Source organism: Catellatospora methionotrophica (assembly GCF_011297335.1).
Lineage (GTDB): Bacteria > Actinomycetota > Actinomycetes > Mycobacteriales > Micromonosporaceae > Catellatospora > Catellatospora methionotrophica.
The window spans coordinates 112,618-170,288 of record NZ_JAAOTJ010000012.1 but is presented as its reverse complement, the minus strand read 5'-3'; the positions used below and the strand labels follow the sequence as shown (position 1 = coordinate 170,288).

The window sequence follows — 57,671 nt, the reverse complement described above, 5'->3', positions numbered from 1 at the left end:
GGCGGCACCCTGGGCATCTACGGCTTCGGCTCGTCGGCGCACCTCACCGCACAGGTCGCCCTGGCCCAGGGCGCGACGGTGTACGTGATGACCCGCTCTCCCGCCGCCCGCGAGCTGGGCCTGAGCCTGGGCGCGGCCTGGGCGGGCGGCGCGGACGAGCAGCCGCCCACGCCACTGGACGCGGCGATCCTGTTCGCCCCGGTCGGCGACCTGGTGCCACCGGCGCTGTCGGCCCTGGACCGGGGCGGCACCCTCGCCATCGCGGGCATCCACCTCACCGACATCCCGGTGCTGAACTACGAACGGCACCTGTTCGAGGAGCGCCAGTTGCGCAGCGTCGCCGCGAACACCCGCGACGACGGTCGCGAGTTCCTGGCCCTGGCGGCCACCCATCCGCTGTCGGTCACCACCAACGTCTACCCGCTGGACCGGGCCGACGAGGCACTGGCCGATCTGGCGGGCGACCGCTTCGAGGGCGCGGCCGTGCTCGTACCATGAAGTTCAGAATTTGCTCTGGCAGGTAAATTTCTTGCAGATTTTCTATCATTTTCCCTACGCTGTCGATCGTGTCAGACGTGATCGCACAAGCCACGGGGCTCGTCAAGACCTACCCGCCGCGGGACAAACGCTCCGCCCCCTTCACCGCCGTCAACGGCATCGACTTCACCCTGCACCGGGGCGAGGCCTTCGGCTTCCTCGGCCCCAACGGCGCGGGCAAGTCCTCCACCATGCGCATGCTCGCCTGCGTATCCCCGCCCACCGCGGGCACGCTGCGCGTGCTCGGCCTCGACCCGGCCGCCGACGGCCGCCGCATCCGCGCCCGGATCGGCGTCGTGCCACAGGACGACGCCCTCGACACCGAACTCAGCGTCCGCGAGAACCTGCTCATCTACGGCCGCTACTTCGGACTGTCCACCGACGTCATCGACGAGCGGGCGACCGGCCTGCTGGACTTCGCGCAACTGTCCGACAAGGCCGCCGAACGCGTCGACGCGCTGTCAGGCGGCATGCGGCGGCGGCTCACCATCGCCCGCTCCCTGATCAACGAGCCCGAGATCCTGCTGCTCGACGAACCCACCACCGGCCTGGACCCGCAGGCCCGGCACGTGCTGTGGGACCGGCTGTTCCGGCTCAAGCAGCAGGGCGTCACCCTCGTGCTGACCACCCACTACATGGACGAGGCCGAGCAGCTCTGCGACCGGCTCGTCGTCATGGACGGCGGGAAGATCGTCGCGATGGGCTCCCCCGCCGAGCTGATCGCCGCCCACGCCACCCGCGAAGTCCTCGAACTGCGCTTCGGCATCGGCGAGCAGGCCGCCGCCCTGGACAAGCTGCGCCAGGCCGTCACCGGCGACCGCATCGAGGAACTGCCCGACCGGCTGCTGTGGTACACCGCCGAGGGCGACGCCGCGCTGGCCGCCGCGCACACCCTCGGCCTGACCCCCGTCACCGCGCTGGTGCGCCGATCCAGCCTGGAGGACGTGTTCCTCGCGCTCACCGGCCGGACGCTGGTCGACTGATGACGACCGACACCGCCCCACGGGGCATGGCCCTGCGCTTCTACCGCTACTGCTGGCTGCACTACCGCCGCAACTGGAAGGGCACCATCGTCATCAGCGTGGCCAACCCGCTGCTGTTCCTGATCGCCATCGGCGCGGGACTGGGCACCATCGTCGGCTCGCACGTCGCCGCCCTGGGCGGGGTGAGCTACCTGGCGTTCTTCGCACCCGGCATGCTCGCCGCCGCGTCCATGCAGAACGGCATCATCGAGTCGGCGTTCCCGGTCAGCTACCACCGCATGCCCGGCCGCGCCTACCCGGTCGCGGTCGCGACCCCGCTCGAACCCGTCGACGTGCTCAACGGCCACGCGCTGTTCATGGCCGTGAAGGTCGCCATCGGCGCGACCGCGTTCTGCGCCGTCATGTTCGCCTTCGGCGTCGCGACCTCACCACTGGCCGCGCTGACCCTGCCCGCCGCCGCGCTGACCGGGTTCGCGTTCGCGATGCCGGTGACCGCGTGGGCGGTGACGCTGCCCGACGTACGCCCCGTGCAGACGCTGTTCAAATGGGTGGTGATGCCGCTGTACCTGTTCTCCGGCACCTTCTTCGCCACCACCCAGCTACCCGAGGCCGCCCAGCACCTGGTCGCGCTCACGCCGCTGTGGCACGGCGTCGAACTGTGCCGCACCCTCACCCTCGGCACCGCCACCTGGGCGGGCAGCCTCACCCACACCGCGTACCTGTCGGCCATGGCGCTCGCGGGATACCTCCTGGCCCGGCGCAACTTCCGCCGCCACCTGCACCCGTGAAGGGGACCATGATGCCCGCCGCGCACGTGATCGTCCTGCGGCACCTGTGGGTGCTGCGCAAGGGCCGGCCGTGGAACCTCGCCGTCAACGGCGTGTTCGAGCCGTTCCTCTACCTGATGTCGATCGGCGTCGGCATCGGACAGCTCATCGACGGCGGCGGCGGCGCGGTCGCGTACGCCGCGTTCGTCGCCCCCGCACTGCTGGCCACCTCCGCCATGAACTCGGCCATCGCCGAGACCACCGGCGCCGTCTGGTGGCGGTTGCGCTTCGAGAAGTTCTACGACGCGATCATCACCACCCCGCTGACCGTACGCGATATCGCGTACGGCGAGATCGCCGCGTCGGTGCTGCGCAGCACCCTGTCGGCGGCCTGCTTCCTGATCGTGATCGCCGCGTTCGGGATGGTCCACTCGTGGTGGGCACTGCTCGCCCTTCCCGCCTGCATGCTCATCGCGTACGCCTTCTCCGCCGCGGGCATGGCCGCGATCACCGTCATCCGCGAGTTCCACCACCAGCAGTACCTGCAGCTGTTCATGCTGCCGATGTTCCTGTTCGCGACGACGTTCTACCCGCTGTCGGTCTACCCCGCCGCCATCCGCCCCGTCGTCGCCGCCCTCCCCCTCTACCAGAGCATCGAACTCCTACGCGGCCTCACCACCGGCCACCTGCACCCCGGCATGCTCATCGCCGTCGCCTACCTGCTCGCCATGGCCGCCCTCGGCTCCTGGCTCGCCACCCGCCGCCTCTCCCACCTCCTCCTCCCCTGACCCGCCTCCTCCTACCCCGAGCCGCCGCCTCCTCCTGCCCTGAGCCGCAACTCTTAAAAACTCGCGGCCTCCATGACGAGTGGAGGCCGCGAGTTTTTAAGAGTTGCGAACGGGTGCCCCGGGCTCGCCCGGCGTGGGCTGGTCGTTCGGGGACCGTCCGGCGGCGGGCGGCGGGGCTAGGGGGCGTCGCGGGGCGTCGCTTCCACCTGGACCAGGCCGAGGGCCGTGAGCAGGGCGCCGAAGGCCTCCTCGGCGAAGATATGCTGCGCGACCAACGCCTCGCCGACGGCTGCCGCGGCGAGCCCCGCCTCGGCCGCCCACGTCAGCACCTGCGCCAGCAGCTCGTCGTGCGCGTACGGCAACGGCGGCGCGCCGTACTCCGCCGCCGACCGCTCGTTGAGGTAGGCGCGCCACCGGGTGCCGCCCGGCGTCATGCCCACCACCTCGGCGAAGTCGCTGTCGAGCACGTACGCGGACAGCACCGGCCGCCCGGTCTCGGCCGCCAGGGCGCGCAGCATCGCCACCGGCCGGTCACCGTCGCCGTCGAGCTGGACCTGCCACCATCCGTCCTGGTAGGCGCACTGCCAGAGCACCCTGACGCCGTACTCCCGCAACGTCTTGGACCGCAGCGCTGCCAGCTCGGACCGTCCCACCACGATCCGTCCCGTGTAGCCCATGGCCCGCCCTATCGGTCGTCGCGCCGCATCGACGAATGATCTCTCACTCCCGGTCGGTCCGCTGCCCCGCCCCGGCGTACGGGTACGAAGGTGCCCGCTCACATGCTGTCAGCAGACATTGCCATTCCTCACGCCTGCCACTGCGGAAGTGTGCCGCCCGAGAACCCGTGGCTGCGGCGCAGACCGACTTCTGCCAGCCCGCATCTCATAGCGTCACTCGTTCCAGGCAGCGCCCCAGTACGCGGTGATTTTCCGGAGATCGGCACCGTAGCGGGTGATGCCCTGCCGGTCCCAGGCGCAGTTGCGCGCATGCAGGATGACCGGCGCACGGTCCTGGTAACCGAAGACGATGATGTGCGCGGTGCTCTGGGAGGCCGAGCAGACGGTGTCCGGCTGGGCCTCGGCCGCAAGCCCATTGAGATACGCGCCCACTTCGTTGGCTCTGTCCGTGATCCTGCGGCTGACGCCCAGCGCCAGCGGCGGGTTGCCCACAGGCGGGTAGCTGCACAGCAGCGCCTCGGCGGCCCCGCCCGGCACCAGCGTGCCTCGGCGCGAGGTCGCCGACGGGGTTAGGTCGTCCCAGGTCTGCGGGCATATCGCCGGTGCGGGCGTTCCCATTGGCGGCTCCGCACCTGAGTCGGTGGCAGTAGTGTCCGGCGCACATCCAGTTGCTGCGAGAGCGGTTGCCAAGCACAGCGCGCGAAGGCCCGACCGTCGGCGAAACCTTCGCGACGGCCGCCAGATCGGCGGTAGAAGCGGGAACATGGCGGCGACCTCTCCACCGAAGGACCGGCAGTACGCGTGACCAAGCCGGTGGCGACGCAGTGCCGGCCGCCACCGGAGGACGACATTACGACGTAGTGCTGCTGGTATTGGGGTATGCCCCGAACACGCGGATGACGTCCGCCCAGTCTTGGAAATACATCTTGGTGCCGCTACCAGCTGAGACTATGCCCTTCGCGCGAACCCCGGAGCCGTCCAGGGTGAACACCGGGCTCCCACTGTCACCAGAACGCACCGCTGTCGCTCCATCGATCTGTGTGGTCTCGATAAGACCCTCGATTACGTAGTTGCAGTCGCCGTCAGAGTCAGGGTTGCTGCAACTGACATTATAATTTCCGGACTTTACCTGCTTTAGCCCCCATATCGTGCCACTGATCATTCCAGAATGGCATACCAGCTGGTCCTTTGCCCAGTAACCCCAACTGTTGACTTTCTTGGTCACGCTGGTCGTGGGCGAGCCATCAAAGATCTTGTACCAGCCCGGTGCGTCGATGAGCAGCAGATCCGACCGCCAGTCGTCATCGAAAACTGGGCCCATGTTCTCGAACTTGCTTGTGCCGGTGTAGCTGGAGTAACCCTGGAACGCGTAGTCTGGCGGACTCGCGCAGTGTCCGGCGCTGAGTACGAAACTGCGCGAACCAGCATGTACGCCGAACCCCGTGGTACAGGCCCCGCGGAAGTCCAATCCGCGCCACGCCTCCCAACGGCTTCCCCCATTCCAGGCTGCAAAATCGTCGCCGCGGGTGACCATCAGCGCGATACGGTCAGTCGCGGTTGACAATCGCACCGGAACAGAAATCCGCGCCTCGGCCACAATCTGCTCAGCACGAATCAATTCCGGTTTGCCCTTGGCTGCCCTGGCGTTCGCCAGCTCCGCAACGTGATCGGCGGGCTCACGGCTCACTTCGAGGCCGCTGCCATCTGGATTGAAAGTGATCGACTGGATGTCAGTTGCGCCACGAGCCTTCATTACGGCTGCGATCTTTCTCGCGGCACCTTTGAGTTCGGCCTCAGAGAAGGCCGCCGTTCTGACCGTTACCGGACCGAACCCGCGGGCCCTCTCAAGCGCTCCTGCCATGGCCGGAGCGAGGTCGCCTTTCCAGTAGACTGTCAGGCCTTCGCCCTCGAACGCGAACCCGGCGAAGCCCGACTGCAGATCGCCGAGCTGCGCATCGCCCAGGGCTTGAAGCGCAGGCTCCAACTTCTCCTGCCGACGCATCGTTGCCAGCATCGTTACATCGAGGTTTTCTGTCGCCTGCGGATCGGACACCTCTGGGACCGATGAATTCCCTACGCTCGCAGCTGCAATGGGATTCGAAACGGTCATGGATATGACGAGCAGCGCGACTGCCGCCATCGTGATCGAACCTTTGCGCATCAGGCCGCGCGGAGTTGAGAACAGCGGGTCCATAACACTCCGAGAGTGGTGGGTCGCTCTAAACAGGACTCAACGATTTTAGCCCGTCGAGAAGATCATTGGGGGGCAGCGCATCTGACCCTCCCGGGCTTCCGAAGCAGTGGCATGCCGATCTCCTTGTGGCCGTCCATCGACGGGTCTAACATCCCTGTCGGGAGCAGGGCACGCTACCGCGTATTGGGCGAAACGGATGCACCGGGCTTGCATCCGAGCCAGGCCGGGTCCACCCGGCTACGCACCCATCCTCGGAGAGGCACATGCCCACTCGTACCCGACGACGGCTCGCGGTGCTCACCGCCGCCACCGTCACCGTCCTGACCGCCGGCGTCGTGACCGCGGTCAGCGCCCAGGCGGCCGCAGGCTGCCGCGTCGACTACGCGGTCACCAATCAGTGGGGCGGCGGCTTCGGCGCCAACGTCACCATCACCAACCTCGGCGACCCCGTCAACGGCTGGACCCTGACCTGGGCGTACACCGCCGGGCAGGCCGTCACCCAGCTGTGGGGCGGCAGCTTCACCCAGTCCGGCGCGAACGTGTCCGTCACCGACGCGGGCTACAACGCACAGATCGCCACCAACGCCAGCACCGCGTTCGGTTTCAACGCGTCCTGGAACAACTCGTCGAACCCGGCCCCGGCGAGCTTCGCGCTCAACGGCACCACCTGCACCGGCGCACCCGCGCCGACCTCGGCGGCACCGTCGGCCTCGGCGTCCCCACGGCCGTCAGCGTCACCGTCCGCGCCCGCCTCGCCGAGCCCGTCGCCGTCCGGGCAGCCGCCGTCCGGGGCCAAGCAGATGGAGGACCTGAATAGGGGCCTGGTCAGCGTCCGGTCCGGTAGCGCCAACCTGGTCTCCTGGCGGCTGCTGGGCACCGAGTCCTACAGCACCGGCTTCAACGTGTATCGCGGCGGCACCAAGGTGAACGCGTCGCCGATCACCAACTCGACGAACTACCTGGACAGCGGTGCCGCCGCCGACGCGTCCTACACGGTGCGCGCCGTGGTCAACGGCACCGAGCAGGCCGCGTCGGCATCGTCGCTGCGCTTCGCGGGCGGCAACTACCTCGACGTGCCGATCTCGGCTCCGGCCAGCGGTTACTCCGCCAACGACGCCTCTGTCGGCGACCTCGACGGCGACGGCCAGTACGAGATCGTGCTCAAGTGGGACCCGGACAACGCCAAGGACAACTCCCAGTCCGGTGTCACCGGCAACGTCTACGTTGACGCCTACCGGCTCAACGGCAGCCGCATGTGGCGCATCGACCTGGGCCGCAACATCCGCGCCGGGGCCCACTACACCCAGTTCCAGGTGTACGACTACGACGGCGACGGCCGCGCCGAAGTGGCTATGAAGACCGCCGACGCGACCCGCGACGGCGTCGGCACCGTCATCGGCAACGCGAGCGCCGACTACCGCAACTCCAGCGGCTACATCCTGACCGGCCCCGAGTACCTGACCATGTTCAACGGCCTCAACGGCGCGGCCCTGTCCACGGTCGGCTACGAGCCCGCGCGCGGCACCGTGTCCGCGTGGGGCGACAACTACGGCAACCGCGTCGACCGCTTCCTCGCGGGCACGGCCTACCTCGACGGCACCCGCCCGTCACTGATCATGTCGCGCGGCTACTACACCCGTACCGTCATCGTGGCATGGGACTTCCGCAACGGCTCGCTGACCCGGCGCTGGACGTTCGACTCCAACAGCGCCGGCAGTGCGTACGCCGGGCAGGGCAACCACCAGCTGTCCATCGGCGACGTCGACGCCGACGGCCGCGACGAGATCATCTTCGGCGCGATGACCATCAACGACAACGGCACCCCGCTGTGGAACACCGGCCGTGGCCACGGCGACGCCCTGCACGTCGGGGACTTCGTCCCAAGCCGGGCCGGGCTGGAGGTGTTCAAGGTCAGCGAGTCGACCAGCCAGCCGGGCTCGTGGCTCGCGGACGCGCGTACCGGCCAGGTGTTGTGGTCCACCGCGACCGGCGCGGACAACGGCCGCGGCGTCGCGGGTGACATCTGGGCCGGCAGTCCTGGCGCGGAAGCCTGGTCGGCCAGCGACACCACCCTGCGCAACACCGCCAACGGGGCGTCGCTTGGCCGGGAACCCGGCTCGATCAACTTCCTGGTCTGGTGGGACGGCGACCCGGTCCGGGAACTGCTCGACGGAACGCACATCGACAAGTACGGCACCAGCGGCGACACCCGCCTGCTCACCGGCAGCAACGTCGCCTCGAACAACGGCACCAAGTCGACTCCCGCGCTGTCAGCGGACCTGTTCGGCGACTGGCGCGAGGAGGTGATCTGGCGTACCAGCGACAACACGGCGCTGCGCATCTACGCCACGACCAGCACCACCGACCGGCGCATCCACACCCTGATGCACGACCCGATGTACCGGGTCGCCGTCGCCTGGCAGAACACCGCCTACAACCAGCCGCCCCACCCGAGCTTCTTCCTCGGCGACGGCATGAGCACCCCGCCCTCCCCGAACATCTACCTCAGATGATCTCCATCCCGGCCTGATCATTCGGATCAGGCCGTCGACAGGCCGTCAGGGCCGGGCTCGTCGAGCATGTCATCGACGACGTGGCGGGCCCGGTCCTGACTGCCCGATAAAGAGATCTGGGTATACCGCTCGGACCTCAGTCGCGCGTCACCGATGTCGCCCTGGCAAGTGACTCCACATCAGCCCGCAGGGTCGACGGCGCGCTCAGCAGCAGGCGGTCGATCATCTCGCGGGCGGGTGGAGTGAACTTCACGGTCTCGGCGCTCACCGATGCCGCACGGGACAGCAGGTGCACGGTCCCCTCCTTCGACCCGTCCAGGTCCGCACCCCGCGCGAGTTCGATCAGGTGCCGCGCCTGCCGGTCGACGGACGGAATCGACGCCGGGTCCAAGTTCTGTGCGCGACGCCGGGCCTCCTCGGCGTCGCCGAGTTCCGTTGCGATCATCACCGCGTACACCTCCGACAACACCGTGCCGACGCGCGTCCACGGGTGGACGTAGCCGGCGGGCAGTGCCGCGACGGCGCGCTCGCCGTTGGACCAGTCCGCCCAGGCGCTCTGGTCGTGGTCACGTGCCCTGGTCAGGGCCGAGCAGTTCCAGAGGTCGGCGAGCATCGCGAGCTGTTCGGTGGTCGGGTTGTCGCCGGCCGCTGCGGTCACGAGCGCACGAGCGTCGGCAAGCCGCTCCAGTGCCTCCTCGCTCCGGCCGACCGACCGCAGCAGGTGCGCGCTGTACCAGGTCGCGAAGGCAATCGTCACCGGGTCGTCGGACTCCAGGGCGGTGGTCATGCCTTTCTCCACGGTCAGCCAGACCAGTTCGCGTTCGCCGTGCCAGGCCATGTACGCCTGGGCGAGGTGATAGGTCTGGGCAAGCATCGACTTCGCCCTGCGGCGCTCGGCGCCCTCCAGCAGCCGGACAGCTCGCTGACCCTGCTCGATCATGCCCGGCAGCAGCACCGCGACCTCGGACCGCTGCTGGCGCGAGTGATGCCAGGTCGACCACGCCATGTCGACGGCACCCCGCAGATACTCGGACGACACCGGCTCGCCTTCGACGTGCAACTGCCAGGTGGTGAGGACCCGTCGCAGGTCGTACATGCCTTCGTGGGTGGCCCTGGTGCCCATGGGCAACTGCACGGCATCGCCGTACAGGTCGGACAGGTCACGCACGCCGAGGATCGGTGCCAAGCGCTGCGCGGTACGCAGGGTCAGCGTGCGCTTGCCGGTCTCGATGGCCTTGACCAGTGCCGGTGAGACCTCAGCCATGGCGGCCAGCTTTTCCCGGGAAAGCCCCTTCGCGCGCCGGTGCACTTCGACGCGGCGTCCGATGTCGATGCTCGGCTCCAACACGGCAACCTCCTCAGGGGATACAGCGGTGTATCCATGATGCAGCATGCCCAGGCGCTGATGAATACGTCGATGGGTACACGTTGTAACCGGTGACGCGACGTAGCTTGTACTACATCGATCAATCCCTAGGCTCTGGATGCGTTCGATCGTCGGCTCAACCTCCGACGATCAGTGAGCGGGCCACCTCGGTGGCTTGCTCGTCGCCGACCCGTCCGACACGAGGGAGCCCACCGTGCTCGACAACCCGCTTTCCGCGATTCGCACCGCTTTACGGTTGGGCAACGCACAACACCGAGCTGCTACGTCAAATCATCAGCGGCCTGCGAGCGCTGGACTGATGGACACCCCGAGGGCTCAATGGTTCGTCGCAGACGGCAGCCGCGTCACGATCGGCGATCTCGTGCGGATCGACCTCAGCCCCGATCTGCTCGCAACGATCGTCGGCTGCGACTCCCAGTTCGGATTGCCGCTGGTAAGCGTGCCGGTTGAGGGTGGCCCGGCCCAGGTACGACTCCTCTACCCAGGCCAGATCCTGGGCAAGGCGCAGAAACGACGTCGCCGAGTCGCGGAGCGTTGATGTCGACTCCGACCGGCAAGCTTTCGCCCATACCGTGAACCGTGGAGCTGCACATGGCCTTAGCCACTCCCCCATCGACTGCCCCGGTAAAACCGCCCCGATGGAACTTCGCAGGTGTCTGTATCAGCTGCGGTCGCCGGGGCTGCGCCCTGCCGTTTTGCCTGTCCTGGTATGCCGCCTCCGCCTGGATAGTCTGCCCGCAGTGCCACGGCGTCCAGCAGCTGTCCGATGGTTCGACCTGCTGGATCTGCCTCTTCGGCGTGATCGAAGCCGATTGACGCCAACTAGGCGGCCACAGGCTGACCAGGCACGTCCGAGTGGTTCAGCCTTGCCACCTGAGCCTGGCGATGATTGGCTGCACGCACGCCAGGTGTGATCCGTTTTGGCAGGTTAAGCGGCTGTAGTCAGATTGTATGCAATGTGTAATCCGTCTCCGTAGATTCGCCTCACCGTGCACCTCAGCTCCATCCTCGGGGAGGGGAATCCATGTCAACGAGAGTCGGACGCGCGCTGCGCGCCATCGGCGTATCCGTCGCGCTGGCCATCGTCGGCGTCGGCACCGCCGCGGCACCGGCCCAGGCGGCGTCGCGCGACGGTGTCTGCGACAGCGGCGAGTTCTGCTACTTCTACAACAGCGACTACGCCGGGTCGATCTCCGACCACGTCGCGTCGCAGGCTGACTACGGTGCCACCCAGCCGTCGTGCTTCGAGTTCAAGAGCGCGGGCAACGGCCAGGGCGTATGCGTCAAGAACAATGCCGCGTCGGCCTGGAACCGCACCGGCTCCACGATCCGCGTCTACTTCAACAGCGACTTCGGCGGCACGAGCCAGGACATCGCGTCGGGCGCGAAGGCCAACCTGAACGCCTCGCTGAAGAACAACAACGCCTCGCACCAGCCCGCCCCGACCGGTGGCGGCAGCAGCTACCCCGCCAAGGACGACTACCCCTACCGGGGTGCGACGACCGGCGTCGACCCGTGGAACTTCTACAAGGGCCAGTGCACCAGCTTCGCCGCGTGGGCCGTGCGCAGCCGCCTCGGCATCGCCTTCCACAACTACTACGACGGCGTGCACTGGGGCAACGCGAACAACTGGGCCGCCGCCGCCCGCAGCGCGGGCATCCCGGTGTACGGCAGCCCGAAGGCCGGTGACGTCGCGGTCCGCCTCGGCGGCACCTGGGGTCACGTCGCGTTCGTGACGAGGGTGAACAGCAACGGCACCTTCGAGGTCGACGAGTACAACTACAACGGCGGCTCGGCCTACAGCCACCGCACCGTCTCGGTGGGCACGGCCAACAGCCAGTTCTCCCAGTTCGTACGCTTCAAGTGAGCCTCGCCGGGTGACCCGCCCGGTCAGTATCCAGGTCCCCGGCGCGCTCGTGCCGGGGACCTGGCGCGTCACGGTCACGGAAATTCCCCGGTGCGGACGCAACCCGGAGCGCGGGGACTTCGTGTTGTCCCCGTCCGGCCTGACAGGGTCGGCGGGACGGAACGGATGGACAGGGATGGGAACTCCATGAACGCGGCCGGGACGCCGACGCACGGCGCCCGCCGCGCTCCTGAGGGCGCGAGGTCCGGGGCGCCAGGCGAGCAAGGGCGCCACGACTTCGACGAGTTGTACGCGGCGCACTTCACCTCGGTGACCACGCAGCTGTTCGCGTACCTCGGCGACCGGCAGGAGGCGCAGGACGTCACGCAGGAGGCCTTCTGCCGGGCGCTGCATCGGTGGAAGGACGTCAGCGCGTACGACGACCCGGTCGCCTGGGTCCGCCGCGTCGCCTGGAACCTGGCCACCTCGCATTTCCGGCGGTCCAGGATCGCCACCGCGTTCCGGCGCAGGCATCGGGAGGTGCACGCCCCGGAGCCGAGCCCGGACCGGGTGGCGCTGTTCGCGGCGCTGCGCTCGCTGCCGCCGCGCCCGCGTCAGGCGGTGGTGCTGCACTACCTGGCCGACCAGGCCGTCGTCGATGTCGCCGAGACCATGCAGGTGTCGACGGGGACCGTGAAGTCGTGGCTGCACCGGGCGCGGATCGCGCTCGGCGAGCAGTTGCGGCCCAGCGCGGAGGAGGTCCGCAATGCCTGAGCAGATGGAGCACGAACCGCTGGCCGAGGCCTTCTTCCAGTTCCGGATGCAGGCGCCGGACGAGATCGTCGTGCCGGGGGTGCCGGTCGCGCGCCGTACCGTGCGGCGGCGACGGACCGCTCGCGTCTCAGCCGTCGCGGCCCTGACCGCCCTCGTCCTGGCGGTGGGCGGCTACTCGGCTACGCTGCTGGGCGCGCCCGCGCCGGTCCAGCCGGCCGTGCCGTCCGCGAGCCCGTCTCCCACGGTGTTCGCCGGGCCGGCGCTGAACGCGGACCAGTTGCGGCAGCTCGGCGTGAAGGCGCTGGATCGCCTGGGTTTCACGCCCGAGCGGCTGCGCCGAGGGGTCGCGTTCGGACCGGTGGACGCCGCCGCCGGGGGGTCCACCCACCTGCTCGGCACTGCCGCGCAGCCCCTGCCTGCGGGCAGATACACCCTGGTCGCCGTCTGCCGGGGAGTCGGCAGGATCACCGTGGACTGGCGGACCGATGACGACGAGGGCACCATGGACGCCCCGTGCACCGATCCGCCCGCCGACGGCAATGTCGACTCCCCCGCGGCACGTGCCGAGGTACAGCTCCGGGCACCGGGGCTGATCACGCTGTCGGTTACCGGCGACGGCCTGGCACGCTCTCGCGCCGGGTTCGCAGCGATGGTCACCGACCCCTTGATGGCCATCGCGGACTACGCGCTGGCGCGACCCAGCGGCGATCACGTGGGCGGCGTCAGCATGGTCATCGACCGGACGGAGATCGACACGGACCCAGACGCCAAGGCCGGCATCTACGTGCTGACCTTGACCTGCGCCGGGACCGGCACGATCAAGGCGACGCTCAGGGTGGGTGAGGCTGGCAGCACCAGGACGGTTCGCTGCTCCGAGCGGCCCTCGCCGATCACGATCACGGTCACGGCGAAGCGCGCCGCCACGCGGAAGGTGATTTTCGACCGCCGTCCTGAGGATCCTGCCGTGGCCGTCGCCTACTACCTGGTCACCAGATGAGCGCGGCACGTCGGCGGCCTTTGAGGTGACCACACCGGCGGCCTGATCGCGGTCAGGCCGCCGGCTCGTACGCCGTCGCGGGCGCGGTCGCCGCCGCCAGCGCGTGCGGCGACGCCCTGTCGGCTCGGGGCCGTGCTCGCGGTCGCCCTGCCCGCGCTGGCCGCCGGTTCGGCGACCGTGATCGCCACCCGGCTCCGCAGGCCGGAGACTCCTCCTAGCGTCACAGACCAGGAAGGAGACCCTTCGTGAGCTGTCGAACCAGTGGTCACGGATGTCGTGCCGAGCTGGCAGACTTGCCCGTAGTCGATCACGAGGGGGTCCGGTGTCCGTCAAGGTGCTGCTGCATCAGGAAGTGCATGTCTCCTACCACCAGATCTACGTCGAGAGCAGTGAAGCCACCATCGAAGGCGACGTGAACGGCGCTTTCCTCGGGCAGGTCAACGGGCTGTGCGGGGCGGGCATACCCGGCACGCTGCTCATGTTCACCGGCACCCACACCGGCCGCATCGGGTTCACCGTCGAGCTGCACCGCGACCGCCCGACGCTGCCGGGCGTCTGGGAGGACGCCGTCGAGGTCTCCTTCACGACGGACAGCGACGGTCTGGAACTGGTCGAGTGCTGCGGCGACCGGTATCCGCTCGATCTGCCGGACGGCGACTACCGGGTCCGGTACAGCGCTCGCGGCATGACAGAGGGCCACCAGGGCGGTGTGCCGCAGGAGGGCCAGCCGCCCTGGGACCACTACCTGCTCCAGTTCTGGCCGGCACCGCCCGCCCCTGACCGCGTGACGCGCATGACGACCGAGCACGCGGAGTACTGGCACAAGTCCGCGCGCGCCCGGTGACCGCCGACTCCCGTCCGGCGCGAAGAACGCCGAGAAGCGTTCCCCGGCCACGACAGCCGGTAACTCAGGATGCGGAGTGGACTATTCGGCCGACGCCCGCGCCGGACTACCCGACGCCGGAGCCGGGTTCGGCTGCCGACGCGGGAACAGGGGTGTGAACAGCGCGGTCGCCGCCGTGGCCGTGCACAGGGCACCGGCCGCGATCAGGGTCGCCGCCGAGCCGTAGCCTGCGGCCGCCGCCGTCAGCGCGGCCGCGCCCAGTGGAGTCAGGGCCGAGTGCAGGGTCCAGAATGCCGAGGTGACGCGGCCGAGCAGCGGTGCGGGGGTCACCTCCTGGCGCAGTGACATCGAGACGATGCCCGCGACGGCGGTGCAGCCCAGCACGGCGGTCGCGGCGGCGGCGACCAGCGGCACCGGCCGGGCCAGCCCGATCGCGGCCATGGCGACGCCGCACAGGGCCCAGGCGGCGGTCCACGTCGGCGCGAAGCCGTACCGCCGCCGCAGCCGGGCCACCGCGACCGAGCCGAGCAGCGTGCCCACGATGCCGACCGCGAGCACGTAGCCGACGGTGCCGTCGCTCTGGCCGAGGTCGTGTTTCAGCCGGTAGATCACCACGTCGGTGAGCCCGAAGGTGAGGCTGCTCAGGATGGTCAGCAGCACCGTCAGCGGCCGCAGGACCGGGTGCCGGGCGATGAACCGGACCCCGGCGAGCAGCACGTCGATCGGCCGCTCGCCGTCGGTGGGGTGCTCGGCCGGCCGCAGCCGGAGCAGGACCAGCACCGCTGCGGAGACGGCGAACGTCGAGGCGTCGAGCGCGATGGCCGTCGTCGGGCCGAACCGCCCGGACAGCAGACCGGCCAGGGCCGGGCCGACGAGGTATGCGGTCGACGACGCCGCGAACAGGCGGCTGTTGGCGCGGGTGATCTGGTCGGCGGGCACCAGGCTCGGCACGACGGTCACGTGCGCCACCCGGAACACCATGCCGCACGCACTGGCCAGCGGCAGGACCAGGTAGAGCAGCCAGACCTGGGGACCGGCGAGCCAGGCCAGCGGGATGCTCGCGTACAGCAGGAGTCTGGCCAGGTCGCAGCCGACCAGCAGCCGCCTGCGGTCGAACCGGTCCACGACGACGCCCGCGAACAGGCCGGTGACCAGCGACGCCGCGCCGCCGAGCGCGGTGACCACGCCCATCTGCGCGACGGAACCGGTGGTGTGCAGGACGAGCAGCGGGATCGCGACGTACGAGAAGGAGTCGCCGAGCGCGGACAGTGTCTGCGCCACCAGCAGCGGCCACAGGCCATGTACCGGCGTCGTCTCGGTCGCTGCCAGAGCCGCCTCCCCTGCCGGTCGTCGCCGTCAACGTACCGGAGTGGGGCCACTGCTTGACAACGGACGATCGAGAGTTAATGCTTACACTAATTAAGTAGTGAATTGAGGATGCCCTGATCGAGTTTCATCTGGACCGCGCGTCCGGCATCGCCAGCTACCTGCAGATCGTGCAGCAGGTCAAGCACGCGATCCGGCTCGGCGTGCTGCAACCGGGCGACCAGCTGCCGACCGCCCGGGAGGTGGTCGACCGGCTCGCCATCAACCCGAACACCGTCCTGAAGGCCTACCGCGACCTCGAACGCCAGGGCCTCGCGGTCGGCCGGCCCGGCCTGGGCACTTTCGTCCAGGGCACCCTCGGCGTCGCCACCGTCGCCGCCCAGGACGAGACCCGGCGGGAGCTGGACCGGGTCGTGCAGGCAGGCCGGGCGGCGGGGCTGGACCGCGAGGACGTGAAGGCGCTCTTCGCCGCCGTACTCAATGAGGTGTTTCGAGAGGACAGCACATGACAGCACGAACGAACGCCTCCGGCCTCGGGCCGGCCGCTCTGGAGGCCGTGAACCTGAGCAAGCGGTACGGCAGCAACCAGGCCCTGCTCGACTGCACGCTCACCATCCCGGCGGGACGGGTCGCGGCCCTGGTCGGCCCGAACGGTTCGGGCAAGACGACGTTCCTGCACCTGGTCGTGGGGCTGCTGGAGCCGACCTCCGGCGAGATCGCCGTGTTCGGCGACACCGTCGGGCGCGACGCGCAGGCGCTGACCAGCGTGGCGTTCCTGGCCCAGGACAAGCCGCTCTACCGCAACTTCCGGGTCCGGGAGATGCTGCGGTTCGGGCGCGACCTCAACCCCCGCTGGAACGGTGAGCTGGCCCGGCAGCGGCTGGACGAGCTGGAGATCCCGCTGGACCGCAAGGTCGGCAGGCTGTCGGGCGGCCAGCAGACCCAGGTCGCGCTGACCCTCGCCCTGGCCAAGCAACCAAGCCTGCTGGTACTGGACGAGCCGCTCGCCGACCTGGACCCGCTCGCCCGCCACGACGTCACCCGGCACCTGATGGCCGCCGTCGCCGAGACGGGCCTGACCGTCCTGCTGTCCTCGCACGTGGTGCCCGACCTGGCGGACACGTGCGACTGGCTGGTCGTGCTCAACCGCGGCCGCCTGCAGGTCAGCGGCGACATCGACGAGCTGCTGGCGAGCCACCACCTGCTCGTCGGACCGGCCGACGGGGCCGACGCGGTGGCGGCCGAGCAGCAGGTGGTGACCCGGCACACCGTCGGCCGGCAGGCCAGCCTGCTGGTGCGCGGATCCGCACCGGCAGCCGGTCCGGACTGGACCACCCGCCCGGTCGAGCTGGAGGAACTAGTCCTGACCTACCTTCGCGACCCCGCCGCCACGGCGCTGCAACCGGCCATGTGCCAGAACTGAGAGGACACCATGTACTGGTTGACCTGGCGTCAACATCGTGCCCAGGTGCTGGCCACCACCGGTCTACTGGTGGTGCTGGGCGCGCTGCTGCTGGCCTCGGCGCTGGACGCGACCCGCTACCTGGCCGAGCACGTCGTCGCGGGCTGCCCCGGTCCGGCCGAGCAGTGCCGCGCGGTCAACGCCGCGCTGACCCAGCGCTACGGGCTCGTGTACCAGGCGGTGCTCGGCATCCTGCCGCTGCTCGGCCCGGCGCTGGTCGGCGCGTTCTGGGGAGCCCCGCTGATCGGCCGCGAATTCGAGCGCGGCACGAACAAGCTGGCCTGGACCCAGTCGGTCTCGGTGCGCCGGTGGCTCGGCGTCAAGGTGGGCCTGCTCGCCGTGCTGGTGGTGGCGGCCGGACTGGCGCTGTCGGCGATGGTCGGGGCCTGGCTGTCGGTCTTCGACGACGTCGTCGGCCCGGCGTTCTCCAACGCGGGCCTGTTCAACCTGGTCGGCGTCGCGGCAGCGGCCTGGTGGCTGTTCGCGTTCACCCTGGGCGTCGCGGTCAGCACGATCGTGCGGCGGACCCTGGCCGCGATGGCGGTGACGTTCGCGGTCATCGCGCTGGTGTTCCCGGTCATGGTCTTCGCCCGCGACGCCTACGCCGAGCCGCTGCGCGCGTCCTACACCGAGTACCAGGCGATCCTCGACCAGGGCGCGATCCTGACCGGCAACGTGTGGACCGACACGTCAGGCCGGGAGATCGCCGACCCGCCGTCGGCGCTGTGCCCGCCCGCGCCCGGCGAGGCCGACACCGAGGCCGGGCAGCGCAAGCGGGACAGCTGCCTGGCCGGGCAGGGGTACCTCGCGACGGTGGAGTACCACCCGGCCAGCCGCTTCTGGCGGTTCCAGTGGACGCAGGCGGCGATCCTGGCCGTCTCGACGGCGCTGCTCGGCGCGGTCGCCTTCTCATGGACGCTGCGCAGACGACAGTGACGCGGGCCCCCTGAGCGTGCTGCGCGGCGCACGTCACCGGGAGCCTTCGCGGCAGCTGAACAGCGGACCGGGCGGCGCGACGGATGTCCGTCTCGCCACCCGGTCCGGATCGCGCATGTGGCCTGCCGTCAGGACAATGCCTGCCACCACGGGTCGAGGGCCGGTGGGGCGGTCGCGTCGACGCGTTCGCCGGGGCGCGGAATGGCGAGGTTGACGTCGCGGGCCTTGGCTTCGGCCCAGAGGCGCTCGACGGGCTCGGCCCACGGGTGCAGGGCCAGGTTGAAGGTGGCCCAGTGGACCGGGATGAGCAGGTCGCCGCGCAGGTCGAGGTGGGCGGCGACGGCCTCCTCGGGGAACATGTGGATCTCGGGCCAGCCCTTGTCGTACGCGCCGATCTGCATCAGCGTCGCGTCGAACGGGCCGTGCCGCTCGCCGATGGCGGCGTAGCCCTCGAAGTAGCCGGAGTCGCCGGTGTAGAAGACGCGGCGCTGCTCGCCCGCGATCACCCAGGAACTCCACAGGGTGCCGTTGCGGCGCAGGGTGCGGCCGGAGAAGTGGCGGGCCTCGGTCGCGGTCAGGGTCAGCCCGGCGACGTCGGCGCTCTCCTCCCAGTCCAGCTCGATGATCCGGTGGTCGGGCACGCCCCAGCGCTCCAGGTGCGCGCCGACGCCCAGCGGCACCAGGAACGGGGCCTGCTGGCTGCGGGTCAGCGCCTGGATCGTGGGCATGTCGAGGTGGTCGTAATGGTCGTGCGAGATGACGATCGCGTCGACGCGCGGCAGGTCGGCCAGCGCCACCGGCATCGGGTGCAGGCGCTTGGGGCCGATGCCCGGGGTCGGCGAGCACCGGTCGCTCCACACCGGATCGAGCAGCACCCGCGCGCCCTCGATCTCCACCAGCACCGTGGCGTGGCCGTACCAGGTCAGGTGCAGCCCGTCGGCGGAGGTCGACGGCTCGGCGGTGACCAGGGGCACCGGGGCGCTCGGGCGGCGGCGCTCACCGCCGGTCAGGAACTCGCGCACGCTGGGGCGGCTCTCGCCGCCGACCATGGTGCGGGTGGGCGTGCTGTTCTGGAAGGAGCCGTCGCGAAAGTGCGGCGACTGGCGTACCCGCTCGGCGCGGGCTCCGCTGGGGGTCGCGCCCAGCGCGGCGAGGATGGCCGGCATCGGTGTGTCCTTAGTGGTCGGTGGGTCGGTCAGACGGGGAAGGTGACGCCGGTGAGCTCGAGCGATTCCTCCCACAGGCGGCGCTGGACGAGCTTGTCGTGCGAGCGGGCGGAGGAGCCGACGCGCTTGGGGAAGCCTTTGACCTCGCCGATACCGTCCGGTCCGTAGTATTCCCCGCCGCGCGTGACCGGGTCGGTCGCCGCGCGCAGGGTCGGCAGGGCGCCCCGCTCGGCGCTCTGCGTGACCAGCGGCTCGAACAGCGGGTAGAGGCGGCGGATCAGCGACGGGGCGTTGCGCACCAGTTCGGTGCCCGCGCCGCCGGGGTGGGCGGCCAGCGCGACGGTGTCGGCGCCCGCGACTTCCAGGCGGCGCTGCAGCTCGTAGGTGAACATCAGGTTGGCCAGCTTCGAGGCCCCGTAGGCGCGGTGGCGGCCGTACCTGCGCTCGGACTGCAGGTCGTCGAAGTCGATGCGCCCGGTGCGGTGACCCACGCTGCTGACGGTGACCACACGGGAGCCGGCGACCGGCAGCAACCGGTCGAGCACCAGTCCGGTGAACGCGAAGTGGCCCAGGTGGTTGGTGCCGAACTGCAGCTCGAAGCCGTCGGCGGTGGTGCTGCGCGGCGTCCACATCACGCCCGCGTTGTTGATCAGCAGGTCGATCGCGGAGTGGCGGGTGCGCAGCTCGGCGGCGGCCTCGCGGACCGAGGCGAGCGAGGTCAGGTCCAGGCGCAGGAACTCGACGCGGGCGACGGCGTTCGACGCGGTGAGCCGGGCGAGCGCGTCCCCGGCGCGGTCGGGGTTGCGGCAGGCCAGCACCACGGTCGCGCCCCGGGCGGCGAGCACCTTGGCGGCCTCGAAGCCGATGCCGGTGTTGGCCCCGGTGATCACGGCCACGCGGCCGGTCTGGTCGGGCACGTCCGCGGCGGTCCAGCGGCCCGGCCTGGTGGCTGTGGCGTTCATGGCGTCTCCTCGGAGTGCATATAATCGGAACGTGCGCCCCACTTACTATACGGAACGTGCGCCCCGCTTTGCCAGTGACCCACGTCTCCCCCGCCGGGAGAAGTCGTGACCGGCACCGTGGGGCGGCCGCTGCGCGCCGACGCCCGCCGCAACCGCGACAAGGTGCTGCGGACCGCGTACGAGGTGTTCGCGGCCGAGGGCCTCGGCGTGCCCATCGACGAGATCGCGCGGCGGGCCGGGGTCGGCGCGGGCACCGTCTACCGGCACTTCCCCACCAAGGAGGCGCTGTACCAGGCCATCGTGGTGGACCGGGTCGAGCACCTGGTGAACACGGCCCGTGAACTGGCCGCGACCACCGCACCGGGCCAGGCGTTCTTCGACTTCTTCGACCTGATGACCACCGCGGGGGCGACCGACAAGGGCCTGGTCGAGGCGCTGGCCGGGGAGGGCTTCGACATCGAGGCCGTCATGCCCCGGCACGAGCAGGCGTTCATGGACGCCATGCGCGAGCTGCTGGAACGGGCGCAGGGCGCGGGCGCGGTGCGCGCCGACGTCACGGTCGCCGACGTGAAGACGCTGATGGTCGGCTGCCAGGCCATGCAGCGCTACGGCGGTGACAGCACCCCCGCCCGCGTGCTGGAGGTCGTCCGGGAAGGGCTGCGCCCCGGGCGCTGAGCTGGAGACTCCGCCGAGCGCGATAGGTTCGCCCCATGAACGACTACGAGCACGCCGACGTCGGCGGGGTGCGGCTGGCATACCGTGCGTGGGGCGCGGCGGACGCGCCGCCCGTGGTGCTGCTGCACGGGATCGGCGGCGGAGGGCCGGGCGACTGGGACACCGTCGCGCGGCGGCTGGCCGACCGGTGGCGGGTGTACGCCGTGGACCAGCGCGGCCACGGACTCAGCGACCGCACGTCCGGCTACGCGATCGACGTGCTGGTGGCGGATGTCGCGGCCCTGCTGGACGCGCTGAAGCTCGAACGTGCCGCCGTGATCGGGCACTCGCTGGGCGGTGTGGTGGCGTACCTGTTCGCCGCCCGGTTCCCGGAGCGGGTGGCCGCGCTGGTGGTGGAGGACGCCGGGCTGATGTACCCGAGGACTCCGGTGCCGCCGCAGCGGCCCGAGGGCGAGCTGCCGTTCGACTGGGACGCGGTGCTGGCGCTGCGCTCGCAGATCGACGAGCCCGACCCGCGCTGGCGCGACGAGGCACGCGGCATCACCGTGCCCACGCTGCTGATCTCCGGCGGCCCGGCCAGCTACGTACGCCAGGAGACCATCACCGAACTGGCGCGGGCCCTGCCGGACGGCGCGCTGACCGTCATCGACGCCGGTCACATGGTGCACCAGGACCGGCCCGACGAATTCACCGCCGCCGTGCGGGCGTTCCTCACCGCCCGTACGTGACGTAGTCCTGGTCGTCGTCGGGCGGGTTGCCCAGGCGGCAGATCCGGCCGTACTTGGCCAGGACCAGGCGGCCGTCGCGGGCGTCGGACTCGTCGTCGAACAGGTGCAGCACGTTGTCGTCGTCCTTGACCCGCCAGCCCTGCCCGCCACCCATGTCGTTGACCTGCAGATTCCCCCGGTCGTACGACGAGCAGGCGTCGTCCTCGCCGGGGATCGTGGTGCGCTTGCCCGACGAGTCGCGCCAGTAGTCGAACACGAAGGCGTTGGCGTCCTCACGCCCGTTGCCACGCCCGATGAAGCAGTGCCGCTTGTACCGCTGGGCCAGGGCCAGCCCCTGGTCGCCGATGTTCTCGCCGGGGCCGCCGTGCAGCCGCGCGACGATCTTCGACCCGTCCATGACCTGGTGGATGCCCGCCTCGTACTGCACGGTCAGGTTGTTCGGGTTGTAGGAGACGCAGTCGGCCGGCGACGGCCAGGACGGCGCGGCCGGTGATGGGCGGGCCGAGCTCCGCGCGGGAGCCGGGGACGCCGCCGCCGACGCCGACGCGACCGGGGCGGCGGTCGGGCTGACCACGGTGGAGAACGTGGGCGCGGTGACCGGGTCGCCCTCGTCGCCGCCACAGGCGGTGGCGGTGGCGAGCACGCAGACGGCGGCCAGCGCGAGCAGAGGGGTAGGGCGCATGCCCGGCAGCGTAGGCCCGCGCGCCCGCCGACGCAGTCGCCTACCCGTCGCCCCGAGCGAACCGCGCCGATCCGACACCACCGTCCACACCCGACCACCGCACCACCGCGCGTCAGTTCATGTGGGCGATCTGGATGAGGTTGCCGCAGGTGTCGTCGAGCACGGCGGTGGTGACCGGGCCCATCGACGTCGGGGGCTGGGTGAAGACGACGCCGAGCTTGGTCAGGCGCTCGTACTCGGCCTGCACGTCGGTCACCGCGAACGAGGTGAACGGGATGCCGTCGCCGACCAGGGCCGCCTTGAACGGCTTGGCCGCCGGGTGGGCGTCGGGCTCCAGCACCAGCTCGACGCCGTCGGGGTCCTCGGCCGAGACGACGGTGATCCAGCTGAACTCGCCCATCGGGACGTCGTTCTTCTTCACGAAGCCGAGCACGTCGGTGTAGAACGCCAGCGCCTTGGCCTGGTCGTCGACGAGGATGCTGGCAAGGTGGATCTTCATGGGTTCTCCTGTGGCTTGTCACGGAGCCAGCGTTGCGCGATCTGCGCGAGCGGGCGGGTGTCGAGGGTGTGGAACTTGTAGCGCCCCTCGCGGCGGGTACGCACCAGACCGGCGGCCTCCAGCAGGTCGAGGTGCTGGGAGACGGCCTGGCGCGATGAGGTGAACTGGTGCTTGGCGGCCAACCGGGCACAGATCTCGAACAGCGTCTGGTCGTCGCGCTCGGCGAGCTCGTCGAGGATGTGCCGCCGGGTCGGGTCGGCCAGTGCCTTGAAGACGTCGCCCACGTCAGCCACTATAGGCAAGTAATCACTTGCCTATCAAGTCGGCTCGCCGGACGGCTGAACGGCGCCTGCCGTGGCCGGGCCGCCGGGTCCGATAGGTTGCCGGGATGGTGACCTTCGAGCCGGGTGAGCTGGTCTGCGTCCGCCACTTCCAGAACCTGCAGGTCGGCGGCCTGTATCCGATGCGAGCGGTGCGCCACGACGAGCGCGGCCTGCTGCTCTGGTGTACGCGCGGCACCTACGGCTGGCACCTGAACCGGCTCGACGACCGCCACATGTCACACGTGCCGCTGGCCGAGTGGGTCACCGGGCCGAAGCGGCCGATGCCCTTCGTCGCCCGCCACGGCGTGCTGTCGTGGCACCCGGCCGGGGCCGACTACTCCGTCCGCTGGTTCTTCGACACCGACGGGCGCTTCCGCAACTGGTACGCCAACCTGGAGCGGCCCGGCATCGCCTGGCGCGACCCGCTGCTGGCCGGGCTCGACACCGCCGACTGGGACCTCGACGTCTGGATCGACGCCGACCGCACCTGGCGTTGGAAGGACGAGGACGTGTTCGCCGAGCGCCTGACCCAGCCCGAGCACTACTGGGTCGACGACGAGGCCCGCGTGCGCCGGGCCGGCCGGGAGATCATCGACCTGGTCGAGGCTGCCGCCTTCCCGTTCGACGGCACCTGGTGCGACTTCCGCCCCGACCCGGCCTGGACAGCCGAGACGCCCGACACGCCACCGCCCGGCTGGGACCGCCCGCGCGCCTGGTGACCCCGGCAGGAGACATGTGCGCGCCGGGGCGTGCCCGTTTCGGGACGCGCAAGCGTCCGAAAACGAGCACGCACCACAGCGAACATGTCCCCCGGCCGAACCGGGGCGCTGACCGGCAGGGGATCGTCGTGGCGACGTGGGCACCCGGCGGTCGCGGTCCGGCAGTTTCGGGGAATCAGCGGGCGAGGGTGGCGTCGAAGAAGGCGAGGCGGGCGGCGTCCTGGACGGCTTCGCCGCCCTCGTGGCCGTTGAAGGGGTAGATCTCGATGCGTTTGGGGCCCGCGTAGCGGTGGTAGGCGGCGTAGACGGTCGACGGTGGGCAGCTCGCGTCCATGTGGGCGACGGAGAACAGGGCCGGGGCGGTCGCCCGTTCGGCGAACAGGACGCCGTCGCTGTAGGACAGGGTGCGGAACACCTGCTCCTCGTGGTCGCGGTGTACCGCCAGGTACGCGGTGACCTCGCGGTACGGTCCGGCGGTGGCCAGTTCCGCGCCACGCCGGTGGTCACAGAGGAACGGCACGTCAGGTGCGACGGCGGCCAGGTCGGGGACGAGGGCTCCGACGGCCAGGGCCAGGCCGCCGCCCTGGCTCTCCCCCGTCACCGCGACCCGTGACCCGTCCACCAGCGGGAACGCGCGGGCCGCCGCGACGGCGCGGACCGCGTCGGTGATCACGCGGCGGTAGTAGTGGGTGTCCGGGTCGAGCACGCCACGGGTCATGAACCCGGGATGCTGCGGTCCGGTCCCCACCGGGTCCGGGGTGTCGCCGTGGCTCCAGCCGCTGCCCTGGCCACGTACGTCCATGTACAGGTGGGCGTATCCGGCAGCGGCGTACAGCAGGCGCTCGTGGGCGAGGCCGCGCCCGCCGCCGTAGCCGGGATACTCGACCACGCACGGCAGCGGTTCGCGGGTCCCGGCGGGCAGGGCGAGCCAGGCCTTGACGGGGTGCCCGCCGAACCCGGCGAAGGTGACGTCGTGGACCTCGATCGTGCGCTGCCACGCGGGCGTGAAGCGCGCGTCCAGCGCGAACGCGCGCGCCTGCGCCAGCGTGCGCGCCCAGAAGGCGTCGAAGTCGTCCGGCGCCCGCAGCGTGCTGCGGTACTCCCCCGGGTTCGGCTCGGTGATCGGCATGGCTATCCCTTGAGGCCCGTGTGGGCCAGGCCCTCGATGAACTGGCGTTGCGCGATGACGAACACGACCAGCACCGGCAGCGCCGTCAGCGACGCCGCGCTGAGCTGGATGTCCCACATCGGGCCGCCGTACGCGTCGACGAACTGGGTCAGCGCCTGCGGCAGGGTGAACATCTCGGAGCTGGACAGGAACACGATCGGTTCCAGGTAGAGGTTCCAGCTGTGCAGGAAGGTGAAGATGGCGACCGCGCCCAGGGCCGGGCGGGCCAGCGGCAGCGCGATCAGCCGGAAGATCGCGAAGCGGCCGAGGCCGTCGACCTTCGCGGCCTCCTCCAGTTCGCCGGGCAGGGCGAGGAAGAACTGCCGCATGATGAACGTCGCCAGCACGCTGGGCGCGCCGAGGATCGGCACCAGGATCAGCGGCCAGTGCGTGTCGACCATGCCCCAGGCGTCGAACATCTTGAACAGCGGCACGATGGTGACCTCGCTCGGGATGAGCAGGCCGACCAGGATCACCACGAACCAGAGGTTCGCGCCCTTGAACTTGATCCGCGCGAACGCGTATCCGGCCAGCGACGACACCGCGAGCGTGCCGACCGTGACGAGCGCGGCGATGTACATGCTGTTGAAGTACTGCCGTGCGAACGGCTGCAGCTCGAACGCCTTGGCGTACGCGTCGAAGCTGACGTCGGTCGGGAACAGTGTCGGCGGGAAGGCGAAGATGTCGCCGACCGGTTTGAGCGACGAGGTCACCATCCACCAGGTCGGGAACAGGAACGGCAGCGCCAGCAGGCACAGCACGCCGTACACGGCGGTCTTGGCCCTACGACTCATGGAACACCCACTTCCGGCGCATACGCCACTGGACCAGGGTCAGCAGCAGCACGATCGCGAACAGCAGCACGGACAGGGTGGCCCCGTATCCGAAGTGGTGGAACTGGAACGCCTGCTGGTAGAGGTAGTAGACGAGCACCGTGGTCGACGTTCCCGGGCCGCCCTGGGTGAGCACCGCGATCTGCGCGAACACCTGCAGCGAGCCGACCACCGTGATGATCGACGTGAGCAGGATGGTCGGGCTGATCATCGGCACGGTGATGCTGAGGAACTGCCTGCGGCGGCTCGCCCCGTCGACGGTGGCCGCCTCGTACAGGTTGGCGGGCACGCCCTGCAGCGCGGCCAGGAACAGCACCATGTTCAGGCCGACGTTCTTGATCACCTGGACCACGATCACCGCGACCATGGCGGTGCCCTCGCCGCGCAGCCAGTTCGGCCCGTCGACGCCGACGGTCTCCAGCAGGGCGTTGATGCCCCCGTTGTCCTGGAGCAGGAAGTTCCACACGATGGTCCAGGCGACCAGGCTCACCACGACCGGCGAGAAGAACACGGTCCGGAAGAACACCGTGCCGCGCAGCCGCTGGTTGAGCAGCACCGCCAGCAGCAGGGCCAGGCTCAGGTTGAGCACGACCAGCCCGGCGGAGAAGAAACCGGTCGCCACGAGCGCGTCGGCGAGCTTCGGGTCGTCGGCAAGCGCCTGGTAGTTCTCGGCACCGACGAACGTGAAGGTGTCGGCGAGCACGTTCCACTCGTGCAGGCTGTACCAGAACACCAGGCCCAGCGGCACGAACACGAACAGCACCGAGCCGAGGAGCTGGGGGGCGATGAACAGGTAGCCGGCGAGGGTGTCGCGCCGGCTACCCGTCCAGAAGCGAGTGCTCACTTGGCCAGTAGGGGGTTGATGGCCGAGCACACGCCGCCGAGGACCGCCTTGATGTCGGCGTCGGGCTTCCACAGCGGGTCGAGCGCGGCCCGGACCGCCTGGGCGATCTCGGCCTGGCCGGTGTGGCTGGGCTTGACGACGCCGGTGGAGATGCCGTCGATGACGACCTGCTGCAGCTGCTCGGGCTTGAGCAGCGGGTTCGTCTTCGCGAGGGTCTCGGCGGTGAGCTGGGAGGTGCGCGGCGGCGGGAAGTACGCGGCGAGCTTGGCGGAGTTGTCGGGGTTGGTGAAGAAGGCGAGGAAGTCGGCGGCGACGTCGGCGTTCTTGCCCTTCTTCAGCGCGCCGAGACCGGCCTGGCCGATGACGGCGTACTCGCCCTTGGGGCCGGTCGGCAGCGGGACCAGGTCCCAGCCGAACTTGGCGTCCTTGAGCAGCGAGGCCCGCGAGATCTGGGTGATCGTCATGGCGGCCTCACCGGCGAAGAAGTCCGCGGTGGTGCCGGGGCCGGGCAGGGCCTTGTCCGTGAAGATCGACTTGTGCAGGAAGGTCATCGCGTCGACCATCGGCTGCTGGTCGAATCCGCAGCCCTTGCCGTCCGGCGTCCACGCCTGCGCGCCCCAGCCGGTCCACACCGTCGACAGGTTGTCCCAGTTCTTGTAGTCGAAGTCGCGTACGACCAGGCCTGCCTTGCCGCTCTTGGCCGACGACGCGGCCGCGACCGACACCGCCTTGTCCCAGGTCCACTGGTTGGCGGCGATCAGCTCGGCCGGGGTCTGCTGCCCGGCGGCCTTGAGCTGGTCGGTGTTGACGAAAACGCCGAACGGCGAGGTCGAGAACGGGTACGCGAACAGCTTGCCGTCGGCCTTCCAGAGCGAGGTCGCCGACGGGCTCAGGTCGGCGGCGTTGTAGCCCTCGGCCTTGCCCAGCGTGTCGTCCAGCGGCACCAGCGCGCCGGAGTTCACGAAGTCGGGGGCCGAGTTCTCCAGCAGCCAGGCCAGGTCCGGGCCGTTGCCGCCCGCGATCTGCGTGGTCAGGGTGGTGGTGTAGCTCTCGAACGGGATCGGGTCGAACTTGACCTCGGTGACCCGGGGGTTCTTCGCCCTGTAGGCGTCGGCGATCTCGTTGAACAGCTTCAGGTGCGCCTCGTTCGAGGACCACACCGTCATCCGCAGCGACACCGGGCCGGTGCTCGGCTCTGGATCGCCGCCGCAGGCGGCCAGGCCGAGAGACAGCACGCCCGCGGTCGCGGCGGCGAGGATTCCACGTATCTTCATCGATAACTCCAACTCAAGGTGGCCGGTCAGTAGCCGGAGACGTCGGGCCAGCGCAGTTCCACGCCGTCCCGGATGAGCTGTGCCTGGAACCCGGACAGGTGCTCCGGGGTGTTGCGCACGCCGCGCGGTGTCTGCCCGTTGTTCAGGCAGTACGCCGCGAGCGCCCCCGCCACCTCGCCCACGTTCCACTCGACCGGGTGTAGCCGGTACGAGCCGTTGGTGATGTGCGTGGTGCCGATGTTCTTGCCCGCGGGCAGGAGGTTGTCCATGCGGCGCGGGATGAGCGCGCCGAGCGGGATCTCGAAGGGACAGGACCCGACGTCGATGTAGTTGTCGCCGCCGGTGGAGGGGTGCAGGTCGATGCGGTACATGCCGACCCCGACCGCGTCGGGGTACTCCACCGCGCCCTTGTCGCCGCGTACGGCCAGCGACAGGTCCTGCTCGACGACCGTGTACTCGGCCCGGATACGCCGCGACTCCCGGATGTAGGGGGCCATCGCCAGGCCGTCGGCGCCGCCGGTGACGTCGCCGCGCAGCCGCAGGCCGGGGAAGCCCGCCTCGGTCTGCAGCCAGTACAGGACCGACAGCGACAGCTGCTTCGCGTTCGCGATGTGCGTGTCGACGTCGGGCACGTCGATGACCGGGCTCTCGAAGTAGTCGATCATCGGCCAGTTGACCAGGCAGATGTCGCTGTCGTAGGTGCCCGTCGTGAACAGCTTGCGGGCCGCGATGCGCCGGAACGTCCACAGGTTGCCGTCGCCCGGATTGACCCGCTGGTCGGCGACGACCGACAGCGGGTCGTCGTCGGGGTTCGGGGTGAAGCTGCGCTCGCTGATCGCCAGGGTGCGCGGGTTCGGCGACCGGAACGACAGGAGCCGGTCACCCCAGAAATCCGGCTGGTACGCGCGCCAGAAGTCGTACTGCGCGGGCTTGTCGATGGTGTTGTCGCCGTCGACGTGGTCGATCGCGAAGCACACCGACACGGCCTGCATGTTCATCGGCTGCGCCGTGTCCGGGGCGCTCGGCTCGCCGGTCTCGTGCTGCGACTCGAACCCGGTGACGTACTCGGTGCCGGTCAGCGGCAGCAGCTCGCCGGTCTCGGTCGCGTCGAGGGTGTACGCCGCCTCGATCGTCAGCCGGTCGCCGGTGCGCACGTGCTCGACGGTCACCGCGGTGACCCGGTCGCCGCCGGCGTCGGCGGCCACCGGCCGGTACGGCTGCAGCACCGTCAACCGGCCCGACGACCGGTACGGGGCCAGCATCGCCTCGATCACCGCGACGGCGACGCGGGGCTCGTGGCACAGGCGGCTGACGTGGCCGCCGCCCGGGTTCAGCTCGCGCCAGGCACGGGCCGCCGGGATCAGCGGGTAGTTCGCCCGGTAGTAGTCACGGATGCCCTCGCGCAGCGCGCGGTAGCTCGCCGTCACCCCGAACTGCTCCACCCAGCTGTGCTCGTCCGGCGGCACGGCCTGGCTGGTCAGCTGCCCGCCGAGCCAGTCGTACTCCTCGGTCAGCACCACGCGCCGCCCGGCCCGCAGCGCGCCCAGCGCCGCGGCCACCCCACCGAGGCCGCCCCCGACCACCAGAATCTCGGCCTGCATCGTCAGTTACCTCTTTCGCTGAGCGTCTCGCCGGGCACGACCTCGCACGGCAGCAGCCGCTGCCGCCCGCCGGGCGTGCCCTCGATCAGGGCGGTCAGGACCTCGACGGCCTGCGCGCCCATGGCCTGGCGCGGAATGCGCAGGCTGGTGAACTCCACCGCCGTCGGCAGCGCGGCCCGGGTCGGTTCCCCGAGCGTCGCCACCGACAGCGCGACCCCGCGTTCACGGGCCAGCTCGTACAGCGCGACCCCGTCGGCGTGCTCCTCGGCGACCACCGCGGTCACCCCGGCGGCCAGCGCCGCGTCGAGCACAGCGGCGGTGTCGCGCACGGGTTCGCCCTCGGCGGGGGGTGCGAAGTGGCCGCCGTACACCCCGGCCGACGCGACGGTCTCGCGGAAGCCGCGGCCTCGGTCGGCCCACGATTCCGGACCCGCGCCCAGGCCCAGGTAGGCGAGCCGGTCGTGGCCCAGGACGATCGCCTGCCGCACGATCTCGGCGGTCGCGGCCGCGTAGTCCGCGCCGACATAGGGCACCGGACCGCCCGCGTCGTCGCGTCGGCCGATCGACACGAACGGGATCTCCTCGGCCAGCAGCCGGGCCAGGTCGGCGCGGTCGATGGTGCGGCCGAGCAGGATGCTGCCGTCGGCCAGGCGCAGCCGGTTGTCGCCGTGGAACAGCCGCCGCCGCCCGTCGACGACGGGGGTGCTGGTCATCAGCAGCAGGTCGCAGCCCAGGACCTCGGCCTGCTGCTCGATGCCGACCAGGAACGGGTGGTAGAAGTCGCTGTTCGCGCTGGGGAACACCGGTTCGTAGGTGAAAACGCCGATGATGCGGTTGTGCCGCGAGGCGAGCCGCCGGGCGATCGGGTCGGCCACGTAGCCGGTCTCGGCGATGGCCCGCAGCACCTTCTCGCGGGTCTCGGCCGAGAGCTTGACCTCGGCGTCGGACCGTCCGTTGAGGACGAGCGAGACGGTCGCCTGGCTGACGCCGGTCATCCGGGCGATGTCCTGCTGGGTCACCCGCCTGCGGGCTCCGGTCACGGTACGTGTCCAATCCTCGGGCTAATGCGCATTAGTTGTTGCGGTGAGATGAGATCCTGCGGCCTTCCGAGCGCTTCGTCAAGGCCCACCGCGAAAATCGTTCGCACAGAAGTTCCTGAGCTAATTCGTATTAGCCCCTTGACGCCCGTGCGCCGCGAGCCCGAGACTCACCGTTACTTTCGGTTATCTCCATCGATGGGAGGCACCACCGATGAAACCGCTCCTCAACCGCCGGCAACTGCTGGTCGCGGGCGCAGCCGCGGCGGCAGGCGGGCTCACCGGGACGGCACTGGGCAGCCCGGCCCAGGCCGCACCCGCAGGATTCCCGACATACCAGTACATCGGGACCCCGTTCACCAAGGCCAACCTGCGCTACAACCCCACCAACGAGCTGATCTTCCCGTGCATCCGCGGGGTGTACGACAAGATCGCCTCACCGCTGGGCCGGTACTACCTGTACTACGCCCCGCACGACGCGCCCGGCGGCATCTGCCTGGCCTACGGCAACTCCCTGAGCGGCCAGTTCACCGAGTACCCGAACAACCCGATCATCTCGAACAACTGGGCACCGCACTACTCGGTCAGCCACGTGTCCAGCTCGCACGTCATCTGGAACGCCGCGAACAAGAAGTTCTACCTGTACTTCCACGGCGAGAACAACACCACCCGGATGGCCTGGTCCACCGACGGCGTGAACTTCACCTACTTCGGGCGGGTGCTGCACACCGGGGTCATCCCCAACTGCACCGAGACGTCGTACGCCCGGGTCTTCGAGCACACCGTGCCCGGCCTGGGCAACAAGTACGTGATGGTGTTCATGGGCGTCACCAACGGCACCCGCAAGATCTTCTGGGGCTGGTCGAACGACGGCAAGACCTTCTCGTTCGACCCGGTGCCGCTGGTCACGCCCGGCCCCGACGGGCAGGTCGACATCGCCGCCCCGCACGTGCTCAAGCGCAACGGCACGGCGTACGTCGTCTACCACGGCAACGGCGGCGACATGTACCTCACCGAGGTCGGCAACAGCTTCGACCGCGAGGTGCACCTCGGCGTCTTCCACCACGCCATGGACGCCTGGCCCGACCGGGGCCGCAGCGCCGCCGCGAGCTTCGGCACCGACGGCGGCGTCGAGTACATGTTCTACGAGGCCGGCCCCCGCCTCGACGGCACCATCGCGGTAGCCCGCGCCGTCTGACGTCGCGGTCGACGGCTCGGTTCAAGATCGCTGTTTGCGGTCGAAAAATGCAGCTAGACCGTACTTTTCGACCGCAAACAGCGATCTTCGCGGGGCTCCCGCGATATTCGCCACTCCCGCGACAGGGGGTCGGCGGGCTAGGTTCGCTGGCGTGACCCCCGACTCCTGGTTCCTGTCCGCCGACGAGCGCGGCAACCCGGCCACCGGCATCGACCGTCGCCACGCCGACGGACTCGCCTGGAGCCCCGGCAACCTGGCCCGGCCGCTCGTGCACGGGGCGAGCTACTTCAGCGAGCTCGCCGAGGTGCTGGCCGGGACCCAGGCCGGGGACGTGGTCATGTTCACCGACTGGCGCGGCGACCCCGACGAGCAGCTCGACGGGCCGCGTACCCAGGTCACCAAGGTCCTCGGCGACGCCGCCCGGCGCGGGGTGCACGTGTACGGGCTGCTGTGGCGTTCACACCCCGACTGGCTGCACTTCAGCTCGCCACAGAACCGCCAGCTCGCCGAACAGCTGCAGGACGCCGGGGCGCACGTGCTGCTCGACATGCGGGTCCGCTTCGGCGGATCACACCACCAGAAGCTCTTCGTCGTACGCCACCCCGGCCGCCCCCACCTGGACGTCGCCTTCGTCGGCGGCATCGACCTGTGCCGGGGCCGCAACGACGACGCCGAACACGGCGGCGACCGGCTCGCCCCGCCGATGGCCGAGGTCTACGGCCCGAACCCGCCGTGGCACGACATCCAGCTCTCCCTGCGCGGCCCCGCCGTCGGCGACGTCGAGCACGTCTTCCGCGAACGCTGGCAGGACCCGAGCGCGCTGTCGCTCAACCTGGCGGACTGGGTCCGCGACAAACTGTCCCGGCTGCGCACCGAGGTCCCCGCGCTGCCCGACCCGCTGCCCGACCCGCCGCGCGCCGGCACGCACAGCGTGCAGACCCTGCGCACGTACCCCCGGCGGCGGCTCGGCCGCTACCCGTTCGCGCCGCGCGGCGAGCGCAGCATCGCCCGCGGCTACCTCAAGGCCCTGGCCCGCGCCGAGAAGATCATCTACGTCGAGGACCAGTACCTGTGGTCGGCCCGGGTCATCCGCCCGTTCGCGCAGGCCCTGCGCAACAACCCCGAGCTGCGGCTGATCTGCGTCGTGCCGCTCGCACCGGACGCCGCCGCGCCCGCCATCTCGCGGGCCGAGTCGTGGGGGCGCAAGCAGGCGATGAAGGTGCTGGGCAAGGCTGGCGGCGACCGGGTCGCGATATACGGCCTGGAGAACGCCGCCGGGACGCCGATCTACGTGCACGCCAAGTCCTGCATCGTCGACGACGCCTGGGCGACCGTCGGGTCGGACAACTTCAACCTGCGCTCGTGGACCTACGACTCCGAGCTGACCTGCGCTGTCGTCGACGAGGCGGCCGACCCGGCGTACGCCCGGGATCTGCGTCTGGAACTGATGGGCGAGCACCTGGGCAGGCCGGACCCCGGGCTGGCCGATCCCCGGACCGCGTTCGACCTGTTCGCCGCCGCCGCGAAGGAACTGGACGACTGGCACGCGTCCGGCCAGACCGGGCCACGCCCGCAGACCCGGCTGCGCCGCTACGACCCGCCGAAGGTACGCGGCTGGCGGCGGCTGCCCGCCCGGCTCGTCTACGAGCTGATCTGCGACCCCGACGGGCGGCCCAGCACCATGCGCGTACGCAACCACTTCTGACCGCTCACCAGTACGCGGTGCTGCCGTACGCCTCCGGGCGCGGTCGGCGCAGCACGTCCGGGCCGACGACCGCCGCGTACACCGCCACCTGGTACGGGCAACAGTCGCTGGGCGTCGCCAGCCACTCCCGCACCGGCACACCTGCCACCTCGGTGTCGGCCCACCACTGCCCGGCGTGCTCGCGCCAGAAGCCGTCCTCGAAGCCGACATCGAGCACCCGCAGCCGCCGGACCTCCGGCACCGCCGCCCGGACCAGGCCCTCGTCGCCGGCGGCGTCCTGCCGGGCCATGGCCTGTTCAAAGTCCTCGTCGTCGCCCGCCGCGTCACCGTCGGCGAGCAGCCGCAGCACGAACCGCCGCACGGCGTCCTCGCTGTCCTGGTCGTCGGTGTACGGCGGCAGGCCGGCATCCGGGTGCACGGTCACGCACTCGACCACGACCCGCTGCCAGCCGATCCCCGCGTCCGGCCCGGCGGTCACCGGCTCGTGCTCGATGACGCGGGCAAGGTAGAGAGTGCTCACCCGGCAGAGTATGGCCACGCGCCCGCCGCGCCGAGCACGCCGGCCCCACAGGCGGACGGATCTTCGCTATCGTCCCGCCCCATGACCGAGACCCCGCTGTCCGATGCCATGACCGCGCACGCCGACTCCGGCACTCCGGAGTCCTACGACCGGTTCATCGCGCTGTTCCGCGCGTCCACGGTCGGCGTGCTGTCCGACAACCTGCCCGAGCCCGAGGGGCGTACGAGCGTGACGTCCGCCGGTGACATCAGGGTCTCCAGCACCGCCTACGGCGACGGGCGCGATCGGATCATGACGTTCGCCGATCCGGAGGTCTTCCTGCGCACCTACGGACCGCGTTTCAACGCCGGGATCGCCGGTGAGGTCCTGCTGCGCATGGCGGCGGCGTCTCCGAACGGTCACGGTGTTCTCGTCAACTGCGCCACCCGGGAGATCTCCCTGCTAATTAGCAAGGAGACCGCGCAGGCGCTGTGCGCACCGCCCGGCGACGCGCTACCCCGCCGACCCTGGTGGAAACGGCGTTGAGCCCAGCGTCGGCGCAGCTCCGGGCGTACGCCATGATCGTGACGTGACCACCGAAGACCAGATATCGATCGAGCTGACCGACGCCGAACGCGACCTGCTCGTCCGCGGACTCGGCGAGTGGGGCGGGCCCGCCCACGCGACCGGCGCGCTGGCCGTGGCCATCGGCTTCCGCGGCGTCGAGGACATGCACGAGCAGGTTCGCCGTATCGGAGCATCCCTCCACGCCGGACAGCCGCTCAGCCGGTGGGACTGGCGGCGGGCGCTGATCGCCACGGAGATCGTCTTCGTCAGCGACATCTTCGGCTCGGGCTTCGAGTGGTCGACCACGACCGGGCTGTCCGACGAGGAGACGGTGCGAACGCTGCGCGGCCTGCAGTACAAGCTCACGAAACAGGCCCGCGTACACAGTGCCTGACACCACACGGCGATCTCCATGTGCCGTTGAGCGGACGTTCTCGGCGGGTTCAACCGGGGTGTCTAACGTCCGGGGCGATTTCGGCGTTCGAGGAGGATTCGATGACCCGTCTGCCCCGGCTGGCCCTGACCGGCCTGACCGTGCTGACCCTGGCGCTCGCCCTGCCCACCGGCGGCTCGGCGGCCCCAGCCGAGAGGGAGCGGTCAGGTGACTTCGGCCCGGCCGTGCTGACCGGCTTCGCGGCGCTGCCCGCGCTGACGTTCGTGCCCGCCAGCGACCCGTCCGGCGCACTGCTCGGCACGGCCCCCGTCAACGGGGTCACGCCGCCGTTCGCCGACCAGCCCGTACAGGGCTTCAGCGGCATCGCCCGCAACAGCGACGGCAGCTACGACGTGCTGTCCGACAACGGCTACGGCAACATCGCCAACAGCGGCGACTTCGCGCTGCGCATCCAGCGGCTCATCCCCGACTTCGGCACCCGCCGCGTCGACGCCGTCGGCGGGATCAGCCTGACCGACCCGTCCGGCTTCGTCTCCTGGCCGCTGACCCGCCCCGACCGCGTGCTGACCGGGGCCGACTTCGACGTCGAGTCGATCGTGAAGGCCAAGGACGGCAGCTACTGGATCGGCGACGAGTTCGGCCCGTACCTGCTGCACTTCGACCGGGCCGGACGGCTGCTGGCCGCACCGGTGCCGCTGCCGGGCGTCACCGCGCCGGAGAGCGCCGCCCGGCTGGGCGTGACCGCGAACCTGGGCAGCAGCAAGGGCTTCGAGGGCATGGCCGCCTCGGTCGACGGCAGGCACCTGTATCCGCTGCTGGAGGGCACCGTCACCGGTGACACCGCGGGCACCCTGCGGATCAGCCAGTTCGACCGCACCACCGGCGCGTACACGGCCAAGCGCTGGACCTACCGGCTGGAGGCGACCACCAACGCGATCGGCGACTTCATCGCCGTCGACAAGCAGCGTTTCCTGGTCATCGAGCGGGACAACAACCAGGGCGCCGCGGCCGCGTTCAAGAAGATCTACCTGGTGGACCTGGCCGACCGCGACCGCGACGGCCTGGTCGACAAGACGCTGGTCGCCGACCTGCTGAACATCGCCGACCCGAAGCACCTGGGCGGCAGTGCCGACACGTTCCGCTTCCCGTTCCAGACGATCGAGGACGTGCTCATCCTCGACGACCGGACGCTGGCCGTGCTCAACGACAACAACTTCCCGTTCTCGTCGGGCCGCACCCCCGGCCGCCCGGACGACAACGAGTTCATCACCATCCGCCTCGACCGTTCCCTGCACGCCGACCACCGCGTCCTCGGCTGACGCGCCACGGCTGGGCGCGGGTGCCGAACACGGTCCCGCGCCCAGCCCGTGGGGTCATCCGGCTGTCCCGCAGAGACTCGACCGCTCAAGGCACGATCGCGTACAGCCGGTCGGCGGGGTCGACCACGGCATTGAGCCGCGCCCCGACCTTCAGCACCTCGTCGTCCTTGCACTTGGAAGTGGACTCGAACGGCTCGAAACCGGTCCCGCTGATCAGCAGGGTCAGCTCGACCCCGCTCTCCTCGCCCAGTGACGTGGCCCGCACACCGGTGATCTCCGCCGTCGCGGGCAGCCCGGCCGTCTCCAGCCGCAGCCGATCCTGTCTCGCACGGACGTCAAGCCGCGACTCATGGTTGATGAGCCTGAGGCACGAGACGGTGACGGCGAGACCCGCGACACCGAGGATCCAACGGTTGCCGACGGACTCGCCGGTGGCGAGGAAGACCGCGGCGAACGTCATGAACGGGCCGACGAGCAGCAGCGCAAACCCCAGAACACGCAGCATCGTACGCCCGGCCGGGCTCGATGGCTGCGTCGCCTGACGCGGTCCGTGACCCGTGTTCCACTCGATGAGCGCACTCCGGCCGGGCACATATCCCCCTGGCACCATTGACATGCCACCACCCTAATCGGAGCGCGCACGACGCAGGTGTCCGCGCCCGACCGGGCTCATCCGCTAGTCGGCCACGTGAATGACGATCTTGCCGCGGCGGCGGCCGTGCTCCAGCGCCTCGTAGCCCGCCCGGGTCTCGGCCAGGGGCAGCACACGGTCTAGCACCGGCCGCACCCGGCCGTCGTCGACGAGCTGCGCGATGGAGACCAGCGCCGCCCGGTCGGGCTTGACGACGAAGTACGCCGAGCGTGCTCCACGACGGGCTGCCTCTGCCTCGTCGGGAGGCGCGGCGATGGCGACCAGGATGCCGCCCTGCTTGAGCACCGGCCAAGCCTGCGCCTGCGCGGCCGCTCCAGCCGCGTCGACGATCACGTCCACGTCGCGTACGTGGTCGGAGAGGTTCGGCGACTCGTAGTCGACGACCTGCTCCGCGCCGAGTCCTTCGACGAATTCCAGGTCGGCCGCCGATGCCGTGGCGCTCACCTGGGCGCCGAGCGCGGCCGCGAGCTGCACCACGTACATGCCGACGCCACCACCGCCGCCCAGCACCAGCACGTGCTGGCCCTCCCGCAGCCCGGCATGCTCGTGCAACGCCTCCCAGGCGCTGAGCGCCGCCAGCGGCAGCGCCGCCGCATGATCGTGGTCGACCGTGCCGGGTTTGGCGGCGACGACGTCCGCGGGCAGGGTGACATACTCGGCCGCCGCGCCGTTCTGGGCGAACGGGATCAGGCCGTAGACCGCCTCGCCCACGGCCGGGCTGTCCACCCCCGCCCCGATCGCGGCGACGACACCGGAGAACTCGTGCGACGGGATCACCGGGGTGCGCTCCGGTCCGGAACCGTCCGGGGTGTATGTCCAGGTTTCCGGCCAGCTGAGCTCGTCTGCCGTCATGGACGCGGCCTTGACCGCCACCAGCACCTCTCCCGGTCCCGGCTCGGGCCGCGGGGCCTGCTCGTAGACGAGCTGCTCCGGCCCGCCTCTGGTATGCGCCCGCACTGCGAACATCGTGCTCATCCGGCGCTCCTCTCCGAGTTCACGCCACAGCCCTCATTATCGGGCTGAAGGTCCGCCAGTCGTCGGGGTTCTCCCCTAGTCAGGTGGTTCCGCGACACAGTGGGCCACGAGTGACGAGGCGCTCGACGGCGGCCGTGATGACGTCGCAGTAGTCCACGATGAGAGCGCGGGTCACCGGGGCGGTCGCTGTCGTGAGCGCCGTTGCTCCACGGTGGGGTCGGTCAGATGAGGGCCGGGCGCGGGCTGGTCGCCCGCAGCCGCCGGCGCAGCAGGCGGAACAGGTCCTGCACGGCGTCGTAGTCGGTGGCGTCCCAGCCCTGCGCCAGCTCGGGCAGGTGGGGTTCCAGGGCGTGGGCCGCCGCCGGCAGGTGCCGGACCCGGCCGCCGCCGAGCTCGATCCCGTCCCGGCGTCCGGCGCGCACGTTCCACTCGATCGCCTCGGCGGGACTGAGCCCCGGCAGGTTCAGGGCGAGCCCGCCGTCGGCGAGCCGGACCGGGTAGCCGCCGGGCAGGCCGAGCGGTCCGGGCAGGCTGGTGTACACCTCCGCGCCGGCCAGCAGGTCGACGAGCAGCCGTGCGGCGGCGTGCCCGGCGACGGCGTTGAGCTGGGCGCGGGGCAGCGCCCGGTCGGGTGCCAGCAGCGCCGACACCCCGGACACCGGCCTGCCGTCGCGCCAGGCCAGCACGTCGTCGCCGAGGTCGCCCGGCACGTCGAGGTGCGCGTGGTGGCCGAGCACCGCCAGGCGGCGCTGGTCGGGCAGCCCCAGAGCCGCCTGGAGGCAGGCCGCCAGGGTGGCGACGTTGCCGATGCCGCACAGCACCGGCAGCCCCATGGCGGCCAGCAGCGGGTTCACCGCGTCGGGGAAGCAGCCGTTGATCAGGGCCGTGTGCGGGCTGGCCGCGCCGATCGCCCGGGCCAGCCGCACCGCGACGGTGGCCTGCAACGGCAGCGTCACCCCGAACCCGGCCGCCTTGACCAGCCCGGTCCACGGCGAGGGCCGGTGCACCTTCTCGTACGGCGACTGTGCCGACGCGCAGCACACCAGGTAGGTCGGCTGGAGGCGGGCCAGGGTCGCGGTCTCGTCGCCCAGGCGCTCGCCGGTGAAGCTGATCGCCGTCCCGGCGACGGCGGACCGGGCCCGGCAGTGCCGGGCGATGGCCGACACCGCGTCGGGGTTGCGGGCCAGCACGGTGACCTCGATCGGGGCCGCGTTCAGCGCGCCGAGCGGTGGGGCGAGCGAGGCCAGTGACTCGCAGATCGAGGTCGCCAGCGAGCCGCTGCCGACGATGGCGATGTGGTGCCGGTTCGTCATGGCTCAGGCGGCGGTATCGTCGTGCGCGGCGGCGGTGCGGTCGGTCGCGGCCCGGGTGACGGCGGCCCGGCGACCCTGGGGCTTGAGCATGGGGCGGTACATATTCCGCGCAGCCTCCGATGACACGACACGCCGAGTGGGGGTTCGCGGACGAGGGCTCCGTCCGTCGCGGAAGCCATTGTCACATGGAAATACTCGCACAGATAGTTGCTGTCACCGATATGCCACAGCACGCTCCAAGGTGCGTCAACACCCCTGCTGTCCAGGTGTTTTGGCCGCAACAGCCGTTTGTCGATCTTGCCGAGTGCGGTCAGCGGAAGGCGTTGCACGATGTCCATCGCCTGCGGCGCCCACAGTGAATCGAGGCGCTCCACACATCATTGCCGCAATTCGTCGATGTCGACCGAGTCGCCCGGATGCAGCCGCAGCACGCGTGCACCGCCTCGCCCAGGCGCGCGTCGTGCACGATCACCTCGGCGGTGCCGTGACCGGCGAAAGTTCCAGGCCGCGCCGGACGTAGCCGTCCTCAGCGGCCATGGCAGGCGACGGCGAGCGTGTCGTGCCCGCGCAGGATCAGCGGCTTGGGCGCGTTGCCGACCTGCTGCGCCAGCGCCAGGTCGGGGAACCGCTCGAACAGCGCCGGGAACGCGACCTGCCCCTCCAGGCGGCTCAGCGCCGCGCCGAGGCAGTAGTGCGGGCCGAAGCCGAAGCTCAGCGAACCGGGATCGGGCCGGGCCGGGTCGAAGGCGTCCGGGTCGGCGAAGCGCGCCGGGTCCCGGTTGGCCGCCCCGATCATCGCCAGCACCGCCTGACCCGCCGGGACGGGCACGCCTTCGATCTCGGCGTCCTCGGGCGCGTACCGGACCAGGATCTGCACCGGCGGCTCGAAGCGCAGCATCTCGTCCACGTAGGAGCCGACGTTGCCCGCACCCAGTTCCGCGCGCAGCCGTGGGCGTTCCAGCAGCATCGTCAGGCCGTTGCCGAGCAGGTGCGTGGTCGTCACGAACCCGGCGTTGAACGTGGTGATCAGGTTCGCGACCAGCGCCTCGTCGCTGAGTTCGGTGGCGGCCAGCAGGCTGATCAGGTCGTCGCGCGGGTCGGTGCGCCGCAGCGCCACCAGGTCCGTGAAGTACGCCGACAGTTCCCTGGCCGCCGTGTCGGCGCGGACCATGTTGCGCCAGTTCGCGCCGTCGAGTTCGAGGATCGCCCCGATCGCCAGCACCCGTGGGCGGAACCAGGCCAGGTCGTCCTGCGGCACGCCCAGCAGCTCGGCCATCACGCTGCTGGGCAGCAGGTAGGCGAACTCGCCCATGAACTCCACCGGGCCGTCGGCGGCCAGCTGCGCCAGCCGGTCGAGCAGCCGGTGCGTCAGCTCGGTCACCGCGCCTTCGAGCGCGTTGACCCGGCGCGCGGTGAACGCCCGGCCGATGATCTGGCGTACGCCGTCGTGGGCCGGGCCGTCGGTGAAGAACATCGAGTCGCGCAGCACCCGCAGCGCCGGGTGCCGCCGCCACTGGGGCGTTGTCAGGTCCAGGTAGTCCGCGTCGAGCTGGCGGAACCTGCCGTCCTTGAGCACCTGGCTGACCGCCTCGTAGCCGTACACGGCCGCGGCGAAGCCACGCGCGGCCCCGTCGACGGGCTGCGCGACGCCGTCGCGGTGCAGGCGCGCGTATAGCGCGGGCGGGTCCACCCGCCCCTGCTCGGAGAGCAGCATCCCCAGGTCCATGGGCACAGTCCTACCACATCGGGGAATCCTGCGGGAGTGGGAGTCATCTATGGCCGATCAACCGGTCGACATTGGACAGTACACATGCGAGGGACAGCCATCGTGCAAAATCTTGTGAGACTTGAGCGCTAAATATTTCAACTCAATGTCGGTATCTTGCGCGCAGGTATCGACAAGATTACCGTTCGCTCCATTCAGGCCGGACGGTGCCCGCCGCCACGGCCCACCCGGATCCGCCGGTCACCGGCGTCCCACCGAGGAGTAGGTCGTGCATCACTCCACCCGCATACGTCGCTTGCTGGCCGGGCTGCTCCCAGGAGTGATGCTCCTGGCCACCGTCCTGGCGCTGCCCCAGACCGCCGCCGCCGACGAGACCACGGTCTCCGTCGACAATTTGCGCACCGGATGGGACCAGAACGAACCCGGCCTGGCGCCCTCGGCGGTCTCGGCCGCCGACTTCGGCCAGCTCTTCTCGACCCAGCTCGACGGCCAGGTGTACGCCCAGCCGATCGTCGTTGGCGGCACCGTCATCGCCGTCACCGAGAACAACTGGGTCTACGGACTCAACGCGGTGACCGGCGCGGTCACCTGGTCGCGCAACGTCGGACCGTTCTGGCCCGCCTCGGCCATCGGCTGCGGCGACCTCGTGCCGAACATCGGCATCACCAGCACCCCGGTGTACGACCCGGCGACCAACGCCGTCTACTTCATGGCCAAGGTCAACGACGGCCCTGACACCGCGCACCCGCACTTCTACCTGCACTCGGTCAACCCGGCGACCGGCGTCGAGCGGTCCGGTTGGCCGGTCACCATCCAGGGCTCGCCGACCAACGACCCGGCCAACGTGTTCAACCCGCGCACCGCCGCCCAGCGGCCGGGCCTGCTGCTGCTCGACGGCGTGGTCTACGCGGGCTTCGCCAGCCACTGCGACTACGGCCCGTACGTCGGCTACGTCGCCGGGGTCAAGACCAGCACCCCGGCCATGTCCACGCTGTGGTCGACCGAGGCCGGCCGGTCCAACGGCATGGCGGGCATCTGGCAGTCCGGCGGCGGCCTCGTCTCCGACGGCCCCGGCCGGATCATCGTGGCCACCGGCAACGGCGTCTCCCCCGCGCCCGGCCCCGGCTTCAGCCCGCCCGGCACGCTCGCCGAGTCCGTCATCCGGTTGCAGGTCAACGGCGACGGCTCGCTGGCCGCCCGGGACTTCTTCAGCCCCTTCAACAACTCCCGGCTGGACCAGGACGACACCGACTTCGGCTCCGGCGGCCCGATGGCGCTGCCCGCCGGGTTCGGCACCACGGCACACCCGCGCCTGCTCGTGCAGACCGGCAAGGACGGCCGGGTCTACCTGCTCGACCGCGACAACCTCGGCGGCAACGCGCAGGGCCCCGGCGGCGGCGACGCCTCGGTGGGCGCGCCCGCCGGGCCGTACAACGGCGTCTGGGGCCACCCCGCGTTCTGGGGCGGCGACGGCGGCTACGTCTACAACGTCGAGAACCAGGGCTTCCTGCGCGCGATGAAGTACGGCGTCAACGGCAGTGGCCTGCCCGTGCTCAGCTCGGCGGGCACCAGCTCGTCGACGTTCGGCTACACCTCTGGCTCGCCGGTGGTCACCTCGACCGGGACCACCTCGGGCACCGCCATCGTCTGGGTCGTCTACAGCGACGGCTCCAACGGCGCCAACGGGCAGCTGCGGGCGTACGACGCGCTGCCCGTCAGCGGGCGGCTGAACCTGCGCTACTCCGCGCCGATCGGCACCGCCACGAAGTTCGCCACCCCCGCCACCGACAACGGCCGCGTCTACGTCGGCACCCGCGACGGCCGCATCTACGGCTTCGGCAGGCCCACCACCTCGGCGCTGAACAGCCCGCCCACCGACTTCGGCAACGTCGCCGTCGGCGGCACCGCCAACGCCACCGTCACGGTGACCGCCACCCGCGCGGTGACCATCTCGGCGGTCACCACCGCGGCCCCGTTCGGCACCACCCCGCCCGCCCTGCCCCGCACCCTGGCCACCGGCCAGACCCTGGCGGTGCCCGTCCGGTTCACCCCGACCGGCACCGGCGGCGCGACCGGCAGCCTCACCTTCACCACCGACAGCGGCGTCGTCTCGTTCGACCTGCACGGCACCGGCACGCAGACCGGCCTCGGCGCGACCCCGTCCGCGCTGTCCTTCGGCACCGTGCCGACCGGCGCGAACAAGACGATCAGTGTCAGCATCGCCAACACCGGCACCTCGGCGGTCACCATCACCGGGTCCACCCCGCCCGCCGCGCCGTTCACCGCCACCGGCTTCCCCGCCAACGGCTCCACGCTGGCCCCGGGCGCGTCGGTCTCGGTGTCGGTCAAGTACACCCCGACCGTCGCCGGCAACCAGAGCGGCTCCCTGAAGGTGACCAGCAACGCGGGCTCGGTGACCGTACCGATCTCCGGCACCGCCGTCACCGGCGCACCGCACCTGACCATCACCCCGAACCCGGTCGCGTTCGGCGCGGTGCCGATCGGCCAGACCGCCACCCACACCTTCGACATCGCCAACACCGGCAACATCGCGCTCACCCTGACCAAGGCCGCACCGCCGGTCGGCGCGTTCAACACCAGCACCCCCGTCTCCGAAGGCCAGCAGCTCTCCCCCGGCGACGTCATCCACCAGACCGTCACGTTCACCCCGACCATCGCGGGCGCGCAGTCGGCGATCTACTCGATCACCGGCGACGACGGCCAGGGCGCGATCGCCGTCCAGCTCACCGGCACCGGCGTCACCGGGACCGGCACCGTCAACGTCGCGGCGGGCAGGCCGACCTCGGCGTCCTCGGCGCAGGGCGGCTACCCGGCGGGCAACGTCACCGACACCGACCCCGGCTCGTACTGGGAGAGCGCCAACAACGCGTTCCCGCAGTGGGTCCAGGTCGACCTCGGCGCGTCGACCAGCGTCGGCAAGGTGACCCTGAAGCTCCCGCCACCGGCGGCCTGGGCGACCCGCGTACAGACCCTGTCGGTGCAGGGCAGCCTCGACGGGTCGAACTTCTCGACCGTCGTCGCGTCGGCGGGCTACACCTTCGACCCGGCCACCGGCAACACGGCAAGCATCGTGTTCCCGGCCGTCAACGCCCGCTACCTGCGGCTCACCATCACCGGGAACACCGGCTGGCCGGCGGGGCAGCTGTCGGCCTTCGAGGTGTACGCCACCGGCACGGGCACCGGATCGGCCACGTTCGCGACGAACCCGTCGTCGCTGACGTTCGAGCCGACCACCGTCAACGACAACAGCGAATGGCAGACGGTCACCCTGTCCAACACGGGCACCGCCACCGCCACCGTCTCGTCGATCACCGCGACCGGCGACTACACCCTGGTCACCACCTGCGGAACCACGCTGGCCCCCGGCGCGAACTGCACCATCACGGTGACGTTCCACCCCACCGCGGCGGGCGTACGCAACGGCACCCTGACCGTCGCGGGCAACGCGACCAACAGCCCCCGCACGGTCGCACTGACCGGCACCGGCACGGCGAACGGCACCGCGTCGGTGTCCGCCGCGCCCAGCTCGATCACCTTCGCGGCGACCACCGTCGGCGGCTCCAGCACCGGCCAGACCGTCACGGTGTCCAACAGCGGCAGCGCCGCCGCGACCGTCACCTCGATCACGGCGAACGGTGACTTCACGCAGACCAGCAACTGCGGCAGCACCCTCGCGGCCGGGGCGTCCTGCCTCGTCACCGCCGTGTTCCGGCCGACCGCCACCGGTACGCGCACCGGCACCCTGACCGTCGTCACCAGCGCGCCCAACAGCCCCGCCACGGTCACACTGACCGGCACCGGCAACCCAGCGGCCAGCGTCAACCTGGCCCTGAACAAGCCGACCAGTCAGTCGTCGAACACGCAGAACTACGGGTCGGGCAACGTCACCGACGGCAACCCGAGCAGCTACTGGGAGAGCGTCAACAGCGCGTTCCCGCAGTGGGTGCAGGTCGACCTGGGCTCCACCCAGACGGTCGGCCGGGTCGTGCTCAAGCTGCCGCCCGCCACCGCCTGGGCCACCCGCACCCAGGCCGTAGCCGTCACCGGCAGCACCGACGGCGCGAACTTCACCACCCTGAAGGCCACCGCGACCTACACCTTCGACCCGGCCACCGGCAACACGGTGACCATCACCTTCCCGGCGTCATCCGCGCGGCACCTGCGGCTGACCTTCACCGCCAACAGCGGCTGGCCCGCCGGTCAGCTGTCCGAATTCGAGGCGTACACCTCGTAGACGGCCCCGCCCCCGGGAGCCGGTGCTGCGCGCATGCGCGGGCCGGCTCCCGGAGCCGGGTCACCAGCGTGAGTTGAACCGCACCTCGCGGCGGGTCGCGTCGGGGGCGGCGAACGCGAGCAGGCGCTCGCCCTCCTCGGTGAGCTCCTGCACGTCGCGGGTCGGGATCTGGAACAGAGGACGCACGACCAGCGTCGCCACCCCCTTCTTCCTGGTGATCGACCAGATCGCCTGCACGAACCCGTCGACCAGCGCCGTGCCCGGCACGACCCCCGGCACGGCGAACACGTCCCGCCGGTCCCGGTCGTCCATGATCCGGAGGCTGTCGTCGTAGGCGTCCAGCGTCGCGTCGAACTCCGCCAGATAGCGCGCGGGCGCGGGGGTGTCCGGGTGCGGCAGCGGCGCGTCGGGCAGGTCGAACAGCTCCGCACCCTGCTCGTCGCGGTCGAATACGAGCCGGTCGCCGAGCCGGTCCACGACCTCGCCCAGCCCGCCGAGCCCCGACCAGGCCTGCATGTCGCGTATGGTCGCGGGCCCGAACGCGGCCAGATACCGCAGGACCAGATCGTCGACGGTCGCGCGCTGTCCGCCGCCGTCACCGAGCCAGTGCCCGGAAGTCGTGTACGCGGGCTGCCCGAGCGCACCCCACAGCCCGTGCGGCGGCACCTGCACCAGCGGCAGCCCGGCCCGCGCCGCCGCGCCGAGCGCGACCGGATCGGCGTCGGGCCAGCGCCCCGCCAGCGCCGCACCGAGCTCCTTTACCGTGTACGGCCGCTCCTCGACCAGTTCCCTGGCAGCGGCGGCGACCTGGCCGAGGCCGGCGCCGCGCAGCCGCTCGCGGGACGCGGCCGCGAGGTGCCGCTCCTGCACACCCTCCAGCAGCGGCCGGAAGGCCACAGCGTCCCGCGCGCTGACCAGCTGCGGCGTCGCCTGCATCAGCGCTGTCCGCACCGCGGCCCGCGAGGTGATCAGCTCCGACAGGTCCTCGATCCGGAACTCCCGCAGCCGCGTCCACAGCCCGACGTACGGCGGGTTCGGCGACTGAGCGGGCAGGCCGACGAGGTGCTCGATCGCCCCCAGCGGGGCCAGGGGCGAGCGCTCCAGCAGCAGCTGCCTCGCGAGCAGGGCACGGTTGAGATCGCGGCGGGTCAGCATGGGTGGATCATTTCACGCCACACGACCCTGACCGCCACGAGCGGGCCGGCGGCGGGCCGCGTCACCAAGTAATGCCGCAGGCCCCGCGTCATGGAAACGATGTGTGTCACGAACGCCGGTGGCCGCCGAAGGCCGACCGACGCCTAGGCTGCCAGGTCGGCCGATACCGACTCCGGTTCTGTCGCCGCCTGACGAAAGTGATCGAGTAACACGAGTGAGCCGTCGGCGGCGGCGAGATGCCAGAACGTCCAGCCGTTCCAGGACGGCTTGCCGAGCACCGCCGCCGCGGCGGGCGACACGGCCTCGAACTCCTCTCCCGTCTCCACTCGAATCTTCGCCTCGGACGTAACCTCAGCCTTGTATTCAGTACCCCCATAGGTGCCGGTCAGCTGCGAGCCGACGGGCACATGACCCGCTTCGACAAGCCTGCGCAGCGAACGGCTGAACCTTGCCCGCGCGCTCTGGGGTGCTGAGGTCGGCACGACCAGTCCGTACTGGGCCGGATCCCAGACGAGCTCGCACAAGCTGCGGTACAACGCTTGGCGATGCTCGATGGCCTCGGCGTCGAACGCATCGGGGAAGGCCTGGAACGGCAGCTGGTGCCGGTCGATGAGGCGCAGGAAATTCGGATTGTTCGCGTAGCAGTCGGGGTGCAGAGACCGCGCGAGCAGGTGGTGCCCCATGTAGAGAGGTAGCTTCGCCGCGTATGGCTTGTCCCCGAAGCTCGCGTTGAAGTCCTTGGGGAGCAGCAACAACGCGCCGAAGCGGTTACGCAGATCGGAGAACCGGCGGCGTGGGACATCCGGCTGGTAGGCGTGTTTGTCGGCCCAGATGTGCTCGATCTCGAAGGGTTGCTGGCCTTTGGCTGAGCGGGTGTAGTCCGCGAAGGTATACCCCGTCTGGCACTCCGCATCGATCCATGCAGCCATGCGCGACAGCAGGTATTTGACGTATGTCCGGTTACGCGACCGCAACGCGAAGGTGCTCACGGCGTCGAAGGAGTCGGTGATGGCGGCGACCTCCTCACCGAGCCGAAGCGACAGCGCGTCGGCGTCCATGCCACGGATCTCCCGGGCCAACGCGAACAGGCGGTGCTCTAGGCTGCGGTAGCGGAAGTCATGCGCATTGACCATGCTGCGGGCCACGAAGACATCGAGGTATCCGGCGACCAGGCGCGCCTTGCGACGGAAGGTCGCATCATCGTCGCCCACGGACAGCGTTGCGAGAATCAACGGCATCTGGAGTGTCACCGAGTTGAACGCGTTGTAGAACACCGGCTCCAGGCCGGTTCTCAGTTCCTGCGTGGCCGATAGCAACTCGCAATACCTGCCGGCCATGTAGTCCATGTCGCGCAGAACGAAATCCCGAGCGCCGGCGGGCCGGTCGAGGTCCATTCGCGCAGAGGCATTGCGCACCCATTTGTCGAAGGCCGAACCGATGCTGGTGTCATCTTCCGAACCTGACGAGTACTTCGCCCGCAACCATGCCTTGAGGAATGCCGAGTTTGCCCCGGTGTCGATGTCGGCCAGGTCGGTCAGTCTGCGCCGCCACACCTTGTTGACATCGTCGCGATCAGCGACCGCCACCTTGCCCAGCAGGAAACTCTTGAGCATGTCGAGGCTGGTCAGGCGCAGTCCGCGGTCGTTCATCGTCTCAAAGATCTCTAATGCGAGACTGCTGTCCTTCGCGGAGATGTCGACGATGGCGACCCTGTCCAGCAACCAGTAGATGAAGAAGGGCAACTCTTCGTCGCGGAGGTCCTCCGGAAACAGTCGCTCGATGTCGGCAAACCGATTCCAGAGATTGCGCACCGAGGACGACTGCTCCGATGCTTCGTCGAAGTCCAGTCCGTTCAGCAGCGGCAGGAGGCTACGGGCCCGTTCGGACCTGTCGTCGTCGATCGCGAACTTCTTCTTTCCGAATTGATCGGAGTAGATGAGGGAATCAAGTCCACTGACCGCGTCGTCTCTACCCTCCTGCGTCCGCCGCAGCCAGATCAGGAGCAGCATCACGGTCGTCAAGCGCTGCTGTCCGTCGATGAGATAGGGGATACCCCCACGGCTCGACGTGATCACAGGGCCGAGAAAATACGGCGCATAGGAGGCGACATCCGGAAGTTCGTGCTTAGGGGACCACTCTCTACTGAATCGACTGGTCAGGTCGTTGACCAAATCCTCGACCTGCTTCTCGGTCCAGGCATACTCGCGCTGGTAGGAGTCGAGTCCGTATCCCTGACCGCTGAATGTCGTCCGGATGGTCATGGTGGTACTGACGATTTGGTCGCGCATGATACCCACGCCCTTCACAGACTCCGATGGCCGAGAGTCACTGACGGTACCTACACGCTTACGTGCGGCCTATCATCGTTCCGGCCACTAATCCTGTCTAGACAGATGCCGACTCTCGGCCGAGCAAGGGCAATCGTCGAGCAACTCCACGCCTGCTGGCCGCCTTGTTCCCGTCGAGTCAGGTGGCTCTTAGCATGGCAGCGTGCGCTCTGCAGGACTGGTTCGTGTGCCCGGTGCCGTGGTGGACGTCGCGGTCCCGGCAAGATCGCACCGCGCGTCGGGGGTCGGCCTGGCCGGGTTCCGCAGCCGCGCGGAGGGACCCGTCGACCTCAAGATGATCCCGTACCCGGCCTTCACAGTATTGCGTCGATCCAGCAGCGGTCGCGGTCATGGGTGAGAGCGCCGGTGGCACGATCGCCGCGCTCGTCGCCCTGCGCGCCCGGCGGGAGGGTCCGCCGCTGCGTATCCCAGGTGCTCAACAGTCCGTGCACCGACTGGACGGAGACGATGGCCGACTACCCGTCGTTCACGGCGAACGCCGACAATCCCACACTGTCGCCGTCGCGCATGCGCGCGTGCCGCACGCTCAGCGTGCCGTCGACACTCGACCCGCGCACCGTGTCGCCGGTGAAGTTCGACGACCTCACCGGCCTGCCACCTGCACTGGTCGTGACCGCCGCGCTGGACCCGCTGGACGACCACGGCCGCCGGTATGCGCAACGGCTCCGCGAGCACGGCACTGACACCCGCCTTAGCTGCTATCCGAAGGCCGTCCACAGCTTCCTCAGCACGCCCCGGCTGGTGCCGGCGGCCCAGCCCGCGCGCCGCGAGATCCTCGCCTTCCTGCACCGTCACCTGCACCCGGCAGCGACCGCTCAGCCGTGAATCGAAGCCCGACGCCGTCGGGGCGACCGCGGCCGTGATGGCACCGTCCACGGTGGTGCCATCACGGCCGCGAGGACGTCAGCCGATCCCGGTCGCCGTGGCCAGTGCCGTAGCCGACTCCGGATACCGGGCCAGCAGCTCATGCACCGGATCAGGGCCGAGGTCCGCCACGGCCGGTGCCCACTCGCCGGCACAGCCGAGGAGGTCGGCGAGCGCATCGGTCGGCACCGGGTGCGCGGCCAGCAGTGCCGCGAGCGGGCCGGACCGGACGAGCGGCGCACCGGCAGCCGGTTCCACCGCAGCTGCCGACCACGGCGGGGTCCACGCGTCCAGAGTCGCCAGGTCTCCCGGAAACACCCGGCCGGCTTCGCGGACCAGCAGGCCGACGTGGTCGCCGCCCTCCTTGCGCAGGGTCGTGATCAGCGTCGGCAGCCAGGGCAGCAGCACCGCGTCCGGCAGCCGCCCGAACGCCTGCGAGATCGCCTCGACGACGAACCCGGCCAGCGCCGGAACGGGCTCCAGGGCCTGCACGAAACCGCTCAGGTACTGCGGATACGCGGGCAGCACCAGCGGGTTGTCCAGCAGCGACGTGCAGCGTTCGCGCAGTTCGCCCCGGGACAGCATGCCGAGCTGGTGCTGTGCCGCCCACAGCAGCGCGGTCTTGCCGGGCGTGGTCGGATGCGACTGTGCCATGGCCAGCTCCAGCTGAGCCCGGTCGCACCCCAGCGACAGCGCGAGGCTCTCCATGCTGAACAGGAAGCCCAGCATCGCGGCGACCTGCCTGGTGCCGGTCTCCTCCTCGACGAACGCGTTCGGCAGCAGGGTGCAGTAGTGCGCGTAACCGGCTTTGACGAACGCCTCCAGCCAGGCGGGCAGGACCGGTTCGGTGGCCCGGTAGTGGGCCAGCAGGCGGCGGGCCCGGCGCAGCACGTCCGGGGCGTCGTCGACGGTGCGTTCGGCGGCCAGCAGGTCGACCGCGCGGGCGCCGAGTTCGTCGGCGAAGCGGCGGCTGCGCAGGTACAGCGTGGCGTCCTCGACCGCGCCGAGGGCGATCGCGGCGGTGGCCTGCGGACCCCAGACCGCGCGGCGCAGGCGCTGTTCGAGGACCTGCTCGACGGTGATGCCCTCGTAGCCGAGTTCGATCAGTTCCCGGCTGTGGGTGCCCAGGGCCAGGTCCCAGGACTCCTGGATGGCCCGGTGGCCTAGCCGCCGCTCGCCCATGATCGGGCGGGCGGCACCCTTGGGCAGCAGGTGCCGCAGGATCCACAGCAGGTCGGAGCACCTGCCCAGGACGGGGTCCCCGGCGATGTCGAGCAGGGCCCGCTGCACGCCGCGCTGCTCCAGTTTGAGGCCGAGCGGCGCGAGCCGGTCGTGCACGTCGCGGGCCAGCGGCGGCAGCGACTCGTAGCCGACCTGGCCGATCCGGTCCCCGCCGAGCATGATCTCGCAGAGCCGCCGTACGTCGCGGCGGCCGGGCACGGACTCCTTCTCGATGCAGGTGACGGCCGCGTCCTGGAAGTCGTACGGCGTGGGGCGGGCCCGGCCGCGCATCCCGGCGAGCAGGATCGACGTCTCGAACACGGCGATGGCGTCGGCGGTGCTGGCCAGGTAGCCGTTGCGGCGGGCCAGCCGCACGATCTCCACCGACCAGCCGAGCAGCTCGTCCTCGTCGAGCGTGTCGAGCACCGGCGGCCGGGCGAGGAACCCGGACAGCCGGTCGGCGACCTGCTGCGACTGCGGCGTCACCACCGCCGCCGGTTTGGGCTTCTTCTTCGCCGACGCGCGGCCCTGCTGGCCCTCCAGCCGGTACGGGACCACGCCGGTGCGGGTCAGCGACTTCGCGAACACCGCCGCGGCGATGGACACCGACCCGGAGGCCAGCCCGAACTGCGCCTCGATCGAGGAGTGGCTGGACGGGATCAGGCCGTAGTGCCACTTCGTGGCGGTCCGGGGGCTGATCTCGTACGTGTCCGCACCGTGCAGGCCGAACTCGTCGACGTGGCTGGCGGCGTGGAACGCGCCGCACACGTACAGCGTGTCGGCCGCGCTGACGCCGGACGTGGCCAGGTGCCGGCGCATCCGGGTCCACATGTAGCGCTCGCGTTCCTCGTCGGAGGTGACCCGGTCGCGGGCGCCGGGCGCCAGCCGCCGGAACAGGCTGCCGATCAGGACCATGACCTGCCGGTACGTGTCATAGTCGGCGTCACCCAGGGGCTGCTCGACGTACTGGTCCCACCATTCCGACCAGTGCCGCACCTTGCCGTGGTGCAGCAGGTGCTCCTCCAGTTCGGCGAAACGCGGCCGCAGGTCGCCGATCTCCACACCTACGGCGTCGCCGTGCAGGTCGGCGTCCTCGACCGGCTCGACACCGGGTTCGGCGGGCGCGGCGGCCCTGTCCTTGCGCGGCTGCCACTGGAACACGTGGTCGGTGGACCGGTCCACGAGCACCAGCTCGACCCCGGGCGTGTCCAGGGCGTACGCGATGGCCTGGTATTCGGCCGACGCCTCGGTGATCGGCGCGACCACCGACAGGGGTGCCCAGTCCTGCGGGAAGCCGTCGAGTTCGGACGCGAACGCCTGCACCGCCACCGGCGGCCGGCAGTTGCGCAGCTCGGTGAGCAGCGGCGTCATGTCCTCGCACAGCTCCAGGTAGATGACCTTGGGCTGCTTGTCGCGCAGCCTGCGGGCCATCGCCATCGCGGACGCGGGCGAGTGGTGGCACACCGGGAAGATCTCCAGCGGCTCGGCCAGCGCCCGGTCGACGTCGTCCACGATGCCGGACAGGATCCCGGCGAGCGCGTCCGGCCCGTCGGCGAGCGCCGCCGCCGCGTCGAGCAGCTGCGAGCGCAGCGCCCCGAAGGTCGGTGTGCTCATGACAGGGTCTTGATCGCTTCGCGGCCGCCTTCGAGGAACTCGGTCCACGAACCGCCCTCGGCCTTGCTGCGCGGCTCGACGACCCCGTGCCAGTACTTGTTGAGGATGGCCAGGTCCTCGGGGGTGCGCCGGGCCAGTGAGCCGACCAGCGAACCGGCCAGGGTCTGCGCGCGCAGGGCGCGGTCGCCGAAGAAGTTGCTGTGCAGGATCGCGTCTTCGAGCACGCCGATCTGCTCGGCGGTCGACAGCGCCGACTCCAGCTTCTCGTCGTCGCTGCCCGCCGACGCGGCGGCGGCGCGCAGGTCGGCGAAGCTCTGCAGCAGGATGTCGAGCAGCGTCGGCGGCACGTCCAGCTCGATCTGGTGGCGGCGTAGCAGCTCGACGGTGCGGAAACGTACGATCTCGGCTTCGCTCTTCTTGTTGGTCACCACGGGGATGCGCACGAAGTTGAACCGGCGCTTGAGCGCCGAGGACAGGTCGTTGACGCCCCGGTCGCGGCTGTTCGCGGTCGCGATGATGGAGAAACCGGGCTTGGCGAACACGATGTTGTCGTCGTCGAGCTCGGGAATGGACACGTACTTCTCGGACAGGATCGAGATCAGCGCGTCCTGTACGTCGCTGGTGGAACGGGTCAGCTCCTCGAAGCGGCCGATGACGCCCTGCTCCATCGCCGTCATGATCGGCGACGGGATCATCGAGGCCCGGGACTGGCCGTTGGCGATGACCGCCGACACGTTCCAGGAGTACTTGATGTGGTCCTCGGTGGTGCCCGCGGTGCCCTGCACGACCAGCGTCGAGTTGCGGCTGATCGCGGCGGACAGCAGCTCGGCCAGCCAGCTCTTGCCGGTGCCCGGGTCGCCGATGAGCAGCAGCCCTCGGTCGGAGGCAAGGGTCACGATGGCGCGTTCGACGAAACTGCGGTCGCCGAACCACTTCTGGGCGACCTCCCGGTCGAGGCCGTCGGCGCGCTCGCTGCCCAGGATGAACAGCCGGACCATCTTCGGGCTCAGCCGCCACGAGAACGGCCTGGGACCGTCGTCGATCGACTCCAGCCAGTCCAGCTCCTCGGCGTACTTGGTCTCGGCGGGGGCGCGCAGCATCTCGGTCATGGTGCAGTTCTCCTAGGCGAGGAAGTTCTTGAGTTCGAACACGAGCTTGCGGATGTGGCCGGACACGACCGGCGTGCCGAGGTCCTTGAAGCGCTGGCGGAACCACGGGTTGACGATGTTCTGGCCGGAGCTGGTCACCGAGCCGACGGGGATGAACCGCACGCCGGAGCGCCGCACCGCCACGATGCTGTCGTACAGCGGCTGGGAGGCGCCGAACTCGTAGAAGTCCGAGATCCAGACCATCGCGGTGTTGGCCGGTTCGGCGATCTTCGGGCGGGCCATCGCCATCGCGACCGGTCCGTCGTTGCCGCCGCCGAGATTGGTGCGCAGCAGCACCTCGAACGGGTCGTGCACCCACGGCGTCAGATCGACGGCCCTGGTGTCGTACGCGATCAGGTGCACGTCGACTCTCGGCAGCCCCGCGAAGATCGAGGCGAGGATGGTGCAGTTCACCATCGAGTCGACCATCGAACCGGACTGGTCCACCACCACGATCAGCCGCGACGGCGTGGTCTTGCTGGCGGTGTGCCGGTAGAACAGCCGGTCGACGTAGAGCTTCTGGTCGTCCGGGCTCCAGTTGGTCAGGTTCTTCCAGATGGTCCGGTCCAGGTCCAGATTCCGGAACACCCGCTTGGGCGGCACGCTCCGGTCGACCTTGCCGGTGGCGGTGCGTTCCACCTGCGTACGCAGCACCGCCGCGACCTCGTCGACGAACCGCCGGATCAGCGACTTCGCGTTGGCCAGCGCCACGCCGGACAGGTTCGACTTGTCGCGCAGCAGCTGCTCGATCAGCGACATGCTCGGGGTGAGCTGCGCGGCGAGTTTCGGGTCGGCCAGCACCTCGCGCAGCTGCATCCGGCTCACCAGGTCACCTTCCAGCTCACCGAGCGTGCCGCCCATGCCCTGCCCGGCTCCCCCGCCCTGGCGGCGCAGGCTGCCCGGCTCCTCACCGAGCGCCCGCTCCAGCCAGCCCGCGTCGGACTGCCAGCGCGCGAGCTGCGTCGCCGACACCGAGCCCGCCCCGGTGTCGAACACGTTGAGCAGCAGTTTCGCCGCGAGCGCGGCCCGGCGTACCTCGGCGGCGGTGTCCCGGCCGTCACCCGCGCTCCCGTCGGCGACTTCGCCGCCGGTCGCCGCATCGGCGGCGGGGTCGAGATTCTGGGCGGTCATCAGGCCGTCGAACTCGGCGGCCAGGTCGGGGTGGCGCTGGACGATGTTGTCGATCGACACCGACGGGTCGAGCAGCGCGGCGGGCAGGCCGAGGTCCTCGACGACGGCCAGGCTGGCCGCTTCCAGGGTGCCCTGCTCCTCGCGGCTGAACAGCCGCGCGATGAGCCGCCAGTAGATGACCTGGCGGCGGTGGAAGTCCGCGTCGGCGGTCATCGGCGCAGCAACCTTCCGGCACGTTCCCGCAGCACCTTGACCGCGTCGGCGGCGGCGGCCTCGGCCTTGGCCCCGGCGGCGTCGGCCGCCCCGCCCGCCCACGCGCCCGCGTGCACGGCGACCGTCTTGCGCTTGACCTGCGCCTCGACGGCGAGCGGCTGGATCGTCCAGCCCCCGTCCCAGCGCAGCAGCCCTACACAGGCTGTCGACGCGGCGACCAGCGCGGGCGTCAGCGGCCCGGCGCCGTGCATCCGCTCGACGTCGACCTCGACGGTCAGCCCCGGCAGGGTGATCGTGACGCCGTCGTCGTGCGCGGTCGCGGTGTACCCCTCGATGAGAACCGGCTCGGCCAGGCGCACCGGGTGCCGCTCCAGCGGTGGGACCGGCGCGGCGGACGCGGTCGCGAGCTGCACCCGTGCCGTGGCGAACGGCTCGGCGGGCGCTCCTGGTTTGGCGTGCGCGTCCGACCAGATCAGATCGCCGCCCGAGGTGATCGGCATGTCGGTCAGGTCCATGGCGCGCTGCTCGGTGACGGCCGCCAGCAGTGCGCTGTGCCCGCGCAGCAGCTGCCATACGCCGGACCCGACGAGGGTGTCCACCTTCGGCGCGGACACGCTCGCCCGGACCAGCCTCGGCCCGTCCGCCGTCTCCAGCACCGCGTGCACCTGTGCCTGTACGGCTGTCGGGTGCTCGTGCAGGTCGACGCCCAGCGGTAGCAGCCGCCCCGACACCGTGCCCGGCTCGACGGCGGCCAGCGCGCCGGGCTGGGCCAGCAGCACCGCCCGCGCCCACAGGTCGGCCCAGCGGCGCACCGGCACCCGGGGCATCGTCGCGCCCGGCGCGCACGCCCGCAGTTCACCGGCGAACCCGTCGAGCAGCGCGCCCAGCCTGCGCAGCCGTGGTTCGGCCAGGAGCGCCTGCACTGCCTGGTCGGCGTGGGACACCAGGTCGTGGTCGATGCCGCGCCAGCCCGCGATGGCCAGTTCGGACAGCCAGGACCGCGCGGCGGCCAGCAGGTTGTCCGCGCCCGCCGGGGTGCCCGGCCCGGCCGCGGGCCACGGCTCGCGGCTGCGCCCGGCCGCCTCGTCCAGGCGTGCCAGCAGGGCGTCGTGGGACGCGCCGAGCAGCGCCGAGCGGGCCGCGACCAGTGCCGCCAGGTGCTCATCGGAGATCGAACCGGCGACGGTCTTGTCGACCGCCTCGGCGACCCGCCCGGCCAGCGGAGTGCCCGACAGCGCGGCCGCGAGCGCGTGCAGCGCCGCGATCTGCTCCGTGCCCGGCCGCAGCAGTCCCGCCACCAGCACGCCGTCGAATCCGGCCACCACCTCGTACGCCTCGGTCACCCCGTCGACCGGGGACGCCAGCAGGTCGAACCTCATCAGCGCACCGCCCCGCCCGCCGGGAACCAGTGCAGTTCGGGCAGTGGTTCGGTGGTCGGGGAAAGCTCCAGGTAGGCCAGGTGGCGCAGGAAGCGGCTGAACACCGGCGCACCCGCCGACGGCTCGTGCCACGCGTTGACGGCCGCGAGCACCGCCGCGCCGGTCGTGGCGTCGTCGGCGACGTCGGCGCGCAGGTAGCGGGCCACCCGCGCGACGCCGTACTGCAGCACGGCCTCGTCGGCCAGGGCACGCAGGTGGTTGCAGCCGCCGGTGCGGATGCCGCCGCAGGGGCGGTTGTTGTTGGTGCTGCAGTGGAACGAGTGGTTCGCGGCGGTCAGCGAGGACACGTACACCCGCTCGATGTCCGAGCCGCTGGACACCACTCCCTGCAGCCGCCCGTCGGCCAGCTCCACGAACGGCACCTTGGCGAGTTTGCGCGGCCGCGCGGGCGCGACCACGCGCGCGGCGCTGCGCTCCTCCCACGGTTTCTGGGCAGCGTTCACCCTGCCTGCACCTCCTTGAACGGCGGTTCCACCGGCCAAGGTCGGCTGCGGCGGCGCGGTGAAGTTACCGTCGCCGCCCGACAATTCCGCGCTCGGGGTTACCAGCCGACGCGCGCCGCCACGGGCAGGTGGTCGCTGCCGGTGGCGGGCAAGGTCCACGCGCTGCGTGGCTGCACGCCGCTGACCAGGATGTGGTCGATCCGCACTGCCGGGAACCCGGCCGGCCAACTGAAACCGAAGCCGTTCCCGGCTACGTCCTGGGCCGAGTCCATGCGCGAGGTGAGGCCGTCGAAAGCGCGGTCGTCCGTGCTGCCGTTCAGGTCGCCGAGCAGCACCACCTTCGCGTTGCGCTCGGCGGCGAGGGCCTGCCCGAGTGCCTGTACGCCCCGGTCCCGGTCCCGCGTGCCGAAGCCGACCCGGGGAAACACCCGCACCGAACCCAGGTGTGCCACATAGACCGCGAGCGGACCGTGCTTCGTGGCGACGGTGGCGCGCAGTGCCCGGTTGTCGGGCAGCTTCTCGTCGGCGGACTTGGCGTCGCCCAGCGGCCCGACGTCCTGGCCGGTGTCGACCGGCTGGACGTCGCTCAGCGGCAGCCTGCTCCACAGCCCGACCGTGCCCTGCACCGTGTGGAACGGGTAAGCCTGCGCGAGCCCCTGCTCGTACGTGCCCCGGGCCTGCTCGCCCAGTTCCACCAGGGCCAGCACGTCCGCCCCGGACGCGGCCAGGGCGCGGGCGGTGCCTACCGGGTCGGCATTCTCCGCGCCGACGTTGTGCTCGGCCAGCACCAGGTCCCCGCCCGGCTGGGACCGGTCACCGAGCGTCCCGCCGAACAGGCCCACCCACACGACGACCGGCACCAGCAGCGCGACGACAGCGGAAGCGGAGCGCCGCCACAGCGCCCCGGCCAGCAGCACCGGGATGAACAGGCCGAACCATGGCAGCAGCGT

General features: G+C 70.6%; 52 protein-coding genes (2 of these 52 only partly in view). 23 read left to right on the top strand and 29 right to left on the bottom strand.

Going from position 1 to position 57,671, the window contains the following annotated elements; genetic code table 11:
* From HAV40_RS24945 to HAV40_RS24930, 4 genes are all read left to right on the top strand, one after another.
* A protein-coding gene (locus HAV40_RS24945) for a zinc-binding alcohol dehydrogenase family protein (protein ID WP_166385350.1) crosses the window boundary here: on the top strand, positions 1-498 show its 3' end. 501 nt of this gene lie to the left of the window's left edge; the window shows 498 of its 999 coding nt (coding positions 502-999); the start codon falls outside the window, past its left edge; it ends in the stop codon at positions 496-498.
* Between the two features lie 68 nt (positions 499-566).
* On the top strand, positions 567-1,520 hold the full coding sequence (locus HAV40_RS24940) for an ABC transporter ATP-binding protein (RefSeq protein WP_409364911.1): 954 nt from the start codon (positions 567-569) through the stop codon (positions 1,518-1,520).
* On the top strand, positions 1,520-2,308 hold the full coding sequence (locus HAV40_RS24935; protein ID WP_166385252.1) for an ABC transporter permease: 789 nt from the start codon (positions 1,520-1,522) through the stop codon (positions 2,306-2,308). The genes HAV40_RS24940 and HAV40_RS24935 overlap by 1 nt, the downstream gene beginning before the upstream one ends.
* An 11-nt stretch (positions 2,309-2,319) precedes the next feature.
* A complete protein-coding gene (locus tag HAV40_RS24930; protein WP_203670944.1) occupies positions 2,320-3,075 on the top strand; it encodes an ABC transporter permease in 756 nt (251 codons plus the stop codon).
* A gap of 176 nt (positions 3,076-3,251) precedes the next feature.
* Here the strand turns inward: HAV40_RS24930 and HAV40_RS24925 are convergent, their stop codons facing one another.
* From HAV40_RS24925 to HAV40_RS24915, 3 genes are all read right to left on the bottom strand, one after another.
* A complete protein-coding gene (locus HAV40_RS24925; protein ID WP_166385250.1) occupies positions 3,252-3,752 on the bottom strand; it encodes a hypothetical protein in 501 nt (166 codons plus the stop codon).
* Between the two features lie 213 nt (positions 3,753-3,965).
* Complete coding sequence (locus tag HAV40_RS24920; protein ID WP_166385248.1) at positions 3,966-4,370, bottom strand: hypothetical protein; 405 nt, start codon at positions 4,368-4,370, stop codon at positions 3,966-3,968.
* A 232-nt stretch (positions 4,371-4,602) separates the two neighbouring features.
* The gene (locus tag HAV40_RS24915) at positions 4,603-5,946 is read right to left on the bottom strand and encodes a chymotrypsin family serine protease (protein ID WP_239085720.1); all 1,344 of its coding nucleotides are present in this window, start codon (positions 5,944-5,946) and stop codon (positions 4,603-4,605) included.
* A gap of 263 nt (positions 5,947-6,209) precedes the next feature.
* Here HAV40_RS24915 and HAV40_RS24910 point away from each other — a divergent pair, with 263 nt between their 5' ends.
* Positions 6,210-8,459, top strand: a complete 2,250-nt coding sequence (locus HAV40_RS24910; RefSeq protein ID WP_166385246.1) for a rhamnogalacturonan lyase family protein — start codon at positions 6,210-6,212, stop codon at positions 8,457-8,459.
* A gap of 136 nt (positions 8,460-8,595) precedes the next feature.
* Here the strand turns inward: HAV40_RS24910 and HAV40_RS24905 are convergent, their stop codons facing one another.
* The gene (locus tag HAV40_RS24905) at positions 8,596-9,807 is read right to left on the bottom strand and encodes a helix-turn-helix domain-containing protein (protein WP_166385244.1); all 1,212 of its coding nucleotides are present in this window, start codon (positions 9,805-9,807) and stop codon (positions 8,596-8,598) included.
* Positions 9,808-10,039: 232 nt separating this feature from the next.
* Here HAV40_RS24905 and HAV40_RS24900 point away from each other — a divergent pair, with 232 nt between their 5' ends.
* The 5 genes from HAV40_RS24900 to HAV40_RS24880 all read left to right on the top strand — a co-directional run bounded on the left by HAV40_RS24900 (position 10,040) and on the right by HAV40_RS24880 (position 14,307).
* Positions 10,040-10,384 (top strand): hypothetical protein, encoded by a 345-nt coding sequence (locus tag HAV40_RS24900; RefSeq protein WP_166385242.1) that lies wholly within the window; start codon positions 10,040-10,042, stop codon positions 10,382-10,384.
* A 486-nt stretch (positions 10,385-10,870) separates the two neighbouring features.
* Positions 10,871-11,713: a CHAP domain-containing protein gene (locus HAV40_RS24895; protein ID WP_166385240.1), complete on the top strand. Its 843-nt coding sequence runs from the start codon at positions 10,871-10,873 to the stop codon at positions 11,711-11,713.
* Positions 11,714-11,878: 165 nt separating this feature from the next.
* Entirely contained in the window at positions 11,879-12,466 is a 588-nt protein-coding gene (locus HAV40_RS24890; RefSeq protein WP_239085721.1) for a SigE family RNA polymerase sigma factor, read from the top strand.
* The gene (locus HAV40_RS24885; protein WP_166385238.1) at positions 12,459-13,463 is read left to right on the top strand and encodes a hypothetical protein; all 1,005 of its coding nucleotides are present in this window, start codon (positions 12,459-12,461) and stop codon (positions 13,461-13,463) included. The genes HAV40_RS24890 and HAV40_RS24885 overlap by 8 nt, the downstream gene beginning before the upstream one ends.
* 322 nt (positions 13,464-13,785) lie before the next feature.
* Positions 13,786-14,307, top strand: a complete 522-nt coding sequence (locus HAV40_RS24880; protein WP_203670946.1) for a hypothetical protein — start codon at positions 13,786-13,788, stop codon at positions 14,305-14,307.
* A gap of 81 nt (positions 14,308-14,388) precedes the next feature.
* Here the strand turns inward: HAV40_RS24880 and HAV40_RS24875 are convergent, their stop codons facing one another.
* On the bottom strand, positions 14,389-15,588 hold the full coding sequence (locus tag HAV40_RS24875; RefSeq protein ID WP_203670947.1) for an MFS transporter: 1,200 nt from the start codon (positions 15,586-15,588) through the stop codon (positions 14,389-14,391).
* Between the two features lie 161 nt (positions 15,589-15,749).
* Here HAV40_RS24875 and HAV40_RS24870 point away from each other — a divergent pair, with 161 nt between their 5' ends.
* From HAV40_RS24870 to HAV40_RS24860, 3 genes are read left to right on the top strand one after another with little or no spacing between them, the layout of a single operon-like run.
* On the top strand, positions 15,750-16,142 hold the full coding sequence (locus HAV40_RS24870; protein ID WP_166385338.1) for a GntR family transcriptional regulator: 393 nt from the start codon (positions 15,750-15,752) through the stop codon (positions 16,140-16,142).
* On the top strand, positions 16,139-17,056 hold the full coding sequence (locus HAV40_RS24865) for an ABC transporter ATP-binding protein (protein ID WP_166385234.1): 918 nt from the start codon (positions 16,139-16,141) through the stop codon (positions 17,054-17,056). Before HAV40_RS24870 ends, HAV40_RS24865 begins: the two co-directional genes overlap by 4 nt.
* Positions 17,057-17,101: 45 nt before the next feature.
* Positions 17,102-18,031: an ABC transporter permease subunit gene (locus tag HAV40_RS24860; protein ID WP_166385232.1), complete on the top strand. Its 930-nt coding sequence runs from the start codon at positions 17,102-17,104 to the stop codon at positions 18,029-18,031.
* Positions 18,032-18,159: 128 nt separating this feature from the next.
* On the opposite strand, the gene HAV40_RS24855 is transcribed toward HAV40_RS24860, so the two are convergent.
* Together HAV40_RS24855 and HAV40_RS24850 are read right to left on the bottom strand one after the other, a co-directional pair.
* Positions 18,160-19,197 carry an MBL fold metallo-hydrolase gene (locus HAV40_RS24855; protein WP_166385230.1) on the bottom strand — a complete coding sequence of 346 codons (1,038 nt, stop codon included), beginning with the start codon at positions 19,195-19,197 and terminating at the stop codon, positions 18,160-18,162.
* 29 nt (positions 19,198-19,226) lie between these two features.
* Positions 19,227-20,159: an SDR family NAD(P)-dependent oxidoreductase gene (locus HAV40_RS24850; protein ID WP_166385228.1), complete on the bottom strand. Its 933-nt coding sequence runs from the start codon at positions 20,157-20,159 to the stop codon at positions 19,227-19,229.
* Positions 20,160-20,264: 105 nt separating this feature from the next.
* Between HAV40_RS24850 and HAV40_RS24845 the strand changes: the two genes are divergently transcribed.
* Complete coding sequence (locus tag HAV40_RS24845) at positions 20,265-20,834, top strand: TetR/AcrR family transcriptional regulator (RefSeq protein WP_239085722.1); 570 nt, start codon at positions 20,265-20,267, stop codon at positions 20,832-20,834.
* A gap of 35 nt (positions 20,835-20,869) precedes the next feature.
* Positions 20,870-21,562, top strand: coding sequence for an alpha/beta fold hydrolase (locus tag HAV40_RS24840; RefSeq protein WP_166385226.1), 693 nt, complete (start codon positions 20,870-20,872; stop codon positions 21,560-21,562).
* Here HAV40_RS24840 and HAV40_RS24835 read toward each other — a convergent pair.
* The 3 genes from HAV40_RS24835 to HAV40_RS24825 form a co-directional block, all read right to left on the bottom strand.
* Positions 21,546-22,244 (bottom strand): hypothetical protein, encoded by a 699-nt coding sequence (locus tag HAV40_RS24835; protein ID WP_166385224.1) that lies wholly within the window; start codon positions 22,242-22,244, stop codon positions 21,546-21,548. The genes HAV40_RS24840 and HAV40_RS24835 overlap by 17 nt on opposite strands.
* A gap of 112 nt (positions 22,245-22,356) precedes the next feature.
* On the bottom strand, positions 22,357-22,743 hold the full coding sequence (locus HAV40_RS24830) for a VOC family protein (RefSeq protein ID WP_166385222.1): 387 nt from the start codon (positions 22,741-22,743) through the stop codon (positions 22,357-22,359).
* The gene (locus HAV40_RS24825; protein ID WP_166385334.1) at positions 22,740-23,039 is read right to left on the bottom strand and encodes an ArsR/SmtB family transcription factor; all 300 of its coding nucleotides are present in this window, start codon (positions 23,037-23,039) and stop codon (positions 22,740-22,742) included. Before HAV40_RS24825 ends, HAV40_RS24830 begins: the two co-directional genes overlap by 4 nt.
* Before the next feature lie 92 nt (positions 23,040-23,131).
* On the opposite strand from HAV40_RS24825, the gene HAV40_RS24820 reads away from it, so the two are divergent.
* The gene (locus HAV40_RS24820) at positions 23,132-23,785 is read left to right on the top strand and encodes a ribonuclease FAU-1 family protein (RefSeq protein WP_409364912.1); all 654 of its coding nucleotides are present in this window, start codon (positions 23,132-23,134) and stop codon (positions 23,783-23,785) included.
* Positions 23,786-23,960: 175 nt separating this feature from the next.
* On the opposite strand, the gene HAV40_RS24815 is transcribed toward HAV40_RS24820, so the two are convergent.
* From HAV40_RS24815 to HAV40_RS24790, 6 genes are read right to left on the bottom strand one after another with little or no spacing between them, the layout of a single operon-like run.
* Positions 23,961-24,914, bottom strand: coding sequence for an acetylxylan esterase (locus HAV40_RS24815; RefSeq protein ID WP_166385220.1), 954 nt, complete (start codon positions 24,912-24,914; stop codon positions 23,961-23,963).
* Between the two features lie 2 nt (positions 24,915-24,916).
* Complete coding sequence (locus HAV40_RS24810) at positions 24,917-25,747, bottom strand: carbohydrate ABC transporter permease (protein WP_166385218.1); 831 nt, start codon at positions 25,745-25,747, stop codon at positions 24,917-24,919.
* Positions 25,737-26,630, bottom strand: a complete 894-nt coding sequence (locus HAV40_RS24805) for a carbohydrate ABC transporter permease (protein ID WP_203670949.1) — start codon at positions 26,628-26,630, stop codon at positions 25,737-25,739. Before HAV40_RS24805 ends, HAV40_RS24810 begins: the two co-directional genes overlap by 11 nt.
* A complete protein-coding gene (locus HAV40_RS24800; RefSeq protein ID WP_166385215.1) occupies positions 26,627-27,904 on the bottom strand; it encodes an ABC transporter substrate-binding protein in 1,278 nt (425 codons plus the stop codon). Before HAV40_RS24800 ends, HAV40_RS24805 begins: the two co-directional genes overlap by 4 nt.
* A 26-nt stretch (positions 27,905-27,930) precedes the next feature.
* A complete protein-coding gene (locus HAV40_RS24795; protein WP_166385213.1) occupies positions 27,931-29,505 on the bottom strand; it encodes an FAD-dependent oxidoreductase in 1,575 nt (524 codons plus the stop codon).
* Positions 29,506-29,507: 2 nt separating this feature from the next.
* Positions 29,508-30,545 (bottom strand): LacI family DNA-binding transcriptional regulator, encoded by a 1,038-nt coding sequence (locus tag HAV40_RS24790; RefSeq protein ID WP_166385211.1) that lies wholly within the window; start codon positions 30,543-30,545, stop codon positions 29,508-29,510.
* 211 nt (positions 30,546-30,756) lie between these two features.
* On the opposite strand from HAV40_RS24790, the gene HAV40_RS24785 reads away from it, so the two are divergent.
* On the top strand, positions 30,757-31,740 hold the full coding sequence (locus HAV40_RS24785; protein ID WP_166385209.1) for a hypothetical protein: 984 nt from the start codon (positions 30,757-30,759) through the stop codon (positions 31,738-31,740).
* A 151-nt stretch (positions 31,741-31,891) separates the two neighbouring features.
* Positions 31,892-33,445, top strand: a complete 1,554-nt coding sequence (locus tag HAV40_RS24780; protein ID WP_166385207.1) for a phospholipase D family protein — start codon at positions 31,892-31,894, stop codon at positions 33,443-33,445.
* A gap of 4 nt (positions 33,446-33,449) precedes the next feature.
* Here the strand turns inward: HAV40_RS24780 and HAV40_RS24775 are convergent, their stop codons facing one another.
* Positions 33,450-33,965, bottom strand: a complete 516-nt coding sequence (locus HAV40_RS24775) for a hypothetical protein (RefSeq protein WP_166385204.1) — start codon at positions 33,963-33,965, stop codon at positions 33,450-33,452.
* An 81-nt stretch (positions 33,966-34,046) separates the two neighbouring features.
* On the opposite strand from HAV40_RS24775, the gene HAV40_RS24770 reads away from it, so the two are divergent.
* From HAV40_RS24770 to HAV40_RS24760, 3 genes are all read left to right on the top strand, one after another.
* Positions 34,047-34,490: a hypothetical protein gene (locus HAV40_RS24770; protein ID WP_203670951.1), complete on the top strand. Its 444-nt coding sequence runs from the start codon at positions 34,047-34,049 to the stop codon at positions 34,488-34,490.
* Between the two features lie 43 nt (positions 34,491-34,533).
* Positions 34,534-34,905: a hypothetical protein gene (locus tag HAV40_RS24765; RefSeq protein WP_203670953.1), complete on the top strand. Its 372-nt coding sequence runs from the start codon at positions 34,534-34,536 to the stop codon at positions 34,903-34,905.
* 101 nt (positions 34,906-35,006) lie between these two features.
* A complete protein-coding gene (locus HAV40_RS24760) occupies positions 35,007-36,224 on the top strand; it encodes an esterase-like activity of phytase family protein (protein ID WP_166385202.1) in 1,218 nt (405 codons plus the stop codon).
* Between the two features lie 85 nt (positions 36,225-36,309).
* Here HAV40_RS24760 and HAV40_RS24755 read toward each other — a convergent pair whose 3' ends face one another.
* The 4 genes from HAV40_RS24755 to HAV40_RS24740 form a co-directional block, all read right to left on the bottom strand.
* Positions 36,310-36,729, bottom strand: coding sequence for a hypothetical protein (locus HAV40_RS24755; protein ID WP_166385200.1), 420 nt, complete (start codon positions 36,727-36,729; stop codon positions 36,310-36,312).
* A 171-nt stretch (positions 36,730-36,900) separates the two neighbouring features.
* Positions 36,901-37,851 (bottom strand): NADP-dependent oxidoreductase, encoded by a 951-nt coding sequence (locus tag HAV40_RS24750; protein WP_166385198.1) that lies wholly within the window; start codon positions 37,849-37,851, stop codon positions 36,901-36,903.
* A gap of 221 nt (positions 37,852-38,072) precedes the next feature.
* A complete protein-coding gene (locus HAV40_RS24745; RefSeq protein ID WP_166385196.1) occupies positions 38,073-39,164 on the bottom strand; it encodes a potassium transporter TrkA in 1,092 nt (363 codons plus the stop codon).
* A 526-nt stretch (positions 39,165-39,690) separates the two neighbouring features.
* Complete coding sequence (locus HAV40_RS24740; protein WP_166385194.1) at positions 39,691-40,890, bottom strand: cytochrome P450; 1,200 nt, start codon at positions 40,888-40,890, stop codon at positions 39,691-39,693.
* A gap of 268 nt (positions 40,891-41,158) precedes the next feature.
* Between HAV40_RS24740 and HAV40_RS24735 the strand changes: the two genes are divergently transcribed.
* Entirely contained in the window at positions 41,159-45,145 is a 3,987-nt protein-coding gene (locus tag HAV40_RS24735) for a choice-of-anchor D domain-containing protein (protein ID WP_166385192.1), read from the top strand.
* 60 nt (positions 45,146-45,205) lie between these two features.
* Here the strand turns inward: HAV40_RS24735 and HAV40_RS24730 are convergent, their stop codons facing one another.
* Together HAV40_RS24730 and HAV40_RS24725 are read right to left on the bottom strand one after the other, a co-directional pair.
* A complete protein-coding gene (locus HAV40_RS24730) occupies positions 45,206-46,300 on the bottom strand; it encodes a winged helix DNA-binding domain-containing protein (RefSeq protein WP_166385190.1) in 1,095 nt (364 codons plus the stop codon).
* A 143-nt stretch (positions 46,301-46,443) separates the two neighbouring features.
* A complete protein-coding gene (locus HAV40_RS24725; RefSeq protein WP_166385188.1) occupies positions 46,444-48,588 on the bottom strand; it encodes a GmrSD restriction endonuclease domain-containing protein in 2,145 nt (714 codons plus the stop codon).
* 471 nt (positions 48,589-49,059) lie between these two features.
* Between HAV40_RS24725 and HAV40_RS24720 the strand changes: the two genes are divergently transcribed.
* Complete coding sequence (locus tag HAV40_RS24720; protein WP_240935364.1) at positions 49,060-49,473, top strand: alpha/beta hydrolase fold domain-containing protein; 414 nt, start codon at positions 49,060-49,062, stop codon at positions 49,471-49,473.
* A gap of 78 nt (positions 49,474-49,551) precedes the next feature.
* On the opposite strand, the gene HAV40_RS24715 is transcribed toward HAV40_RS24720, so the two are convergent.
* The 6 genes from HAV40_RS24715 to HAV40_RS24690 form a co-directional block, all read right to left on the bottom strand.
* Positions 49,552-52,347, bottom strand: a complete 2,796-nt coding sequence (locus HAV40_RS24715) for a DUF5682 family protein (protein ID WP_166385186.1) — start codon at positions 52,345-52,347, stop codon at positions 49,552-49,554.
* Positions 52,344-53,456 (bottom strand): ATP-binding protein, encoded by a 1,113-nt coding sequence (locus tag HAV40_RS24710; protein ID WP_166385184.1) that lies wholly within the window; start codon positions 53,454-53,456, stop codon positions 52,344-52,346. The genes HAV40_RS24715 and HAV40_RS24710 overlap by 4 nt, the downstream gene beginning before the upstream one ends.
* Before the next feature lie 12 nt (positions 53,457-53,468).
* Positions 53,469-54,839: a VWA domain-containing protein gene (locus HAV40_RS24705; protein WP_166385182.1), complete on the bottom strand. Its 1,371-nt coding sequence runs from the start codon at positions 54,837-54,839 to the stop codon at positions 53,469-53,471.
* Entirely contained in the window at positions 54,836-56,218 is a 1,383-nt protein-coding gene (locus HAV40_RS24700; RefSeq protein WP_203670955.1) for a hypothetical protein, read from the bottom strand. Before HAV40_RS24700 ends, HAV40_RS24705 begins: the two co-directional genes overlap by 4 nt.
* Positions 56,218-56,721, bottom strand: coding sequence for a hypothetical protein (locus HAV40_RS24695; RefSeq protein WP_166385180.1), 504 nt, complete (start codon positions 56,719-56,721; stop codon positions 56,218-56,220). The genes HAV40_RS24700 and HAV40_RS24695 overlap by 1 nt, the downstream gene beginning before the upstream one ends.
* A 98-nt stretch (positions 56,722-56,819) precedes the next feature.
* On the bottom strand, positions 56,820-57,671 hold the 3' portion of the coding sequence (locus tag HAV40_RS24690) for an endonuclease/exonuclease/phosphatase family protein (protein WP_166385325.1). It continues 189 nt past the right edge of the window; the window shows 852 of its 1,041 coding nt (coding positions 190-1,041); its start codon lies off the right edge, out of view; the stop codon is at positions 56,820-56,822.

Coding starts and splice junctions, on each gene's coding strand:
- HAV40_RS24935 (WP_166385252.1), top strand. CDS start 1,520: ATGACGACCGACACCGCCCCACGGGGCATGGCCCTGCGCTTCTACCGC.
- HAV40_RS24930 (WP_203670944.1), top strand. CDS start 2,320: ATGCCCGCCGCGCACGTGATCGTCCTGCGGCACCTGTGGGTGCTGCGC.
- HAV40_RS24925 (WP_166385250.1), bottom strand. CDS start 3,752: ATGGGCTACACGGGACGGATCGTGGTGGGACGGTCCGAGCTGGCAGCG.
- HAV40_RS24920 (WP_166385248.1), bottom strand. CDS start 4,370: ATGGGAACGCCCGCACCGGCGATATGCCCGCAGACCTGGGACGACCTA.
- HAV40_RS24915 (WP_239085720.1), bottom strand. CDS start 5,946: ATGGACCCGCTGTTCTCAACTCCGCGCGGCCTGATGCGCAAAGGTTCG.
- HAV40_RS24910 (WP_166385246.1), top strand. CDS start 6,210: ATGCCCACTCGTACCCGACGACGGCTCGCGGTGCTCACCGCCGCCACC.
- HAV40_RS24895 (WP_166385240.1), top strand. CDS start 10,871: ATGTCAACGAGAGTCGGACGCGCGCTGCGCGCCATCGGCGTATCCGTC.
- HAV40_RS24890 (WP_239085721.1), top strand. CDS start 11,879: ATGGACAGGGATGGGAACTCCATGAACGCGGCCGGGACGCCGACGCAC.
- HAV40_RS24885 (WP_166385238.1), top strand. CDS start 12,459: ATGCCTGAGCAGATGGAGCACGAACCGCTGGCCGAGGCCTTCTTCCAG.
- HAV40_RS24865 (WP_166385234.1), top strand. CDS start 16,139: ATGACAGCACGAACGAACGCCTCCGGCCTCGGGCCGGCCGCTCTGGAG.
- HAV40_RS24855 (WP_166385230.1), bottom strand. CDS start 19,197: ATGCCGGCCATCCTCGCCGCGCTGGGCGCGACCCCCAGCGGAGCCCGC.
- HAV40_RS24850 (WP_166385228.1), bottom strand. CDS start 20,159: ATGAACGCCACAGCCACCAGGCCGGGCCGCTGGACCGCCGCGGACGTG.
- HAV40_RS24840 (WP_166385226.1), top strand. CDS start 20,870: ATGAACGACTACGAGCACGCCGACGTCGGCGGGGTGCGGCTGGCATAC.
- HAV40_RS24835 (WP_166385224.1), bottom strand. CDS start 22,244: ATGCGCCCTACCCCTCTGCTCGCGCTGGCCGCCGTCTGCGTGCTCGCC.
- HAV40_RS24830 (WP_166385222.1), bottom strand. CDS start 22,743: ATGAAGATCCACCTTGCCAGCATCCTCGTCGACGACCAGGCCAAGGCG.
- HAV40_RS24820 (WP_409364912.1), top strand. CDS start 23,132: ATGGTGACCTTCGAGCCGGGTGAGCTGGTCTGCGTCCGCCACTTCCAG.
- HAV40_RS24815 (WP_166385220.1), bottom strand. CDS start 24,914: ATGCCGATCACCGAGCCGAACCCGGGGGAGTACCGCAGCACGCTGCGG.
- HAV40_RS24810 (WP_166385218.1), bottom strand. CDS start 25,747: ATGAGTCGTAGGGCCAAGACCGCCGTGTACGGCGTGCTGTGCCTGCTG.
- HAV40_RS24800 (WP_166385215.1), bottom strand. CDS start 27,904: ATGAAGATACGTGGAATCCTCGCCGCCGCGACCGCGGGCGTGCTGTCT.
- HAV40_RS24795 (WP_166385213.1), bottom strand. CDS start 29,505: ATGCAGGCCGAGATTCTGGTGGTCGGGGGCGGCCTCGGTGGGGTGGCC.
- HAV40_RS24785 (WP_166385209.1), top strand. CDS start 30,757: ATGAAACCGCTCCTCAACCGCCGGCAACTGCTGGTCGCGGGCGCAGCC.
- HAV40_RS24770 (WP_203670951.1), top strand. CDS start 34,047: ATGACCGAGACCCCGCTGTCCGATGCCATGACCGCGCACGCCGACTCC.
- HAV40_RS24760 (WP_166385202.1), top strand. CDS start 35,007: ATGACCCGTCTGCCCCGGCTGGCCCTGACCGGCCTGACCGTGCTGACC.
- HAV40_RS24755 (WP_166385200.1), bottom strand. CDS start 36,729: ATGCTGCGTGTTCTGGGGTTTGCGCTGCTGCTCGTCGGCCCGTTCATG.
- HAV40_RS24750 (WP_166385198.1), bottom strand. CDS start 37,851: ATGAGCACGATGTTCGCAGTGCGGGCGCATACCAGAGGCGGGCCGGAG.
- HAV40_RS24745 (WP_166385196.1), bottom strand. CDS start 39,164: ATGACGAACCGGCACCACATCGCCATCGTCGGCAGCGGCTCGCTGGCG.
- HAV40_RS24740 (WP_166385194.1), bottom strand. CDS start 40,890: ATGGACCTGGGGATGCTGCTCTCCGAGCAGGGGCGGGTGGACCCGCCC.
- HAV40_RS24730 (WP_166385190.1), bottom strand. CDS start 46,300: ATGCTGACCCGCCGCGATCTCAACCGTGCCCTGCTCGCGAGGCAGCTG.
- HAV40_RS24725 (WP_166385188.1), bottom strand. CDS start 48,588: ATGCGCGACCAAATCGTCAGTACCACCATGACCATCCGGACGACATTC.
- HAV40_RS24715 (WP_166385186.1), bottom strand. CDS start 52,347: ATGAGCACACCGACCTTCGGGGCGCTGCGCTCGCAGCTGCTCGACGCG.
- HAV40_RS24710 (WP_166385184.1), bottom strand. CDS start 53,456: ATGACCGAGATGCTGCGCGCCCCCGCCGAGACCAAGTACGCCGAGGAG.
- HAV40_RS24705 (WP_166385182.1), bottom strand. CDS start 54,839: ATGACCGCCGACGCGGACTTCCACCGCCGCCAGGTCATCTACTGGCGG.
- HAV40_RS24700 (WP_203670955.1), bottom strand. CDS start 56,218: ATGAGGTTCGACCTGCTGGCGTCCCCGGTCGACGGGGTGACCGAGGCG.